The following is a 57319-nucleotide window of genomic DNA, read 5'->3' as shown; positions in this document are numbered from 1 at the left end:
CGGGCACCTCGGCTACGTCGGCGTCTCGCACGACGTCTCGCTCGACGGGCTCGAGCTCTTCTTCTCGGGCGTGCACCTGCACGGCGGCCCGGCACCCGTGCGCCGATTCCTGCCCGAGCTCATCCAGCTCATCTGGGATCGCCGGATCGATCCGGGCAAGGTCTTCGACCTCACGCTGCCGCTCGAGGACGCCGCCGAGGGCTACCGCGCGATGGACGAGCGCCGGGCCACGAAGGTGCTGCTGACCGTCTGAGGACGCCGCACGTCCGGCCTACCCGATCCGCCGGACAGAGGAGGGGACGGATGCCGCGAGCCGCGGCATCCGTCCCCGCACCCGTCTTCAGAGCCAGTGGCGCCGGCGGAAGACCCAGTACAGCGTCACGCTCGTCGCGGCCATGAGGCCGAGCGCCATCGGGTAGCCGAGCGGCCATTCCAATTCCGGCATATAGACGAAGTTCATGCCGTAGATGGTGCCGACCAGGGTCGGGCCGAAGAGGATCGCGGCCCAGCCTGAGATCTTCTTCACCTGTTCGTTCTGCTGGAGCGCCGTATCGGTCTGCCGCTGCGTCACGATCGTCGCGTTGACGGTCAGCGTGTTGTCGAGGATCGAGCGGAACGCCGAGATCTTGTCGATGATGCGCAGCGTGTGGTCGTGCACGTCGCGCAGCGCGCGCTGCAGCTCGAGATCGACCTCGTACTTCGGAGCGCCGCGCTGCAGCCCGTCGAGCATGTCGGCCAGCGGAGCCACCGCCCGCTGCAGCGTGATCACCTCGCGAGACAGGTCGTAGATGCGCTTGGAGAGGGTGACGCCGCCGTGCTCGAACAGCGCGTCCTCGATCTCGTCGATGTCGTTCTCGACGCCGTCGATCACCGGTGCGTACTCGTCGACGACCTCGTCGAGGATCGCGTACAGCACCGCCTCGGGGCCACGGGCGAGCAGCTCCGGCTCGCTCTCCATGCGCCGCCGCACGCGGCTGAGATCCGGCGACTCGGCGTGGCGGATCGTCACGATGAAGTCGGGCCCCACGAACACGTGCAGCTCGCCGAAGTCGACAGTCTCGGTCTCGTCGACGTACCGCGCCGGCCGCAGCACGACGAACAGGATGTCGCCGTACCGCTCGAGCTTGGACCGCTGGTGCCCGGTGAGGGCGTCCTCCACGGCGAGCGGATGCAGCCCGAACTCATCCGCGACCTGCGCGATCTCCTCGGGGGACGGCCGGAACATCCCGATCCAGGCCATTCCGTGGTGCTCGCGGGTGTATTCGAAGGTCTCGGAGAGGCTCGCCGGGTTCTGGATCCTCTTGCCGGCGACGTACACGCCGTTGTCGACGATGGGCATCGGGCAATTCTCCCCGCCTCCCGGCCGGTGCTCAACGATCCTCACGGATTTCGGACGACGGATGCCGCGATCCGGCGCGCGTCGGAGGACGCGGGTAGCGTGCCCCCATGACCACCGACCCGCGTGTGCTCGACTGGCTGCTCGATTCCGATCCGGCGCTGCGCTGGCAGGTCGAGCGCGACCTGGCCGGTGCGCCGCCGGAGGTGTGGCAGGCGACGCGGGCCCGTGTCGCGACCGAGGGCTTCGGCGCGCGCCTCCTGGCCGAGCAGGACGCCGACGGGCAGTGGGCGGGCGGCGCCTTCTTTCCCGCGGACTTCTTCGGCAGCGCCGAGGCCGAAGAGCCCGGCCAGCCGTGGGTCGCGACGACCTGGGTGCTCAAGGACCTGCGCGAGTGGGGCGTCGACGCCTCCGCGCTCGACGGCACCGCCGACAAGCTCGCGGCGAACAGCCGCTGGGAGTACGAGGACCTGCCCTATTGGGGCGGCGAGGTCGACGTCTGCATCAACTCCTACACGCTCGCGTCGGGCGCCTGGCTGGGGGCCGACGTGTCGCGGCTGGTCGCCTGGTTCCCCGAGCACCGGCTCGCCGACGGCGGGTGGAACTGCGAGGCCGAGGAGGGGGACTCGGTGCGCTCCTCGTTCCACTCGACGCTGAACGCCGCGCGCGGCATCCTCGCGTACGAGCGGATCACCGGCGACACGTGCATGCGCGACGCGCGGCACGGCGGCGAGGAGTACCTGCTGTCACGCCGGCTCATGTTCCGCGCGTCCACGGGCGAGCTCGTCGGCGACTTCGCGACGCGCTTCGTCTACCCGAACCGGCACCGGTACAGCGTGCTGGCCGCGCTCGACCACTTCCGCGACGTCTCCCTCCTCGAGGGCACGCGGCCCGACCCGCGGCTCGCCGAAGCGGTCGAGGTGGTGCGATCTGCGCGGCAGCCCGACGGCACCTGGCTGCAGACCACCCCGCTTCCAGGACGCACCTGGTTCGACGTCGACGCGGCAGAAGGCGAGCCGTCGCGCTGGCTCACGTTGATCGGCACGCGGGTGCTGGACTGGTGGGATGCCGCGACCTGACCGCTCGCGGACCTTCCCGCGACCCCGACGGTTCGTGGACATCGCCGCGACCTGACGGTGCGCAGACCTTCCGCCGTCCGCGAACGCGGGCCGCGGCATCCGTCACGGGATGACACTGGTCGCATGGACGACCAGGAAGCGCTCGACGCGTACTCGTCGACGGTGATGCGCGTCGCGCAGACGGTGCTGCCCTCGGTCGCGGCGGTGAGCGTCCGCACGCGACAGGGCGCCGGAGCGGGGAGCGCGTCGGTGATCACCGACCGCGGGCACCTCCTCACGAGCGCCCATGTCGTGGAGGGGGCGACCGGGGTGGAGCTGGCGTTCCACGACGGCACCGTCGCGTCGGCCCGTGTCGTCGGTGCCGACCCGCTGTCGGATCTCGCCGTGCTGCAGGCCGACGGCGACACCCCGCCGCCGGTGCGGATGGGCGATGCCGCAGGCCTGCGCGTCGGTCAGCTCGTGGTCGCCCTCGGCAATCCACGCGGCTTCTCGGGCAGCGTCACCGCGGGCATCGTGTCGGCGCTCGGGCGATCGCTGCCGACCCGCTCGGGGCGCGTCATCGACGAGGTCATCCAGACGGACGCCGCCCTCAACCCCGGGAACAGCGGGGGAGTCCTCGCCGACAGCGCGGGTCGCATGATCGGCGTGAACACCGCCGTCGCGGGCATCGGCCTGGGACTCGCGGTGCCGATCAACGCCACGACGCTCGAGATCATCGAGGCGCTGCGCACGGCCGGGCGCGTGCGCCGGGCGTGGCTGGGCATCGCGGGATCCACCGTGCCGCTCGGCCCCGACGTCGCCGCCAAGGCCGGGGCACGGCTGGGCATGCAGGTGGTCTCGGTGGTGCCGAACAGCCCCGCCGCCTCCGCCGGAGCGCATGCCGGCGACATCGTGCTGTCGCTCGACGGCGTCGCCATCGCGGATCCGACGGCGCTGCAGCGCCGCATGGTCGAGGGCGCGATCGGGCGGCGGATGGAGATGACCGTGTGGCGCAACGGGGCGCTGGTCGACGTCGTGGTCGAGCCGCAGGAGCTGCGGGTGCGCTGACCGCCGGTCACGGGACCGTCGGTGCCGGGTGCCCGCTCTCGGCCGAAATGGCGGCCGGCTCGGCCGTCGCCGGCTCCGCGGGGGGCGAGGACGGTTCGGCGGCGGAAACGGATGCCTCGGGCGGGGGCTGCTCCGCCGGCCAAAGCTGGGCCGGTGAGGGCTCGTCGACCGGGGCGGCCTCGGCGGGAGCGGCCTCCGAGGGCCCAGGCTGGGTCGATGCGAGCTCGTCGGCGGTTGCGGGCTGGGCCGGCGCCGCCTCGGCGGGAGTGGCCTCGGCGGGAGCGACTGTCGTGGCAGCTTCCGCGACCGCGGCTGCGACTGGAGCGGGTTCCGCCGGTTGACGCTCGTTGGCAGTGTCGAGCGGCTGCTCCGGGACGTCGAACTCGTCGCCCGGGTCGCCGGTGTTGTCCTCTCCGACCTCGGGAGACGTGCCCTTGATGCCAGGTTGCTGGTTCCAGTGATCGGGCGGGGTGAGGCTCTCGTCGCCGGGTGTCAGCGGGTTGTCCCAAACGATCACGTCGACGTTCTGCTTCACGAATTCCCCCGGATCGGTCTCGGACTCCACCAGGATCACGGTCGTGTACTGCATGTAGTTGTGCACCGGCCGAAGACCGCCGGGGCACTGCAGGCTGTCGCGTTCGACGCCGGTCAGTGCAGACGTCAGGGCCCGGTACAGATCGCACTCGGGCTCGCGGTACCCCCGACGCCACGGGGAAGTCACCGGGTTGCCATCCTCCGCGGCCGGGTGCGACGGGTGGTCCAGACCTTGCCTGCCCCACGTGTTCATCGCATCGGAGTAGCGTGCCCGGGCCTCGTCGAACGAGGAGCGGCACATCGCGATGCCCGCCGAGAGCAGGACGACGTAGCGCGGCGTCTTCATCCTGTACACACCGAAGTCCGGGTCGTTGGTGAAGTTGCTTGAATCGAGGAAGCGGGCCGCCCCGTCGCAGTCCGCGTCCAGCAGCCTCGCGTATGCCGGACCGTCCTGGAAGTCGTTGGGGCTCGTGTCGCTCAGCGGAAGCCGCCACGCGTATACGGGCTGCGAAGGCTGGCCGCCGTTGCCGCTCGAGCCGCCGCTTTCCCGGGATCCTCGGCTGCCGCCTGAGGCCCCCGAGCCGCCGCTCCCGCCAGAACCGACCGAACCACCCGATCCGCCGCCACTCTGGCGGTTCCGCGGATCGGCGGCCTCCCCGGAGCCGGGCTGCCGAGTGTCGTTGGCCGGCGGCGACGTCGGGGGCGCGGCATCCGGAATCCCGTCCGAGGCGGACAAGTCGTCCGGGTCGGGCGGATCCACGTCGCTCCGGGAGTCGTCCCGCTGTGTCGGGGGCGGTTTCTCCTTCTCAGGAGCTACCGGTGAGTATTCGCCGCATCCCGCGAGGCCGAGGGCGACCGCGACCGCGACCGCGGATCCGATCGCGAGGGACCGCTTCGGGGTGGTTCCTGTCGGAGACATCGCTGTCCTCCTTTGTAGGGTATCTGCAGTTGTGGAGGACGAATCGGCGGGGGAGATACTCAGCGCTGCCCCGCCACCTCGCCCTCTGACGTCGGTGTCGTGCATGGGCCGAAACCTCCGGCATCCGCGATCCCGAACACGTCGCGCACAAAGGTGAACCGCAGTCCGTCGCCATCCACAGGCAGCATGACGACCACCCCGTAGTCGAATGTCCATCTGTCGGAGACGAGGAAGTAGTTGCCGCCCGTCGACTCGAGCAGCCGCAGCCCGCGGTATCGGTAGCGGACCTCGTCTCCGGATCCAGCGCATGTCACGGTGACGCCCGGCGACACGATGTCGAGCGGCGTGACGCTGTCGACCATCACTCCCGGCAGTGTCTCGATCTGGTTCGGGAAGTCGCGGGCGAGTTCCGTCCCCTCCACCGTGGCGTAGTTCATGGCAGACCAGAAGAGGCCGATGGCGGCGAGGATCGCGATCGCACCTCGCAGCACACCCTCGGTCATCGGCGCGAAGCCGACTGCGTCGGGCAATCCGCCGCGCAGCATCAGCCCGTAGAGCAGCAGGAGCATGCCGCCGGCACAGACGAGGGGGGCGGCAATGTACGTCACCGGATAGCCGATGAGCCCGAGAAGCAGGCCCAGCGCGAACACGCCGATGGCGATGAGCCACATCCATTGCGCCACCCGAGAGACGATGCGATCATCGTTCCCCAACCGCACGCGGCGCCGACGGAGCCACTGATCAAGGGCGACCCACCCGAGGCCCGCGATCGCCGCGCAGATGGGAAGGAGCACGACCGGCTGCACGCTGCGGCGGACGTAGTCGTCGACTGTCATTCCGAAGATGGCTTCGTCGACGCCGAGCATCTTCGACATCTGGTCGCTGCGCACCCAGCCGAAGTACACGAGGAGGGCGGTCAGCACACCGACGTTGGCGACGACGGCGAGGAGCGAGCGCACGAGCGATCCGCGCGTCTCGCCGTCCGCAGCCTCGACGGCTTCGGAGGCCTCCCTTTCGACGTCAGTGCTCACACGGGGAAGAGCCGCTGCGGCGCGCCGCAGATACGCGGGCGTCCCTGCTGATCAGCCCTCCAGCACCACGAGGCGCTCGGTCGCGCGGGTCATCGCGACGTAGCGATCGACCGCCCCTTCGATGCCCTCGCCGAACCGCGACGGCTCCACGAGCACGACCAGGTCGAACTCGAGACCCTTCGCCAGCTCCGGCGTCAGCGACCGCACGCGCTCACCGGCGGTGAACGACGGGTCGCCGATCACACAGGCGATGCCCTCCGGGTGCGCCGCCAGCCAGTCGCCGAGGATCGCATCCCGCTCGGCCACGGCGGCGTGCCGCACCGGGATGCCGCTGGAACGGATCGACGTCGGCACGTTCGCGTCGGGGATCGCGGCGCGGATGACAGGCTCCGCCTCGGCCATCACCTCGCTCGGCGTGCGGTAGTTGATGGTGAGCGAGGCGATCTCGACGTCCGTGAGCCCCGCGTGCTCCAGTCGCGCCTGCCACGACTCGCCGAAGCCGTGCCGCGCCTGAGCGCGGTCGCCGACGACCGTGAAGCTCCGCGACGGACACCGTGCCAGCAGCATCCGCCATTCCGCGTCCGTGAGCTCCTGCGCCTCGTCGACGACCACGTGCGCGAACGGTCCCGCGAGCAGATCCCGATCGGCGGCCGGAGCCACCGACTCGTCGACCAGGCTGTTGCGCAGGTCGTCGCCGTCGAGCCACTGCATCATCTCGTCGCCGGCCTCCTTCAGGCGGTCGACGACCTGCGCCATGTACTCGCGCTCCCGCGCCAGCGTCGCCTCGCGCTGCCGGCGCCGACGCGAGGCGGCCGGATCGCCGAGCCGGCGCCGGGCCGCGTCCAGCAGTGGCAGGTCCGACGCGGTCCAGGCCGAGGCATCCGTCCTCTGCAGCGCCTCGATCTCGTCGGCGGTGAGCCACGGCGCACAGCGGCGCAGATACGCGGGCACGGTCCACAGATCCGAGACGAGGACGGATGCCTCGACCAGCGGCCACGCGCGACCGAAGACGCGCGTCAGCTCTTCGTGGCGCGCGAGCGCCCGCCGCAGCTGGTGCAGCGGCACCTCCTCACCGTCGACCTGGTCGGTGAGGATGTCGAGCACCGTCTCCCACACCTGATCGCGCGCCTCGTTGTGCGGCAGGCCCGCCTCGGCCGACGAGAACGCCTCCGTCCAGTCCTGTGGGCTCAGCGACAGCTCGCCCCACGGCGTCTCGATCAGGACCGCCGCGGTCGGCGGCTCCTCGTAGAGGCCGACCGCCGGCTCGATCGCGTCGACCAGGCGGGCGTCGGCCTTGAGACGCGCGACGAGCGGGTCGCGCTCGGGGCCGGCGTGGGCGCCCTCGGCCACGAGGTCGCGCACCGTGCAGGTCTGCACGCTCTCCTCGCCGAGGCTCGGCAGCACATCCTCGACGTAGGACAGATAGGCCGGACTCGGACCCACGAACAGGACCCCGCCGCGTCCCTCGCCGAGATGCGGGTCGGAGTAGACCAGGTAGGCGGCGCGATGGAGCGCGACGACCGTCTTGCCGGTGCCGGGTCCGCCGTCGACGACCAGTGCGCCGCGGGAGCCCGCGCGGATGATCGCATCCTGATCGGCCTGGATCGTGCCGAGCACGTCGCGCATGCGAGGGGAGCGGCTGGCTCCGAGGCTCGCGATGAAGGCCGACTGATCGTCGAGCGCCGCATTGTGGTCGAGCCCCTCGGCGGTGAAGACCTCGTCCCAGTAGTCCGTCACCCGGCCGCCGGTCCAGCGGTAGCGGCGGCGACTGGCCAGGCCCGACGGATGTGCATGGGTCGCGCCGAAGAACGGCTCGGCAGCCGGGGTCCGCCAGTCCACGAGCAGACGGCGGCCGTCGGCATCCAGCAGCCCGAAGCGCCCGATGTAGACGGGCTCCGAGCCGTCGGCCGGCACCATGCGGCCGAGGCACGCGTCGACGCCGAACCGGCGGAGCACCCGCAGCCGGGCGGAGACGCGGTGGATCTCGAGGTCGCGCTCCAGGCCCGCCTGCCCATGCCCGCCGGGCCGGCGGCGCAGATCGGCGAGCCGCTCCTCGAGGCCCGCGATCGAGCGTGCGAGGGCGTCGGCGATCGCTGCGAAATGCTCCTCGTCACCGCCGATGAGCGCGGGGTCGGCCTTCGCGGCGAGTCGGTCGGGGAGGAGGAAAGGGGTGGTCTGAGGGGAAATCACGGCATCGCCTCCTGGCGGCATCGCGGCGCGGCTTTCGGCGGAACATGGCGGGGGAAGATGGCGGGAACGCGTCGCGACCGACAAGTATGCGCCCGCAGGGGGCCCTTGCCGCAAGGCCCCCTCCGCCCGATATCCTGGACATGGCAGGAGGAGTCGCGCCTCTGCGTGCGCAGACCGCCCGCCCCGGTCCCCTCCGTTCCGGTGCGCATCGGCACGTCGGGTACTTTTGAACCTGGTCCAGCCGTCCTGGACCGGATCCACGCGCCGCGACGGGAGACGACGACGATGCCGGACTCGCACTCCGCGCACACGCTTGCCCGCGTGGCGATCGTCGGCGACGGCCGTGTCGGCCGGGCCGTCGCGTCCGCGCTGCACGCCGCCGGGGTGGAGGTTCAGGGTCCGCTCGGCCGCGGTGCCACCGTCGCGGACTCGCAGGTCGTGCTGCTGGCGGTGCCGGACGCCGAGATCGCCGCTGCCGCCGCCGCCATCGCACCCGGACCCCTCGTCGGCCACTTCTCGGGGGCGACGACCCTCGAGCCGCTCGCACCGCATGAGGCTCTCGGCATCCATCCCCTCACGACCGTCCTCGCGTCGACCTCTTTCGACGGCGTGCCGGCGGCCGTCGCAGGATCGACCGCCAGGGCGCTCGAGACGGCCCTCGCGCTCGCCGGCGTGCTCGGCATGGAGCCGTTCGAGGTGCACGACGCCGATCGCGCCGCGTATCACGCGGCAGCGTCTATCGCATCGAACTTCCTGGTGACCCTGGAGTCCTTCGCCGAGGACCTCGCCGCGACGGCGGGCGTCCCCCGCGAGGCGCTCGGGCCGCTCGTGCGCGCGACCGTCGCGAACTGGCAGGCGCACGGCGCTGCCGCGCTCACGGGGCCCATCGCCCGCGGCGACGATGCGGTCGTCGAGCGCCAGCGCGCCGCGGTGCACGAGCGTCTGCCCGAGCGCGCCGCGCTGTTCGAGGCGCTCGTCTCGGCCACCCGGGAGCTGGCGGGCCGGCCTCCTGCGGGGGTGGCGTCGTGATCGTGGTCCGCAAGGTCGCCGACCTGCGCGAGGCCCTGCGCGACCGCCGAACCGCGCCCGTCGGCCTGGTCCCCACGATGGGTGCCCTGCACGAGGGGCACGCCACGCTGCTGCGGGCCGCCCGGCGCGACAACGCGACCGTGGTCATGTCGATCTTCGTCAATCCGACGCAGTTCAACGAGCAGTCCGATCTCGCCGCGTACCCTCGCTCCGAAGAGGCGGACCTCGCGCTCGCCGAGGCCGAGGGGGTCGACGTGGTCTTCGCCCCCGACGCCGCCGAGGTCTATCCGCAGGGCTTCGCGACGACCGTCAGTGTGACGGGCGCGATCGCCGAGACCCTGGAGGGCGCCGAGCGCGGTCGCGCGCACTTCGACGGCGTCGCCACCGTCGTGACCAAGCTGCTGCTGGCCGCACTGCCCGACCACGCCTACTTCGGCGCGAAGGACGCGCAGCAGGTAGCCGTCATCCGGCGCGTGGTCGCCGATCTCGGCATCCCCGTGACCCTCATGGTCTGCCCGACCTCGCGCGACGACGACGGCCTCGCCCGCTCGAGCCGCAACACGCGCCTGTCTCCCGAAGAGCGCACGCGGGCGCTGGCCATTCCGCGCGCTCTCCAGGAGGCGACGGATGCCGCGGCCACCGGCATCACCGACCCCGAGGCCCTGCGGGCGCGAGCGATGGCGACGCTCGAGGCATCCGGCATCCGTCCCGAATACGTCGCGCTCGTCGACCCCGCCACCTTCGCGCCCGTACCGGTGGTCGAGGGCGCGGTGCTGGTCGCGATCGCCGCCCGCGTCGGGGCGACGCGGCTCATCGACAACACCGTCATAGGAGGTGCCTGATGCGCGCACAGGTGACACTGCAGCGACTGACCGAGATGAAGGCGCATCGCGAGCCCATCGTGATGGTCACGGCCTACGACTATCCGACGGCCCGCACCGCCGAGCACGCCGAGGTCGACATGGTGCTCGTGGGCGACTCCGGCGCTCAGGTCGTGCTGGGGAACGACTCCACGGTCGCCGTCACGGTCGAGGAGATGCTGGTGCTCGCGCGGGCGGTGCGTCGCGGGGTGCGCTCGGCGTTCGTCGTGTGCGATCTGCCGTTCGGCTCGACCGAGGTGTCGGACGAGCAGGCCATCGCCACCGCGGTGCGCTTCGTGAAGGAGGCCGGTGCCGACGCCGTCAAGCTCGAGGGCGGCGGTGACGCGCGTCTCAGCCGCATCCGCGCGATCGCAGAGGCTGGCATCCCCGTCGTCGCCCACGTCGGCCTGACACCGCAGACCGCGGTGGCGCTCGGCGGGCTGCGCGCCCAGGGGCGCACGGCCGAGTCGGCCTCCCGGATCGTGCGCGAGGCGCTCGCGGTGCAGGAGGCCGGCGCGAGCGTGCTCGTGATCGAGGCCGTCCCCGCCGAGGTCGCCGCCGTCGTGCTGCCGGCGCTCGAGATCCCGGTCATCGGGATCGGCGCCGGGCCCGCCGACGGGCAGGTGCTCGTGCTCCACGACCTGCTCGGCATCACCGAGGGCAAGACGGCGGCGTTCGTGAAGCGGTACGCGTCCGTCGGGCCCGACATGGTGGCGGGAGTGGAGGCCTACGCACGCGAGGTGCGCGGCGGCGTCTTCCCCGGTCCCGAGCACGTGTACGCGGCCACGGACGTGGCGATCGAGGCCGCCCGAGCCGAGCTCGCGGCGCGATCGGCGGGATGAGGAGCGGAGCGGATGCCGCGACGCGGCGTCAGTGCGGAGCCGGTCCGGTCGACTCCCGCCAGATCACGCGATGGAGGGGCTCGCTCTCGAGGGGCGCGGGCTCGTCGCGCAGTGCGGAGATGAGGCGGGTCATCGCCCGCGACCCGAGGCCCTCGAGGTCGATCTCGACGGTCGTGAGCGCCGGGCTCAGCAGCCGGCCGAGCGGCTGATCGTCCCACCCGCTGACGCTGAGGTCCAGCGGCACCCGCAGTTCGCGGTCGAGGGCCTCGCGGATGACGCCGCCGGCGACCAGATCGTTCGCGGCCACGACGGCGGTGGGCCGGTCGGCGTCGGGGAAGGCGCGAACCGCCGCCATGCCGGCCTCGGCTGACCAGTCGCCTTCCACCACACCGGTGGAATCCAGCCCGAGCTCGTCGAGCGTGCGCACGAAGGTGTCTCGCCGCGCGCGGGCGGAGGCGAACTGCAGATCGCCGGTGATGTGCAGGAACCGTCGGTGACCGAGGGCGGCGAGCCCCTGGATGACTTCGACGAGGGCCGAGGCATCCGCGAGCTCGCCGATGCCGCGCATCTCGTCGTCGAAGTCCGCGGACGCGAAGATGAGGGTGCCGCTGGATGCCTGAAGGTCGGGCGAGGCGAGCACGGGCGCGAACGAGACGATGCCGTCGACCTGTCCCGAGTCGGCCAATTCGGCGACCCGCTCGGTGCGCTCCGCCGCGCCGCCCTCCAGGGCCAGCACCTCGACCGCATACCCGGCCGCGTGGGCGGCGGCGCTCGCCCCGGTGAGCATGCGGGCGGGGCTGTAGGCCAGCGTCGGCACGACGACCGCGATCCGGCCGGTGCGACGGGTGCGCATGGAGCGTGCCACCAGGTTCGGGCGATAGTTCAGCTGCTCGACCGCGGCCTGCACCCGGGCCTTCGTGGCGGGCTTGAGTCCGTCGGGGGCGCGGAAATAGCGCGACACGGTCTGGTGCGAGACCTCGGCCAGCCGCGCGACCTCCATGATCGTCGGCCGGCGGTGCGATGCGGTGTCCGACACGGCGCCTCCTCGCCGTCCATGTTGACACAGTTTGTGAACCTTCACTATTCTCGCTTCTCAACGAAGTGATCGATCACTAAATGAAGGTTCACTCGTTTCCCGCACCTCCACTGCATTCCGAAAGGACGACGATGTTCACGCACAGGAAGAGGGCCGTGGCGGGCGCCGTCGCCGGCGCAGCCGCGATCGGCCTCGCACTCACCGGCTGCGCCGGAGGGTCGCCCGCCGCCGAGACGACCCCCACTTACGACCCCGACGAGAAGGTGACGCTCGACTTCGCCTTCTGGGGCAACGACGTGCGGGCCGAGCTCTACAACGAGGTCCTCGAGGCCTTCCACGAAGAGCACCCGAACATCACGGTCAACACCTCGTTCCTCGGGTTCCCCGAGTACTGGGAGAAGCGGCAGACCGAGGCGGCGGGCGGCGGACTTCCCGACGTGATGCAGACCGACATCAACTACCTGCGCCAGTACGCCGAGAACGGGCTCTTCCTCGACCTCACCCCGTACCTCGGTTCGCTCATCGACACCGAGCCGCTCCCCGAGAACGTGCTGCAGATCGGACAGCTCGACGGCGTCACGACCGGCATCACCATCTCCACCAACGCGTGGAGCATGTACCAGAACAGCGTGCTGCTCGACGAGATCGGCGTCGAGCCGTTCGAAGAGGGCGACTGGCAGGACTACAACGACTGGATGGCAGACGTCACCGAGGCTGCCGAGGCCAAGGGACTCGACGTCTGGGGTGGTGCCGACTACACCGGGCGCATCCAGAGCTTCGAGATCCAGCAGCGGGCCAAGGGCGAGGACCTGTTCACGGAGGACGGCGAGGTGAACTTCACCGAGGACGAGCTTCGCGCCTACTGGGAGTCGGGTCAGGAGCTGCGCGACGGCATCGCGACCCCGCAGCAGCGCCTGGAGGAGGTGCTGCCCATGAGCGGCTTCGACACGGCCTTGCAGACCAGTGAGATGACCTGGGACAGCTTCGGCGTGAGCTACCTCGCCAACCTCGGTGAGCCGTACACCGAGCTCCAGATCACGGCACCGCCGGTGACGGAAGAGGGCGCGAAGGATCTGTACAAGAAGGCCGGCATGCTCCTGTCGGCGTCGGCGGACACGGAGCACCCGGAGGCGGCCGCGATCCTCATCGACTACCTGGTCAACGACCCGGTGACGGGCGAGGTGTTCGGCACCAACCGAGGGTTCCCGGCATCCGAGACCGCGATGTCGGGGGCGACGCTGGACGGCATCAACCAGCAGATCGCGGACTACGAGGAGTCCATCGCGGACCGCCTCGGTGACGCCCCGCCGGTGCCCGTGACGGGCTACGGCACGATCGAGGACAAGTTCCGCCAGATCGGCATCGAGCTGAACTTCGGCACCATCACGGTCGACGAGGCCGTCGACCAGTTCTTCGCGGAGATGGACGTCGTCCTGAGCCAGTGAGGCAGGCCGACAGGCGCGACCCGACTTGTCCCGGGTCGCGCCTGTCGTCGTCTGGCGACGCCGTGCGTGCCCGTATGCCTCACTTCGCGACGAGCGTCGTCTCGAAGCTGTACATGTCGGGGCGGTAGCAGTGGTGACCGAACTCGACCGCGCGACCTGAGGCGTCGAAGGCGACGCGCTCCATCGTGAGGACCGGTCCGCCCTTGTCGATGTCGAGCAGGCCCGCCTCGTCGCCGTGCGCGCGGCGCGCGCCGATCTTCTGGTTCGCGACCCGGATCGTCACGCCGCGGGCGCGCATGATCTCGTAGAGGCCCTTCTGCTGGAGCTGCTCGGTCGTGATGTCGGCGAAGTCCAGCGGCAGGTAGTTGGTGAGGACGGCGACCGGCACCCCGTCGGTGGAGCGCTGGCGGCGGAGGTAGACGATGTCGGATCCGGCGGGAACGCTCAGCGCCTGGGCGGTGGCCGGGTCGGCCGGACGGGTGTCGTGCTCGAGCACCTGGGTGCCCGGCTCGTGCTGCGAGCTCTTGAGATCCTCGTAGAGGCTCGTCAGCTCCACCTGGCGGGTCACCTGGCCCTGCACCACCTGCGTGCCGATTCCGCGGCGCCGGACCAGCAGCCCCTTGTCGACCAGCTCCTCCATCGCGCGGCGGATCGTCGGCCGCGACAGCCCCAGCCGCTGGCCGATCGCGATCTCGTTCTCCAGCCGCGCGCCGGCGGGGATCTCGCCCGAGCGGATCGCGCGCTCGATCGCGCTCGACACCTGGAAATACAGCGGCACGGGGCCGGTGCGATCCAGGGTGGCGAGCAAGTCGTCGAGCTTGACCACGTCGTCTGCCATCATCACTCCAAGTCCAGACAGCATAATGTCCCGACAATGGTACAACGACTCCACTATGTCACCCGGCTGCGGCGTGTCGGGGTGTTGCACGTCCGCAAGCTTGTGCTATTGTCAGGACAAATAGTCCGACGATGCACGGTGTAGTCCGCGCAGAGAGTTGTACAGCGGAGTATGACCGAGAACAGTTCTCCCCTCGACGTCCTGGCCTTCGGGCGCCTCGGCGTCGACATCTACCCCCTCCAGTCGGGAGTCGGGCTCGAAGAGGTGCAGACGTTCGGCAAGTTCCTCGGGGGCAGCGCCGCCAACGTCAGCGTGGCCGCGGCCCGTCACGGCCGCCGCGCCGCCCTCATCTCCGCGGTCGGCGACGACCCGTTCGGCCGGTACCTCCGCGCCGAGCTCGGACGGCTCGGCGTCGACGCTCGCTACGTCCGCACGGACGACACGTACAAGACGCCGATCACGTTCTGCGAGATCTTCCCGCCCGACGACTTCCCGCTGTACTTCTACCGCGAGCCCAAGGCGCCCGACCTCAACGTCGGGCCGGGCGACCTCGACCTCGACGCCGTGCGCGCGACCCGCATCCTGTGGTTCACCGCCACCGGCCTCAGCCAGGAGCCGAGCCGCGCGGCCCACCACGCTGCCCTGCAGGCGCGCGCCGCCGGGCACACCGTCTTCGACCTCGACTACCGGCCGATGTTCTGGGCCGACCCGGCCGAGGCGACCGTTCAGATCACCCGTGCACTCGAGCACGCGACCGTCGCCGTCGGCAATCGCGAGGAGTGCGAGGTCGCGGTGGGGGAGACCGACCCCGATCGTGCCGCCGACGCGCTGCTGGATCGCGGGGTCGAGCTCGCGATCGTGAAGCAGGGACCCAAGGGCGTCCTCGCCAAGACCCGCGACGAGTCCGTCGTCGTCCCCCCGCACTGGGTCGACGTCGTCAACGGCCTCGGCGCCGGGGACGCGTTCGGCGGAGCGCTGTGTCACGGGCTCCTCGCCGGGTGGGACCTCGAACGGCTGCTGCGGTTCGCGAACGTCGCCGGAGCGATCGTCGCCTCGCGGCTGGAGTGCTCGACCGCGATGCCCACCGAAGCCGAGGTCGCCGCGATCCTCGAGACGGGAGTCTCCCGATGACGCAGTTCCTCACGGCCGATGACTTCGCGCGCCTGCGCGACATCCGCGCGATGCGGCCCGAGGCGATCGGGGACGCCCTCACGTCCCGGCGGCGCCGCGACGTGCTCAACGGCGACGGGCGGCTGTTCATCGTCGCCGCCGACCACCCGGCCCGCGGCGCGCTGGCCGTCGGCAAGAACACGACAGCGATGGCCGACCGGTACGAGCTGCTGGACCGGCTCGCGACGGCGCTCACCCGACCCGGCGTCGACGGCGTGCTGGGCACCCCCGACATCATCGACGACCTGGCCGCACTCGGACTGCTCGACGACAAGATCATCGTCGGCTCGATGAACCGCGGCGGGCTGCGCGGAGCGTCGTTCGAGATGGACGACCGCATGACCGCCTACGACGTCCCCTCGATGGTGTCGGCCGGCATCGACTTCGCCAAGACGCTCGTGCGCATCGACCTCGCCGACCCCGGCACGGTGTCGACCCTCGCCGCCATGGCGGACGTCGTCACGCAGGCGTCGCTCGCGGGGCTCCCGATCATGCTCGAGCCCTTCCTCAGCAACCGCGTGGACGGTCGCGTCGTGAACGATCTGTCGACGGATGCCGTCATCCTGTCGATCGCGATCGCCTCCGGCCTCGGCGCCTCCAGCGCCTCGACGTGGATGAAGCTGCCCGTCGTGGACGATATGGAGCGCGTCATGGCCGCCACCACCATGCCGACGCTGCTCCTCGGCGGCGACGCCGGTGTCGACCCCGACGAGACCTTCGCCTCGTGGGAGGACGCGCTGTGCCTCCCCGGCGTGCGCGGGCTGACCGTGGGCCGCACTCTCCTCTACCCGCCCGACGACGACGTCGCCGCCGCCATGGACATCGCGGCCGGCCTCGTCCACACCGACCTCTGAACCCCTCCCTCACGAAGGACACCCCATGAGCATCACTGAGACCACGTCCGCCAACGCCCACGTGGACGCCGACGTCCGGGTCATCTCGCATTGGATCGACGGCGCCGAGCGCGCCTCGACGTCGGGCCGGACGGCGCCGGTGTACAACCCGGCGACAGGTGCCGTGTCAGCACGGGTGGCGTTGGCGGATCGGGCGGAGATCGATGCGGCGATCGCTTCCGCGGTCCGCGGGTTCGGGGTGTGGCAGGGCTATTCGATCGCGAAGCGGCAGAGCGTGCTGTTCAACTTCCGGGAGCTGCTGAATGCGCGTAAGCGGGAGCTGGCGGAGATCATCACGGCCGAGCACGGCAAGGTGCTCTCCGACGCGATGGGTGAGATCCTGCGCGGTCAGGAGGTGGTGGAGCTCGCGACCGGGTTCCCGCACCTGATCAAGGGCGCGTTCAGTGAGAACGCGTCGACCGGTGTCGACGTGTACTCGCTGAAGCAGCCGCTGGGTGTGGTGGGGATCATCTCGCCGTTCAACTTCCCGGCGATGGTGCCGATGTGGTTCTTCCCGATCGCGATCGCCGCGGGCAACGCCGTGGTGCTCAAGCCGTCGGAGAAGGACCCGTCGGCCGCGCTGTGGCTGGCCCGGCTGTGGCAGGAGGCGGGTCTGCCGGACGGGGTGTTCACGGTGCTGCAGGGCGACAAGCTCGCCGTGGACGGCCTGCTCACCTCCCCCGACGTGCAGTCGATCTCGTTCGTGGGGTCCACCCCGATCGCGCAGTACATCTACGAGACCGCGTCCACGCACGGCAAGCGGGTGCAGGCGCTCGGCGGTGCGAAGAACCACATGCTGGTGCTGCCCGACGCCGACCTGGACCTGGTCGCCGACCAGGCCGTCAACGCCGGGTACGGGGCCGCCGGGGAACGCTGCATGGCCATCTCGGTCGTGCTCGCCGTGGAACCGGTCGCCGACGACCTCATCACCAAGATCACCGAGCGCATCGCGAAGCTGCGCATCGGCAACGGCGCCGGTGTGGACGGCGTGGAGCCGGACATGGGGCCGCTGATCACCGACGTCCACCGCAACAAGGTCTCGGAGTACGTCGACATCGCCGAAGCCGATGGCGCGACCATCGTCGTGGACGGCCGCGGCTTCCAGGTGGCAGGACACGAGGACGGGTTCTTCTTCGGGCCGACCCTGATCGACCAGATCCCCACCACCAGCAAGGCGTACACCGAGGAGATCTTCGGCCCGGTGCTCTCCATCGTCCGCGTCGCCTCTTACGACGAGGGCCTGGAGCTGATCAACAGTGGGCAGTTCGGCAACGGCACCGCGATCTTCACCAACGACGGGGGAGCTGCCCGCCGGTTCCAGAACGAGGTGCAGGTCGGCATGATCGGCATCAACGTGCCCATCCCCGTCCCCGTCGCCTACCACTCCTTCGGCGGCTGGAAAGCCTCCCTGTTCGGCGACGCGAAAGCCTACGGCGTACACGGGTTCGAGTTCTTCACCCGCGAGAAAGCCATCACCAGCCGCTGGCTCGACCCCGCCAGCCACGGCGGCATCAACCTCGGCTTCCCCCAGAACAACTGACCGGCCCCTGAGCTGCCGCGGCCGCGAATCCGGGGGGACTCGCGGCCGCGGCATCCGTCCCGCACAATCGACACACACGAGAGCACGACATGAGCACAACGGACCAGCGCTGGTTCCATCGCCGAGGCGACCTCGCCCGTGACGGGTGGGAGAGCGTCGTCGACGCGACCACACCGGGGTGGGAGCACACCGGCATCCGCGTGGCGGACCTCGCCGACGGGTCGCACCTCAGCCTCGACGAGCGTGGTGTCGAACGGATCGTCGTTCCTCTCGCGGGATCGTTCCACGTGGTCCACCGCCACTTCCCGGGGGAGTGGGAGACCCGTCTGCACGGCCGCGCTTCGGTGTTCGACGGCCCGACCGACGTGCTCTACCTCCCGGCGGGCACGACCGCCGAGATCCGCGGCAACGGCCGTGTCGCCGTCGCCGAGGCGCCGACGGGCGAGGCGCGGGAGTGGCGGTACATCCCGGCGTCCGACACCCCTGTCGAGCTTCGGGGTGCGGGCCGCTCGAGCCGGCAGGTGCACAACTTCGGCACTCCGCAGGCGCTCGACGCCGCGCGGCTGATCGTGTGCGAGGTGATCACGCCGGCCGAGAACTGGTCGTCGTACCCGCCTCACAAGCACGACGAGCACGTGCCCGGTCACGAGTCGCGCCTCGAGGAGATCTACTACTTCGAGACGGCGCCGGTGGCGGGATCGGATGCTGCGGCCGAGGCCTCGTTCGGCATGTTCAGCACCTATTCCTCCCCGGCGGGCGAGATCGACATCAACGCGATGGTCCGTACCGGCGACATCGCGCTGGTGCCTTTCGGCTACCACGGGCCCGCCGTCGCCGCCCCCGGCTACGACCTGTACTACCTCAACGTCATGGCGGGCCCCGACCCCGAGCGGCAGTGGCTGATCAGCGATGACCCCGCGCACGCGTGGGTGCGCGACACCTGGACCGGGCAGAGCGTCGACGAGCGACTGCCCTACACGAACGACAAGGAAGGCGACCGCTGATGGGCGCGACGAGACGGATGACGGTCAGCCAGGCGCTCGTGGAGTTCCTGGCGCACCAGTGGACCGTGGACGGCGACATCCGCGAGCGGACGATCCCGGGCATGTTCGGCATCTTCGGCCACGGCAACGTGGCCGGCATCGGGCAGGCGCTGAAGCAGTCCAACGTCGAGAATCCCGACCTGATGCCGTACTACCAGGCCCGCAACGAGCAGGCCATGGTGCACCAGGCCGTCGGCTATGCCCGCATGCACCGCCGCCGCGGCACCTACGCGTCGGCCGCGTCGGTGGGCCCGGGCGCCGCGAACATGCTCACCGCCGCGGCGCTCGCGACCACGAACCGGCTGCCGGCGCTGCTGCTGCCCAGTGACACCTTCGCCACGCGCGTGGCCGATCCCGTCCTGCAGCAGCTCGAGCAGCCGTGGGACATCGGGCTCACCGTCAACGACGCCTTCCGCCCGCTGTCGAAGTTCTTCGACCGCGTGCAGCGCCCCGAGCAGCTGTACTCGATCGCCCTCGCCGCGATGCGCGTGCTCACCGACCCGGCCGAGACCGGCGCGGTGACGATCGCGCTCCCCGAGGACGTGCAGGCCGAGGCGCTCGATGTGCCCGTCGAGTTCCTCCAGGACCGCGAGTGGCACATCCGGCGCCCGCTGCCCGAGCGCGGGCCTCTCGCCCGCGCCGTGGCGGCGATCCGCGGCGCGAAGAACCCGTTCATCGTCGCCGGCGGCGGTGTCATCTACTCGGGCGCCGAGGACCAGCTCCGTGCGCTCGTCGAGGCCACCGGCATCCCGGTCGGCACCTCGCAGGCCGGCGGCGGGGCCCTTGACTGGGACCACCCGCAGAACCTGGGGGGCGTCGGGGCGACCGGCACCCTCGCCGCCAACCGGCTCGCGGCCGAGGCCGACGTGATCATCGGCATCGGCACGCGGTACAGCGACTTCACGACGGCGTCGCGCACGGCGTTCCAGAACCCCGACGTGGTGTTCGTGAACATCAACGTCGCCTCCTTCGACGCCTACAAGCACGGCTCGCAGCTGCCGGTCGTCGCCGACGCCCGCGAGGCCCTCGCCGAGCTCGCGATCGAGCTCGAGGGCTTCGAGGTCGCGGCGGAGTACTCCGAGCGCACCGCGCGCGAGAAGGCCGAATGGGATCGCATGGTCGATGACGCCTTCGCGCCTTCGGGGCTCGCTCTTCCCGGCCAGCCCGAGATCATCGGCGCCGTGCAGTCGACGAGCGCGCCGGAGGACGTCATCGTCCAGGCGGCCGGATCGCTCCCCGGCGACCTCCACAAGCTGTGGCGGGTCCGCGACCCGCTCGGCTACCACGTCGAGTACGCCTTCTCATGCATGGGCTACGAGATCGCCGGCGGCCTCGGCGCCAAGCGGGGCCTCGTCGCCGACGGCGACGACCGGGACGTCATCGTCATGGTCGGCGACGGCTCGTACCTCATGCTCAACACCGAGCTGGTCACCGCGGTCGCCGAGGGCATCAAGATCATCGTGATCCTGATCCAGAACCACGGCTACGCCTCGATCGGGCACCTGTCCGAGACCGTGGGCTCCGAACGGTTCGGCACCTGGTATCGCGAGTACGACGGTGAGGCGCGCAACTTCCAGGGCGAGAAGGTGCTGCCCGTCGACCTCGCCATGAACGCCCGCAGCTATGGCCTCGACGTCATCGAGATCGAGCCCGGCACCTCGGCCATCGACGACCTGAAGGCGGCGGTGGCCCAGGCGAAGGCATCCGACCGCTCGACGTTCATCCACATCAACAGCGACCCGCTCGTCTACGCGCCCGACGGTGCCGGCTGGTGGGACGTGCCCGTTCCCGAGGTCTCGACCCTCGAATCCACCCAGCAGGCGCGCGAGGACTACCTCGCGCAGCAGGCGAACCAGAAGCCGCTCCTGGGCTGACCGCCCACCCGAGCCTGACCGGCGGGCGGGTGCGGCCGGGGCCCTGAGCCAACCGATCAATCTGCTGGGAGACTCCGCTGACCCCGCCGCAACGGCGGAGCCATCGGGTTCCGGGGCCATAGGCTGGAGCGCACAAGGGGAGTACTCCCGCCTGCGGCACCTCGTCATTACGGATCCAGCGCCGGATCCCGGGTTGCCGGCCCCTCGGGGCGGAGGAGACCTTGGCGTTCTTCGTCACGCCAGACTCCTATCCGGAAGGAACCCCCATGAGCTCCCTCAATCGACTCTTCGGCCTTGCCGCCAAGGCGTTGGACTCGTCCGGCTCCGCGAACCGATCCGGCGGCGGCGACCGCGACTGGAAGTCGATGGTGCGCGATGTCGCCGGAGCCGTCACCGGCGACTCCCGGCAGGCACCCAGGCAGCAGCAGACGCCGTACGGCGCCCCGCAGCCTCAGGCCTCCTCGCCGTACCCCGCGGCCCCCGGCCAGGCCGCACCCGGCGTCGGGCTGACGCCGCCGCCCGCCGGTGCGCCCGGCACCGCCGCCGCGCCCGGTGCCCCGAACGCCGCGAACGGCGCCGCGGACCGCGCGGCGATCGCGCGCTACGAGTACCTCCTCCAGACCTCCGACCCGCACCAGGTCGAGGCCATCCACCGCGAGGCGTTCGCGCGCCTCACTCCCGCACAGCGTGCGCAGGTGCAGGCGGGCATGCGCGCCGAGCTGCGGCTCGGCGAGCAGCCGCGCACGGCCGAGGCGCCCGACCTCGCCCGCGCGGCCGCGCGCACCGAGGCTGCGCGCCCCGGCGCCATGGCGGGTCTTCTCGCGCGGGTCGGGCGCGGCTCCCGCGGCGGCTCCGGCGGCGGACTCGGACGCAGCGCCGCGCTGATGGGTGCGGGCGGTCTGCTGGGCGCGGTCGCCGGTGCGGCAGTCGCCAGCACGGTGGCAGCGCCCCTCCTGGGCGAGGCGGTCGCCTCGGGCATCGACTTCGACGCGATCGCCGGGAGCATCGACCTCGACGCCATCGCCGGCGGTGTGGATCTCGGCGCGGCGGGCGATGTCGTCTCGGGCGCCGCGGGCGACATGCTGTCGGGCGCGGGCGACACCCTCTCGGGCTTCGGCGAGCAGCTGTCGAACTTCGAGATCCCGGGCCTCGGCGACCTCTTCCGCTGACCGAAGAGGATGACGGATGCCGCGGGCCGCGGCATCCGTCATCTCCTTTCGTTTCGCGCCGCCGTCCTACGCGATGCGGGCGAGATCCGGTGAGGTGACCTCGTCGGCGAACTCGCCGGTGCGGACGAAGCGCTCGACCTCGGCCACGACGTGATGCCCGATGCGGCGCAGCTCGTTGCCAATGGAGCCGGCGATGTGCGGCGTCAGCGTGGCGCCTGGCAGCGAGAAGAGCGGATGCCCGGACGGGAGCGGCTCGGGGTCGGTCACATCCAGCACGGCCTGGAGCCGATCCGCGCGCAGCTCGTCGACGAGCGCGTCGGTGTCGACGAGCGACCCGCGCGCGGTGTTGATCAGCGTCGCGCCGTCGGCCATCAGGGCGAGCTCGTCGCGCCCGATCATGCGGTACGTCTCCGGCAGGGCGGGAGCGTGGATCGTCACGACCTGCGAGCGGCGCAGGAGGTCGGGAAGCGACACGAGCTCCGCGCCGAGTTCCGCCGCCTCGACGGAGCTGAGCGAGGGATCGAACAGCAGGCACTCGATGTCGAACGGCCGCAGCAGCGCGAGCACGCGGCGCCCGATGCGCGATGCGCCGATCACGCCGACGGTGATGCCGAACGCCCCGACGTCGCCGCGCGGCCGGGCGGCGGCCATGTCGTGGGTGCGCCCGAAGTCGCGGGCCGAGCGCAGCACGTCGTTCGCGCTCAGCAGGATCGTCGCGAGCGTGTACTCCGCGACGGGGACCGCGTTCGCGCCCGCGGCGCTGGAGACACGGATGCCGCGCTCCCACACCGCGGGAGTCACCAGGCGTTTCACCGAACCGGCGGCGTGGACCACCGCTCGCAGCCGTGGCCAGTGCGCGAGCGTCGCCTCGTCGAGCCGCGGGGCGCCCCAGCCGGTGATGAGGATCTCGGTGTCGGCGGACGAGGCCGGGATCGCGGGCGTATTGGGCGTGAGCACGGCGTCGTGCACGGCCAGGATGCGATCGAGGTCGCGCCGGGCGCGCGCGCCGAACAGATCGGACGCCAGCTGGGCGGACTCCATCGCGAGCAGCGCCGGGGGCCGGCTCATGCGGTGACCTCGCCGTGGGTCGGCACGTCGTCGACGCGGCCGTCCGGCCAGCGGACGCGGATCGCCTCACCGGCGAGCTCGATCTCGGGGACGAACGACACGTCGAGGCCGGCGCCCGGGCTGCCGAGCGCCACCAGCGCGGCGACCAGCTCGCCGGCGCCGACCGGGGAGGAGCCCGTAGCCCAGGGCGTCGCCGAGCCGGCCGCGAAGGGGTCGCCTCCGACGCGGTGGGTGAGGCCATGGTGCTCGAGCCCGCGGACGCCCCGCACAGCCGAGAGCACGCCGTCGTCGCGCGTGACGGCCGACTCGTCCGAGGCGGTCCAGCGGCCGTCCTGCACCGGCAGCGCCCAGCCGCCGATGCGGAACGACCAGGGCCCCTCGTCCTCCGGCCAGACGGCGTCCAGGTCGTCGACCGCCGACGGGTGCGCGGGCCGAGGCGCGTCGACCCACCACGCGAGACGCAGCTCGTGCACCCCGTGCACGACCGACGCCACGGTCACCCGCGGTCCACGGCGGACCCCGGCCCATCCCGCGACGTCGGTCGTGCGGCCCGTCTCCGGGGTGTCGAGCCAGTGCACCCGCGATCGCGACACCGCGACGCGGTCGTCCAGGTGCACCCGCTCGATGCGGTCGCGATGCGACGGCGCTCCGGCGGCGTCGAGCAGCGCGACGTGCGATTCGAGGGGCTGCGCGGCGCCGCGCGCGGAGAGGTCCGGCGCCGTCTCGGTCGAGTAGGCCAGGCGCTGGTAGAAGGGGTTGTCGGCGCGTGCGCCCCCCGCCGCGCCGCGGAACCCGTCGGAGCCGTGGTTGAGCACCCGCACGATGCCGTCGGCCTCGCTGCGGACCACGAGCCAGCCGGGCGCCTGCAGCGAGCGGACGCGGACCGGCTCAACCGATTCGGCCGGCCCGGGAGCGGCGGCGGACCATTCGGGGTGGTCGGCCGGCAGCAGAAGGCCCATCAGACCCTTGCTCGCCCAGTAGGTGGACGACGACCCGGTGTACGCCTGCCGCAGACCGCGGAACTCGCGGTGCCAGCCGATGGAGAGCAGTCCGCGGTCGTCGATCGCACCCCGCTCGAGGAAGTGGTCGAGCGTCGCATCGGCGAGCGAGCGGGTGGCTCCCGCGGCCAGCGGGGTCTCACCGGCGATCGCCCCGGCCCAGAACGGCGCCAGGGTGGCGAAGCGGTACGTGAGCGACCGGCCCTGGAAGAGGGGAGCGCCGGCCGCGCCGACCAGGTCCTGCGCCTGAGCGAGGAACTCGCGCAGGCGCGCGCGGTGGACGCCGTCGAGCTCGGATCCGAGGATGCGGGCGTGAAGGAGCGGGTACACGTGCCAGGCCCACCCGGCGTAGTGGTCGAAGTTCTGCTGCGAGCCGTCCGGTCCGGCACCGTCGGAGTACCAGCCGTCGCCGCGGTACAGGCTCTCCTGGATCTCGAGGTTGCGGTCGAGATCGTCCTGCCGCCTCGGTCCTCCGACCGATTGCAGGAACGCCTCGATCACGTTCTGGAACCAGATCCAGTTGTTCGTGTAGCCGCTCGTGCCGACGACTCCCGCGAGCCACGCGATCGTGCGCTCCTGCACCGCTGGGTCGAGCCGGTCCCAGAGCCAGGGCCGCGTCTCCGACAGCAGGATCGCGACGGACGCCGCCTCGGGCACCGCCTGCCGCCGCTCGGCGATCGTGGGCCAGCGCTCGGGATGCGACGGGTCCGTCCCGGCGGCGAGACCGCGCGCGTAGCGGTCGAGCACGCCCGCGGGATCGGCGCCGTCGGCGCCGCGCACGCGGAAGGCGGCGAGCAGGCCGACGCGCGCGAAGCCCTCGAGCCCGTCGCTCCAGCGTCCGGACGCGCTCGCCGGACCGGGCAGGACGATGAGCGAACCGCTCGGCGACGCGTACGGCAGGGCGCTGTCGACCAGTCGGTCGGCGAGCGTCTCCCAGCGGCCGCGGTCGGTCGTCGTCGCCATGTCGGCATCCCGGTACGTCATCGTCACGCGTCGATCGTGCATTACGATCCTGTAGCCATCCGCCCTTTCGGACAATTCCGATCACCGATCGGTCAATCGGATCAGACTGCGACGAACGGACTTCGCACCATGGCTGGACACAACTCACTGCCCAGAACCCGCCACGAGCACCTGCTGCGCCAGGTCGAGCTGCACGGCAGCGTGAGCGCCGCCGAGGTCGCCGCGCAGCTCGGGGTGTCGCAGGTGACGGTCCGCCGCGACATCGTGGAGCTCGAGAAGGCCGGCAAGCTGGCGCGCGTGCACGGCGGGGCCATCGCCGTCGGCGCCCCGACGATCCCCCAGGCGGCGCGCACGAACGTCGGGGTCGTGGTGCCCGGCTCGGTGAGCCACTACCCGCAGATCGTGCGGGGGATGGATGCCGCGTCCCACGGCGGGCGCACCCGCGTCGTGCTCGCGACCTCGCAGTACCGCGAAGACCTCGAGCAGCGGCAGGTCGAGCGACTCGTCGAGATCGGGGTGGCCGGGATCGTCTTCGCGCCCACCATGCGCGACCGCACCGAGGCCGAGCTCGCCGACTGGGTGCGCACGATCCCCGTGCCCGTGGTCTTCCTGGAGCGGCGGCTGGAGTCCACCGCGCTCGCCGCGTACGACAGCGCGCGCACCGACCACGAGCGCGGAGCGGAGCTGGCCGTCGAGCACCTCGCCGGGCTCGGGCACCGTAGCGTCGGGCTCGCGGTCTTCGACCGCACGCCGACCGCCCCGCTCGTCCGCGACGGCCACCGGGCGGCGACGTCCCGGCTGGGGCTCGCGGAGGCGCCGAGCGTGTCACTGCCGAAGGGCGGCGACGGCGAGAGCAACGCCCTCGACGACGCCCTCACCGCCTTCATCGCGGCGTGCGCCGACGCCGGTGCGAGCGCGGCCCTCGTCCACACCGACGTGCACGCCGCGCGCCTGGTCGAGCTCGCCACGGACCGCGGCATCCGGGTTCCCGACGACCTCGCCGTCGTCGCCTTCGACGACGACACCGCGGGCCTGGCGATGGTGCCCCTCACCAGCGTCACGCCGCCCGGACGCGACCTCGGACAGGAGGCGATGCGCATCGTGACCGAGCGGATCGCGGCCTCCGACGCCGGGCCGAGCGCTGCCCGGCACATCACGATGCTGCCGCGGCTGACCGTGCGGGAGTCCTGCGGAGCGGTGCTCTGATCGCTTTTGTCCGCTTGGCCACAACCGTTCGAACCCCCGACCTACCCTGTCTCTGCACGGCCCCCGGCGCTCTTTCGCCGGGTGACCGACGAGAGGCAACGAGCAAGGAGGCTCCGATGACATCCCGAGCAATCACCAGCGCCGCCAGGTCCACGGCACGGCGCGGCTCCCTCACCGCGGGGGCTCTCCTCGCGGCGGGCAGCCTCGCACTCCTCACCGGCTGCGCCGGCGGAGGCGGCGAGCCGGCCGCGACCGCGGACCCCGACGAGGAGGTCACGCTCAACTTCGCGTGGTGGGGCGACGCCAGCCGCGCCGAGCGCTACGAGGCGGCGATCGACCTGTTCGAGGAGCAGAACCCGAACATCACGATCCAGACCAGCTACGCGAGCTTCGGCGACTACTGGACCGCCCGCAACACCGAGGCGGCGAGCCGTACCCTCCCGGACGTCTTCCAGATGGACCTCGCCTACCTCGCCGAGTACGGCGGCTTCGGCCACGTGGTCGCCCTCGACGATTACCTCGGCGACGCCATCGCGACCGACGGCATCGAGCCGTCGCTCGTCGAGGCCGGCGCCGTCGACGGCAAGATCTACGGACTCGCCTCCTCCAGCAGCACCCTCGGGACGCTGTACAACGGCCCGCTGCTCGAGCAGCTCGGCGTGGAGGTGCCCGAGGGGCAGATCACGTGGGACGAGTACGACGAGTTCCTCGCCGACGTCTCGGCCGCCGGCGCGGCGAGCGACCCCACCGTCTACGGCTCGCTGGACTACACCCAGTACTTCTGGCTCTTCCAGATCTGGCTCGGCCAGCAGGGCCTGTCGTTCATCGACGGCGAAGAGCTCGGCTTCGAGCAGAGCGACCTCGAGGACTGGTGGGCGCGCAGCGCTCCCATCAACGAGTCCGGCGGCGCGATGCCGGCGGAGCGCCAGGCGCAGTTCGAGGGCGTCGACGCTCTCGGCGCCGGCGAGATCGCGAGCGACATCAGCTGGGCGAACTTCCTTCCCCGCTTCACGGAGGGTCCGGCCGCGCCCGAGCTCTCGCTCGCACTGCCTCCGTACGACGACCCCGACAACACGGGCATGTTCCTCAAGCCCGGCCTGATGCTCTCGATCGCCACCAACAGCGAGCACCCGGCGCAGGCGGCGGCGTTCGTCGACTTCCTCGTCAACGACCCCGAGGTCGGGGCGATCTTCGGAATGTCGCGCGGCGTGCCCGCGTCGTCGACCGCCGCCGAGGGCATCGAGGCGAACGAGCTCGACGAGAAGATCCTGGCGTACCAGGACGAGGTCGCCGACAAGCTCGACGGTCAGGCGCCGCCGGCCGTCAAGGGCTTCGGAACCCTCGAGCAGACGTTCGTGGCGATCAGCCAGGACGTCGCCTACGACGCCGCCACTCCCGCCGAAGCGGCCGAGCGCTGGTTCGCCGAGGCCGAGAACGCACTGAACTGATCGCGTCGCGGGCGGCGCGCAGCGATGCGCGCCGCCCCGCGGCATCCCGAGAGGCAACGCAATGACCGCCGAAACACTCGCTCCGCCGGCGCCGCCGGAGGTGCAGGCCGCGCCGCCGGCACCCCGCCGGCCCCGACGCCGGTGGGAGGACATCCGCGCCGGGTACGTCTTCCTCGCCCCGTGGCTGATCGGGTTCCTGCTCCTGACCGCGGGCCCCATGGTGGCGTCCCTGTACCTCGCCTTCACGGACTACAACCTCTTCAGCCCGCCGCAGTGGGTCGGCTTCGACAACTTCGTGCGGCTGTGGAACGACCCCGACTACCTCCAGGCGTGGAAGGTGACGGCGGTCTACGTCCTGGTGGGCACGCCCCTCAAGCTGGCGGCGGCACTCGGCGTCGCCCTGATCCTCAACGCGGCCTTCCGCGGCAGCGGGTTCTACCGTTCGGCGTTCTACCTGCCCTCCCTCGTCGGCGCCTCGGTCTCGATCGCCGTGGTGTGGAAGGCGATGTTCATCGACGACGGCCCGGTCGACACCATTCAGCAGTTCTTCGGCTTCCCCGCCGGCGGCTGGGTCGGCGATCCCGACAAGACCATGCCGATGCTCATCCTGCTGGCGGTCTGGCAGTTCGGCGCGCCCATGGTCATCTTCCTTGCGGGCCTCAAGCAGGTTCCGCAGGAGCTCTACGAGGCGGCATCCGTCGACGGCGCCGGGCCGATCCGCAAGTTCCGGGCGATCACCATCCCGATGCTGTCGCCGGTCATCTTCTTCAACCTCCTCCTCGAGACGATCAACGCGTTCCAGGTGTTCGCGTCGGCGTTCATCATCTCGGGCGGAACCGGCGGCCCGGCCCGGTCGACGCTCTTCTACACGCTGTACCTCTATTTCCGCGGCTTCCGCGACTTCCAGATGGGGTACGCCTCGGCCATGGCCTGGGTCCTGGTGCTTGTGATCGCCTTCATCACGGTGATCTTCTTCCGCAGCTCCAAGTTCTGGGTCCACTACGCAGGAGATGAAGGACGATGAGCGCAACGCAGCTGCTCGTGACCGCCGACCGCCGCACGAAGCGCCGCTCGGGCGACCGTCCCCGGTGGACCCTCAAAGAGGTGGTCTTCCACGTCGTCGTGCTCGCGATCCTCGCGGTGATCCTCTACCCGGTCGCGTGGATGCTCCTGTCGACCTTCAAGCCGTCGTCGCAGATCGTCGGCAACGCGCAGCTGCTGCCGCGCGAAGTCACGATGGACAACTACGAGAAGGCGCTGAGCGGCATCGGCGGCGTCTCGTTCTGGACCTTCTTCCAGAACTCCACGATCCTCGCCGTGCTGTCGGTGATCGGCGTCGTGCTGTCGTCGGCGCTCGCCGCCTACGCGTTCGCGCGCATCAGCTTCCCCGGCCGCACGGTGTACTTCGGCATCATGATCGCGACGCTGCTGCTGCCGTTCCACGTCGTGATCATCCCGCAGTACATCATGTTCAACGCCCTCGGCATGGTGAACACCTTCACGCCCCTGCTGCTGGGCAAGTTCCTCGCGACCGAGGCCTTCTTCGTGTTCCTCATGGTGCAGTTCATGCGCGGGCTTCCGCGGGAGCTCGACGAGGCCGCGCGCATCGACGGCGCGGGCCACTACCGCACGTTCTGGTCGATCATGCTGCCGCTGCTGAAGCCGGCGCTCGTCACGAGCGCCATCTTCACCTTCATCTGGACCTGGAACGACTTCTTCGGCCCGCTCCTGTACCTGAAGGACCCCGACCTCTACACCCTGCCGATCGCGCTGCGCCTGTTCGTCGACCAGAGCTCGGCGGCCGACTACGGCGGGCAGATGGCGATGGCCGTGCTGGCGCTGATCCCCGTGTTCCTCTTCTTCCTGATCTTCCAGCGCTATCTGGTCGACGGGGTGGCGACGCAGGGACTGAAGGGCTGACGACATGACCTCCACCGAGACCGCGCGCCGCCCGGCGGGCGGGCGCGCGCCGCAAGGAGCCGGCCGCGTCGCGCGGGCGATGTCGAGCCGGGGTCTGGCGCTCTTCTCCGAGACGATCGTCGTCAGCCTCGCCGTCGCGGTGCTCGCGATCCCCGCCGTGACCGCGCTGCCGGCACTCGCCGCCGGGGCCGCGCACTTCCGACGTCACGTCGAGGGCGAGTCCGACTCGCTCCTCGAGTTCGGCAGGGACTTCCTGCGGGCGCTGCGAAAGGGGTGGCTCTGGGGCATCGGGGCCGCTGCCGCCTTCGCGGCCATCTCGGCCACGCTCACGAGTCCGCTGATCGCCGGGATGCCGGGCGGGGAGGTCTTCCGGTGGGCGTCCGCCGTACTCGGCGCCGCCGCGGCCGTGGTGCTGCTCCGGGCGAGCGCGAAGTGGACCGCCGGGTGCCCCTCGTGGAGCGCCCTGATCCGCGAGGCCGCCGATCGATCGTGGCGCGACCAGAGGGGATCGCTGCTGCTCCTTCTCGCCCTGGGCCTCGCCGGCGTCGTGGTGTGGATGTTCGCCCCGCTGATGGTCCTGGTGCCCGGCATGCTCGTCCTTGCGGGCCGTGCGGTCGTCGCTCGCGCGCAGTGACGCCCCGGCCGCCGCTGCGGCCGTCGAGGTGACACTCGAAGACGTCGCCCGCTCAGCGGGCGTCTCGCAGTCGACCGCCTCCCGCGTGCTCAACGGCTCCGCGCGTCGGGTCCGCCCCGAGAACGAGGAGCGCGTGCGCGCCGCCGCCGCGCGGCTCGGCTATGTCGTCGACCTCCGCGCGCAGGCGACGGCGGGCCGGCGCTCGAATGCGGTCGCCGTCGTCGTCGACTCGCTGCGCGATGAGACCGCGATGCAGACCGCCGCCGGAATCCACGGCTGGGCCGACGCCCACGACAGCCTCGTCGCGGTGTCGGCGTGCCGCCTCGACGGCGAGCGTGCCGCGGAGCTGGTGCGGACGCTGCGCGGGCAGCGCCCGCGCGCGATCTTCGTCGTCACCTCGCGCGCCTCGACGATCGATCCCGGCGTCCGGCGCGAGCTCGCACTCTATGCGGCGCACGGCGGGCTTCCGGCGATCGTTCCCGCCGGCGCGTCCGACGGAGCTCGCGCGACGGCGGCCGAGGGGGCGTCGGATGGCGCGGAGGCCGCCTTCGGGCGGGGCTGGCGCGCCGCGGCGCAGGCACTCGGCGGCGCGGATTGTCCGATTTTGTCCGATTGATCAGCCTGATCCGTCGGCGCCCCTAGTTTCGGTGGCGGTCGGAGCCAGCGACGGCTCCGCGGATTCATCGAGGAGTCATCGCCATGGACATCAGTCGTCGAACACTGCTGCAGTCGACGGTCGCCGCCGGGGTCGCCGCGGCCTTCGTCTCGGCAGGCCCGTCCGCCGCGAACGCGGCACCCGTCGTGCGCGGGGCCTTCGGCCAGCCCGTCGCCGCGGCGCTGACCGGTCACGGTCCCGTCCCGATCCGCTGGCTGGAGGGCGGCACCCCCGGTCAGCTCGTGGCAGGCACGACCTGGGGCGTGCCATGGCCGAAGGGGGCGCTCAGTCCCGAGCAGACCTTCGCGCTCGTCTCCGAGACCGGCGAGTCGGTGCCCGTGCAGAGCTGGCCCACGGGGTGGTGGCCGGACGGCTCCGTCAAGTGGACCGCTCACGCGGTGAGTGGGGCGTCGGGCCGTGCCGCCGCATACTCGCTGCAGCCGGGCACGCCGGCGGCACCGGCAGCCGCCATCTCCGTCGACGAGAATCCGGGGCGCGTCGTCGTCGATACCGGCGTCATCCGGGTCGAATTCCCCAAGAACGGGCCGAACCTCGTCTCGGCCATCCGTCGCGGCGACACCGTCATCGCCCAGGACGGCCGGCTCGTGGCCTCGCGCCAGGACCGGCCCGACACCGACGGCGCCGAGAAGATCGCGCGCGAGTGGTTCAAGAGCGAGGTCGGCGAGGTGAAGGTCGAGCAGAAGGGACCGGTGCGCGCGGTCGTCCGCGTGACCGGCCAGCACCGCAAGGGCAACCGGAGCTGGCTGCCCTTCGACGTGCGGTTCTACCTGTACGCCGGATCCGACGGCGTCCGCGTCGTCCACAGCTTCGTGTTCGACGGCGACGAGAACACCGACTTCATCACGGGCCTCGGCCTGAGCTTCTCGGTGCCGTTGTCGACCCAGCTGCACGATCGGCACGTCCGGTTCGCCGGCGAGGGAGCGGGCGTGCTCGGCGAGGCCGTCCGCGGCATCACCGGCCTGCGTCGCGACCCGGGGGCGGCGGCGCGCGCCGCCCAGATCGCCGGCACCTGGACGCCCGACCCGGCGACATGGGACCAGCGAGTGACGTCGCGGCTGCAGTGGATCCCGGCGTGGGGCGACTACAGCCTGAGTCAGCTCACCGCCAACGGATTCGAGATCCGCAAGCGCACGTCGGCCGGCCACTCGTGGATCCGGGTCGACTCCGGACGCCGGTCTCGCGGCCTGGCGTACGTCGGCAGCCCGGCGGGTGGCTTGGCGTTCGGCATGCGCAACTTCTGGCAGCTCCACCCGACCGAGCTCGAGATCTCGGGTGCGGGCACCGATGTCGCGACCGCCACGACCTGGATGTGGTCGCCCAAGGCCGACGCGATGGACCTGCGCTTCTACCACGACGGCCTCGGGCAGGACACGTACCCGAAGCAGCTGGACGCGCTCGAGATCACGTACGAGGACTACGAGCCGGGCTTCGGCTCGCCGTACGGCACCGCCCGCACGACGGAGCTCAGCTTCTGGGCGCTCGGCGCCACGCCCACGGCAGCGGACTTCAGCGCGCTGGCCGACGCCAACACGACGCCTCCGCTCCTGGTGAGCTCGCCCGAGCACAACCACTCGGCCGGGGTCTTCGGCTCGTGGGCGCCCGTCGACCGGTCGAACCTGGCGAAGGTCGCCGTCGAGGACAAGCTCGCCTTCATGCACCAGCACTACGTGCAGCAGGTCGACCAGCGCTCCTGGTACGGCTTCTGGGACTACGGCGACGTCATCCACGAGTACGACCGCGACCGGCACGTGTGGCGGTACGACATCGGCGGCTACGCGTGGGACAACTCCGAGCTGAGCACCGACATGTGGCTCTGGTACCACTACCTCCGCACGGGCGATGCCACGGCGTTCCGCTTCGCGGAGGCAATGACGCGGCACACCGGCGAGGTGGATGTCTACCACCTCGGCAAATACCGCGACCTCGGCACCCGCCACGGCATCATGCACTGGGGCGACAGCGCCAAGCAGCAGCGCATCAGCAACGCCGGGTATCGCCGCTTCTACTACTTCCTCACCGCCGACGAGCGGGTCGGCGACCTGATGCGCGACCTGGTCGACGCCGACAAGACGTTCCTGGTGCTGGACCCCGCGCGCAAGATCCGCACCGACGAGTACACGCCGCAGCCCGACGCGCTGGGCGTCTCGAACACCACCGACTGGGGAGCCCTGGCCCTGGCGTGGCTGGCGGAGTGGGAGCGCAACGGCGATCCGATCGCCCAGGCGAAGCTCGTCAACGGCGCCAAGACGATCGCGGCGATGCCCAACGGCTGGGCGCAGGGCGGGACGCTGCGCTACAACCTCGCCGACGGCACGTACGGCGAGGAGACCGAGCGCACCGTCGAGGTCGGCTCGCTCGACTCGGTCTTCGGCCTCATCGAGCTCATGACCGAGCTCATCGAACTCATCGACGACCCCGAGGTGACCGCGAAGTGGGTCACCTACTGCCGCCTCTACAACGGCACGTCGGCGGAGCAGCGCGAGGCGACCGGCGTCTCGTGGGGCAGCCAGAATCTCCGGCAGGCCTACTCGCGCGCGACCGCCTATGCCGCGCACCAGCTCGGCGACGTCGCCCTCGCCCAGCGCGCATGGCGCGAGTTCCGCACCGGCCATGCCGGCTACCCCGAGAGCCTGGCCTTCACCTCGACCCGCATCGACGGGCCCGCCGTGCTGAACCCTGTCGACGAGGCCCCGTTCAGCACCAACGCGAGCGCGCAGTACGGCCTCGCGGCCATCCAGTGCCTCGCCCTGGTCGGCGACCACATCTGAGAGAGGACCCCATGCTCGCGAACATCAACGGCATGCACCTGATCCTGGTGCTCGTCGTCGTGCTCCTGCTCTTCGGCGCGGCCCGACTCCCGGCTCTCGCGAAGGGCGTGGGCCAGTCCGTCCGGATCCTCAAGACCGAGACGAAGGACGCGCCCGCCGAGTCCGGTCCCGCCGGGAGCGCCTCCCGCGACGAGGTGTGAGGGGAGGGGACGGATGCCGCGGGCCGCGGCATCCGTCCTCATCCGGTCGGCCCGCGATCGGTGATGAGCCTGTTGCGGTACGCGTACGCGGTCGCCTCGGCGCGGCCGCGGACGGCCAGCTTGCGGTAGATCGACACCGAGTGGTGCATAACGGTCTTCACCGACAGGTGGAGGCGCCCCGCGATCTCCTTGTTCGTGAGGCCGGAGGCGAGCAGCTGCAGGACCTCGCCCTCCCGCGGTGTCAGGGGGGCCTGCGCAGGCGAGGCGCGCAGCGGGGTGTCGGCATGGCGGCGCAGCCAGTCGACCGCGAGCGCTGCAGCCTGCGGGGTCGACATCATGCCGCCTTCGGCGGCCGCGCGCGCGAAGCGGTGGTCACCCATGCGGGCGCGGATCCGAGCCACCGCCGCCTCGAACTGCGGCCCGCTCGAGGGCGCCATCGAGCGCAGCAGCCGGTCGAGGTCCAGCCGGATGACGCCCACCAGACGGGCGGCCGTGAGGTCCGCGTCGGCATCGCCCTGCGTCGCGCCGGCGATCAGGACCGTGTCCGCGAACGAGATCCCGCTGAGGGCCCACCACCCGCGCCGACGCGCGAGGTCGAGCCGCTGTGCGCACCAGTACGCGGCCATCGCCATGCGCCGCGCGCGCACCTCGCGCATGGCGAGCGCCGCATACGCGAACGACAGCAGCACCGGGTCGCCCAGCCGCTCGCCGACCGCCAGCGCCTCCTCCAGCTCAGGCACGGGAACCGAGGTCGGACCGGTGGGCCGGGGCATGGTGCTGATCACCATGATCGCCCACGCGATCGACGCCGGGTCGTCGATGCGCTGAGCGCGCTCGAGCGCGGCCAGCGCGAGCGCGAAGGCCCGCTCGGGCCCCTGCGTGTGGTGCGCCGCGCCTGCCGCCCACAGCTCGAGCCGCGCCGTCCACGCCGGAAGGGCGGCGTCGCGCGCGATGGCGAGGCCCTCCATGGCCGCCTGCAGCGAGAGCCGCAGGTCCCCCGTGGTCGTGCCGTTGAGCGCGGCGATCATCCGCGCCTGCAGCGCGAGGAGCGGCCGCTCGCGGGGGTCGATCAGCGCGTTGCCCCGCTCCCAGCGCTCCGAGATCAGGGCGCTGTACTGCACCCCGTCGGGCGAGAGCGCGAGCGTGCGCGATGACCAGAGCCATACGCCGGCGCGGGTGTGCTCGTCCAGCCGCGCCATGACGTCGGACTGGATCGCGGCCTCGAGCGCCTCGCCGACCTCAGCCCCCTCGGCGTACCCCTCGAGGACGGGAGCAGCGTCGACGGCGAGCGAGGTCGCCGCGACGAGATCCGTCGCGACGAGGCGTCGCAGCTCCACCGCCACATCACGGCGGAGAGCGCGCAGCCGGTCGACGGCGTCCGAGTGCGCCAGGCGGGCGTGAGCGGCCGCCGCCTCCGCGGCGAGCTCGCGGAGATATCGGGCTACCGGCGCGGAGGCGTCGTCGGAGTGCTCGAGCGCGAACGAGCGAACCATCGGCAGCAGCGTGAACTCGGGATCGGCGTCGCGCCCGGGCGACGGCTGCACGAGACCGAGATCGATCAGACGTTCGAGCGCGTCCAGCACCTCGCCGAGCGGGGCTTCGGCCACGGCGAGGACGGCACCGAGCGGAAAGCGCCCGTGGAAGCCGGCGAGCCGTGCCAGGAGCCGGTCCTCGTCCGCTGTCAGCAGCGCTCGGGTCGCGCCGAGCGTGTCGCGGATCCCGATCCGCGCGCCCTCCAGCAGATCCAGGTCGGCGCACTCGCCCGGCCGCGATCCCAGCTGGCGGGCGAGCAGCGCGAGCGGCAGCAGCCGACTGCGCGCCGCCGCGAGCTCGATCGCCAGGGGGAGCCCACCGACGAGCCGGCAGACCTCGCCGATCGCGGCGACCTCCTCGTCGTCCAGACTCAGCGCGGCCTGGACGCGCTGCGCGGCGCGGATGAACAGCTGCACGCTCGGCGCGCTCAGCGTCGCGACCCTGGTGGCATCCTCCGGCGGGACGGCCAAGGGCGCGAGGGCCAGCCCCGGTCCCGACGCTGCGACCGACGGGTCGACCCGCCGCGAGACGAGCACGACCGAGAGGCGCGGACACCGCTCGGTGAGCGCTGCGAGCGCCGCATGACCCTCGGTGACCGCGTCGACGTGGTCGGCGGCGATCAGCACGCGTCCCGTCGAGACCGCAGTGGCGAGCGTCTCGGGCGCGCCGCCCCGATCGGCCGCCGACCACAGGCCGAGAGCGCGGGCGATCTCGTCGATGAGCTCCGCGCCCCGAGCCGAACCACGCAGGTCGACGGGCCAGACCGTGCACCGCTGGGGTGGCACCGCTTTCACGGCGGCCCGCAGGAGCGCACTCTTGCCGACGCCGGGTCGACCGGTGAGCCGGATGATGCCCGGCTCGCCCTCGGTCGCCAAGCGCACGAGATCGTCGATCTCGCGTTCGCGTCCCGCCAGTTCCACGGCGCTCCCCAACGGGGCGCCGACCCGCGTCGCGGACGATCGTTCCGCGACTCCCCGGCGGTGCGGACGCTCCCGCGCTCAGAGTAGAGCATCGGGAGGCCCGCGCACAGGCCGCCCGGCCGGCGCTCACGCGGCGGTCGCGGCCTCCGCAGCGGTCGGCCACAGCTCCGCCACCACGTCTTCCGCTTCGGTGAGCGCGCGGGCGATCCCGGCCTCACGCGAGGCGGGGGAGGCGTCCACACCGTGAGCGCGCACGAAGCGGATCTCCTCGATGCCCACGAAGCCGAAGATCGACCGCAGGTACGGCTCGAAGTGGTCGAGCGCGTGCAGCGGGCTGGCCTCGCGGTAGTCGCTGCCCGACGAGGACACGACCAGCATCCGCTTGCCCTCCAGGAGTGGCCGCGGAATGCCGTGCTCGTCGAAGCGGAACAGATAGCCCGGCTGGACGATGCAGTCGATGTAGTACTTGAGCACGTACGGCACCCCGAAGTTCCACATCGGGGCGGAGATGACGTAGACGTCGGCGGCACGGAAACGCTCGATCGCGCGCTCGATCTGCGCCCACGATTCCCGGTGCTCGGCCGCGACCGGCATGCCTCCCAGAAGCGTGTACTTCGCCTCGATGTTGTCGCCGGCGATGGCAGGCAGGTCGGCCTGGAACAGGTCGAGGGTCTCGACCTCGAGGTCGGGCGCGGCCTCGGCGAGGCCGCCGAGCAGCGCGTCGGTGATCGTCAGCGTCGTCGAGCCGGCGAGCCGCGGACTCGCGATGACGTGCAGCAGTTTCATGACATTTCTCCCCAGCGATCGTGCGATGAATCCCCGGGGTGATCGCACCACTCGGTCGAGCGCCCCGCATCGGGCATCTGCCCTATTCCGCACGACAGAAGGAGAGCGGATGCCGCGGCCGCGGCATCCGTCGATCCGCCGGCCAGGAATCGCGAAAGGGGAGATTCCCGCACACGCGTGGTGGCGGGAATCTCCCCTTTCGCGGGTCTCGGGCGGCGGATGCGCCGCGCGAGGGTCAGAGCGTCGCGGCCAGCGGGTCGAAGTCCGCGGGGAGCGAGCCGACCTCGCCGAGGCTGCTCTCGACGGTGACGTAGGTGTGCGAGGCGGCGGCCTCCTCGATCGACAGCAGCGTGTCGAGCACGTGGTACCCGAACTCGCCGGTGGCGATGTGCGGGCGGCCGCCCCGGATCGAGCGGGCCATGTCGAGCAGGCCCAGACCGCGGCCGGCGAGCACGCCCTCCTGCGGCACCTGGACCACCTGCTGCTCGCTCACCGACGCGTCGGTCAGCGGCCGCGTGATCGTGATGTCGCCGCCGAACATGTTCGGGTCCGGGATCACGATGGTGCCGTCGGTGCCGTTGATCTCGACGATGCCGTGGCGCTTGAGCGGCGAGTCGGTGCTGTACAGGCTCTGCGCCTGGCCGCCCCCCTCGAAGTCCATGAGCACCGACAGCGTCGAGGGGATCTCGACCGGGAACTCCTGTCCGGCGAGCTCGCCGGACTTCACGGTGCGGGTCGGGACGCCCTGGAGGCCGAGCGCGGCGACCGATGCGACCGGACCGAACACGTGCAGGAGCGTCGAGACGTAGTACGGGCCCATGTCCAGCAGGGGGCCCGCTCCCTTGGCGTACAGGAACGCCGGGTTCGGGTGCCACAGCTCCGGACCCTGCCACTGGAACGTCGTCGTCGCGAACAGCGGGCGGCCGATGTCGCCGCGCGCGATCGCGCGCTTGGCCGTCTGCACTCCCGGGCCGAGGACGGTGTCGGGCGCGACGCCGACGCGCAGGCCAGCGGCATCCGCCTTCTGGAGCAGTCGCTGCGACTCCTCGCGGTCGATGCCGATCGGCTTCTCGGTCCACACGTGCTTGCCGGCGGCGATGATCGCCTCGGAGACCTCGACGTGCACGGCCGGGATCGTGAGGTTCACGACGATGTCGACGTCGGGGTCGTTCAGCACGAGGTCGACGCCGCCCGCGCGGGGCACGCCGTACTTCTCGGCCTGCGCCTTCGCGCGGTCCTCGAGGAGGTCGCCGATCGCGATGACGCGCACGTCGGGGAAGCTCGTCAGGTGCGTGAGGTACTGGTCGCTGATGTTGCCCGCGCCGATGATGCCGACGCCGACGGCTCCGCTGGAGGCCGCCATCAGCCGGCGACCTTCGCGCCGAGCGTCTCGTCGAGGTAGACGCGACTCTGCTCGACGGCGTCGAAGAGATCGCCGCTGAAGTGGTCGAACTCGACGATGGCGACCTCGAGTGCCGGTGCCGCGGCGATGGCCTGCGCGAGCGGGATGACGCCCTGGCCGGCGGGGACCTGGTCGGCCGGCGGGTAGGCGGCGACGGCCTCGGGGTCGAGCGTGCCGTCCTTGACGTGCACGGCGATCACGCGGTCGCCGAGGGTCTTCAGGAGCGTGGGCGAGTCGACGCCCGCGCGGGCGACCCAGTACAGGTCGATCTCGAGCACGACGCGGGGGTCGAGCAGCTCGGCGAACACCTCGAGGCCGGTCTTGCCGTCGAAGGTCGACTCCAGCTCGTGCGCGTGGTTGTGGTAGCCGACGCGGATGCCGCGGGCCGCGCCGATCTCGGCGGCGGCGTTGAGCTGCCGCGCGATGTCGGCGATGTGCTCCTGGCTCTGCCAGAGCGCGGGGTCGGTGTAGGGCTCGATCACGGTCGTCATGCGGAGGATGTCGGCGGCGTCGAAGACGGCCTCGGGGGCGGGGACGGGGCGACTCGTCGTCGTGCCGTCCGGGTTCACGAACGAGGTGGACGCGAGGAACGCGTGACCGGTCGGGGCGGCGATGCCGTTGGCCTTCAGGGCGGCGGCGAGGGGCTCGGCGCGGCGCACGAAGTCGTAGGGCTCGGCGGCGGTGAAGCCGCGCGAGGCGAGCTCGGCGAGGGTGCCTTCGAGGTCGGCCTCGAGCGCTTCCCTCACGGTGAACAGCTGGATGGATGTCTGGACCGGCATCGGTCGCGCTCCTTCGTTGTCTGCTTCGACGGTGTCTGGGGTGTCGTCAGCGGGCGCGGGGCCCGGACGGCATCACGCTACCACGAAAACCTCCACCTGGAGGTTTTCATTCGCTAGCATGGTCGCATGTCCGATGAGGAGACCCCCTCCGCCCTGCGCGGGTCGTATGCGAAGGGGGTCGCCCGGCGGCAGGAGATCCTGGACCGTGCCATCGAGGTGTTCGCACGGCGAGGCTCCGACCGCACCAGCCTCCGCGCGATCGCGGAAGAGGTCGGGGTCACCCACGCCGCGCTGAAGCACTACTTCGGATCGCTCGAGGAGCTGCTGGTCGCGGTGTACCGCCAGTCCGAGCACCGGGGCGACGACTGGGAGCCGGTGCCGCCGGACGTCACTCCGACCGAGCTGCTGCGGCGCTGGAGCGATGCCAACCACGAGGTGCAGGGGCTCGTGCAGCTGTACTCCACGCTCGTCGCGTCGGCGCTCGAAGAGGGGCACCCCGCGGCACGCGAGTTCGCGACGGAGCGCTTCGCGCGCGTGCGGCGCGAGATCGCCGAGCGCGTGCGCCACAACCAGCAGGCCGGGCGCATCAGGGCCGACGTCGACCCCGTGGCGGTCGCGGCGCTCGTGATCGCGGCATCCGACGGCCTCCAGACCCAGTGGCTGCTCGACGCCGACGCTCCGCAGGACGCCGCGCTGGCCCTCCTCGACCAGCTGCTGTCGGTTCCGGATGCCGCGACCCGGCCCGCGTGAGGCGGCTCAGCCTCGCATCAGCATGCCGAGGAAGGGCCCGACCGCGATGCACGACGCGGCGGTCACGATCGCCAGGCCGAGGGCGAACCACCGCCAGTACCACGAGATCGTCAGCAGCAGGGAGCCTGCCAGCACGACGATGAACGGCAGCAGCAGGATGAGCGTCCCCCCGCTGCCGACCGTGATCTGCGACGCGAACGTCAGCAGCACGAACATCAGCACCAGGTCGAAGACGAGAAGACCCGCGCCTGCGAGGAGCCCCAGCATGATGCCGGGCCGCCGCGTCTCCGACCGCTCGGCGAGCGGACCTCCGGCCCGGGGAGTCATGGGGCGAGAGTAGCGCCGACATCGGCGTCCGCGCGAGGCGCGGAGGAGGATGGACGCGGGAAGGGAGGAAGGATGCCGCGCCCGAGTCGTGGCCGCGCACTCGCGGCCGAGCTGCGAGAGGCGGTGGCGAGCCTCTTCCGCCTCGCCCCCGCACCGGCGCCGCGCTGGCCCATCGGGCTGCGGGCGGGGATCGCGATGGCGGCGCCCATCGCGATCATGGCACTCCTCGGGAACCCCGAGGCGGGCTTCCACGCCGCGACCGGTGCGTTCGTCGCGCTCTACGCGACGCAGCTGCCGGTCGTGGAGCGCCTGCGGGTGGTGCCGTTCATCGCGGGCGGTCTCGTCGTCGCTGCGGTGCTGGGGGCACTCGCCGGTCCGTCGCCCGTGGCGACGCTCGTGGGCCTCGGGGTCGTGGCGATCGCCGCCGCGGCCGCGATGTTCGGATTCGCCGTGGGCCCGCCCGGGCCGCTCTTCGTCGTGCTCGTGTACGGCCTCTCGTCGCACATCGTGAGTGCGGGAGCGGCTCCCGCGGCCTATCTCGCCGCGGTGACTTGCGGCATCCTGTTCGCCGCGGTCGTGTCGCTGGCCCCGCTGTTGCTGGCCAGTCGCCGCCGCGTCCGCGCCCGCCCGCTCCGCGAGGTGCTGCCCGGACCGTCGTGGCCGGCGGGTGAGCGGATGCTGCTCGCCCGGGTCGCCCTCGTGAGCGCCGTCGGCATCGCGATCGGACTGGCGCTGGATCCGCACCGCGCGTACTGGATCGTGGGTGCGGCGGTCGCGGTCATCGGCGTCACCGCCGATCGCCGCGCGGCGTTCAGCCGCGGACTGCATCGCATGGTCGGCACCATCCTCGGCGCGGGGGTTTACCTGCTCGTGGCCCCGGTGCCGCTGCCCGTCGTATGGCTGGCGCTCGTGCTGGGCGTGCTGCAGTTCACCATCGAGCTCTTCATCGTGCGCAACTACGCGCTCGCCCTCGTCTTCATCACGCCGCTCGTGCTGCTGCTGACAGGGGCCGCGACCGGGTCGGTCGACAGCGTGGCGGTGGCCGCCGAGCGCGTCGTCGACACCCTCGCCGGCGCTGCGCTGGGCGCCCTGAGCGGCGTGCTGCACCCTCGCGGGAATCAGCTCGCGGCGAGAGGGTAGACGCGCCGCAGCAGCACGCGCTGCACGAGCGTCCACGCGACGGTCGTGGCCAGGTACAGGGCGGCCGCGAGCGGCACGAACATCGCGAACACGGCGGTCGTGAACTGCAGCACCCCGGCGAGCCTGGCCATGCCGGCACCCGCCAGAGGCGAGGCATCCGGAGAATCGTCGACGGGCGGGCGGAACGCGCGCCGCGTGATCTCCGCCACCACGACGATCACCGCGATCACGCCGGCGAAGACCCCGAGGGTCGCCGCGGTCGCGGTTCCCGAGAAGATGGCGGCCACGAGGCTCGTACCCAGCGGCACGCCGAGCAGCTGCTCGGTGAGAAGCGCATTCGCGTGCCCGGCGATCGCGGTGTGGAGGAAGAGCGCGTACACGATCGCGACGACCGGCGCCTGCGCGAGCATCGGCAGATAGCCCGCGAAAGGCGACGTCTTCTCGTCGGCGTATAGCTTCATCGTCTCGCGCTGCATCCGCTCCGGGTCGCGCTTGTGTCGCTGCTGCAGAGCTCGCAGCCGGGGGGCCAGGCGGCTGCGGGTCTGCTCGGCCTTCGCCTGCGCGATGCCGGCGGGCACGAGCGCGGCGCGCACGATCAGCGTGAGGAGGATGACGGATGCCGCGGCCGCGGCGGATCCGGCGACAGGCTCGAGCAGCGCGGCGAGCTGCATGAGGAAGGCGTAGGCCGCGTCGAGGATCGCGGCGATGGATGGGAAGGCGTAGAGGTCCATGGGGTCGTCCGTTCGTCCGGTGTCGGTTCGTGGCGTAGGGCCACGAAGGCACCGGCGGGCGGCCTCGTGCGGAGGACGGACGACGGGCTACGCGGCCGGAGCCGCGAGCCCCGGAGCGCGCGGACGGGAGTGTCCCGGCGCGTCAGGGTGGGACGCGGACAGGCGCGTCGCGTCGGTGATCGCGCGGCGCGGGTGCGCCACGGTGGCGACCGCGTGCGCGGGCGACAGGAAGACCGCGAGCGCGACGGCGAGCAGCGCCAGGGACGCCAGCAGCGCGGTCGCGACCAGGAGGGCTCCTGCCTCGGCCGGCAGGGCCGAGGGGGCGAGCTCGGCCAGCGAACCGGCCACCGCCTCGATCAGTTCGACGGCGGGACGCAGAGCCGAGACGACCACCTCGGTGAACAGGCGCAGCAGCACGCCGATGTTCTCGAGCACGCGCACCTCCTCCGTCGCCGCCACGGTAGCACGCGGTGCCAGGCCCGGTTTCGGGGGAGTCGGTCGGCAACCGGGTCTTCGGGACAGGTGATCTGGCGGAGGTAGGACGAAACGCGACGGATCGTCCTACCTCCGCGAGATCACCTGTTCTGATAACGGCGGCGGCGCGCCGGGGCCTCCTCCACATGAGCGGGCGCAGGAGCGTCGGACCCCGGCCGTCCACCGGGCGGCCCCTCGAGGACGCCGCTGTCAGGGGCATGGGGCAGGGTGGAGGCGTGACTGCGACGACCACCACCCGCGCCGAGGCCCTCGACGTCCTGCGCTCGCTCGTCGGCCGCGACGACGCCGACTTCCACGACGGGCAGTTCGAAGCGATCGAGGCGCTGGTCGACGACCGGCGGCGGGCCCTCGTCGTTCAGCGCACCGGCTGGGGCAAGTCGGCCGTGTACTTCGTCGCCACCCTGCTGCTGCGCCGTCGCGGCGCGGGACCCACCGTGCTGGTGTCGCCGCTGCTGGCGCTCATGCGCGACCAGATCGCCGCCGCGGCGAGGGCGGGGGTGCGGGCCGTCAAGATCGACTCGACGAACGCGCACGAGTGGGGCGATGTGCTCGCGCAGCTCGACCGCGACGAGGTCGACGTGCTCCTCGTGTCGCCCGAACGCCTCAACAACCCGTCGTTCCGCGACGAGCAGCTGCCGCAGCTCGTCGCCCGCATCGGACTGCTCGTGGTCGACGAGGCGCACTGCATCAGCGACTGGGGCCACGACTTCCGTCCGGACTACCGCCGCCTGCGCGACCTGATCGCGCGCATGCCCGCGGGCATCCCGGTGCTCGCCACCACCGCCACCGCCAACAGCCGCGTGGTCGCCGACGTCGCCGAACAGCTCGACGCCGGCGCAGGCGACGACGCGGCCGACGGCGCCGCGCCCGGGGTGCTCACCATCCGTGGCCCGCTCGCCCGCGCCTCGCTGCGGCTGGGCGTGCTGCGTCTCCCCGATTCGCCGAGCAGGCTCGCGTGGCTGATCAGCCACCTGGGCGACCTGCCGGGCTCGGGCATCATCTACACCCTCACCGTGGCCGCCGCGGGCGACACCGCCCGGCTGCTCCGTGAGCGCGGCTACGACGTCCGCGCGTACACCGGGCAGACCGACACCGACGAGCGCGAGGAGTCCGAGGCCCTCCTCAAAGACAACCGCGTCAAGGCCCTGGTCGCCACCAGCGCGCTCGGCATGGGCTTCGACAAGCCCGATCTCGGCTTCGTCGTGCACCTCGGTGCGCCGTCGTCGCCGGTGTCGTACTACCAGCAGGTCGGACGCGCCGGTCGTGCCACCGACTCGGCCGACGTACTGCTGCTGCCGGGCACCGAGGATCGCGAGATCTGGCACTACTTCGCCACGGCGTCCATGCCCGATCGCGATCGCGCCGAGCGGGTGCTGACGGCCCTCGCCGCAGCCGGCGGTCCGCTGTCGACGCCGGCGCTCGAGGCGATCGTCGACATCCGCCGCACGCCGCTCGAGCTGCTGCTGAAGGTGCTCGACGTCGACGGGGCGGTCGCGCGCGTGCGCGGCGGATGGGTCGCCACCGGTGAGCCGTGGAGCTACGACGAAGACCGCTACCGCCGCATCGCGGCCGAACGGGTGGCCGAGCAGCAGCACATGATCGACTACGAGGAATCGCCCGGCTGCCGTATGGAGTTCCTGCAGCGCTCGCTCGACGACGACACCGCCGCGCCCTGCGGGCGCTGCGACAACTGCGCCGGCGCCTGGTATCCCGTCGAGATCGCGGCGGGGGCGACGGATGCCGCATCCGCGGCTCTCGACCGCGTCGGCGTGCCGATCGAACCGCGGCGGCAGTGGCCCACCGGCACCGACCGGCTCGGCGTGCCGGTCAAGGGCCGCATCGCGGCGGATGAGCTCGCGAGCGAGGGCCGGGCGCTCGCGCGCCTGACCGATCTGGGCTGGGGCGGCGCGCTGCGGGACCTCTTCGCCGCCGGCGGTGCGGACCGCCCGGTGCCCGAGAACGTGCTCGGAGCCTGCGTGCGGGTGCTCGCCGAGTGGGGGTGGGAGAACCGCCCGGTCGCCGTTGTCGCGATGCCCTCCCGCGCGAAGCCGCAGCTTGTCGACTCGCTCGCTCGGGGCATCGCCGGCATCGGCCGCCTGCCCTTCCTCGGCGCGATCGGCCTCGTCGACGGCGGACCCACGGGGCAGCCGGGCGGCAACAGCGCGTTCCGCGTGGCCGGGCTGTGGGACCGCTTCTCGGCGGCCGCCCTCGATGTTCCGGCCGGTCCCGTGCTGCTCGTCGACGACCGCGTGGACAGCGGGTGGACCCTCACCGTGGCAGCCCGCGAGCTCCGTCGTGCCGGCGCCGCCGAGGTGCTCCCCTTCGCCCTGGCCCTCCGCGGCTGACAGGCCCCGGCGAGCGGGTCGGCATGGATCCTCGGTCGTCGAACCTCAGCCTCCGGTCGGCGGGGTCTTGGGACGCGGCCGGCGCACGATGAGGTAGATCACGGCGGCGACGACCAGCAGTCCGAGCAGGATCACCCAGGGCACCCAGGTCAGTGGCGAGGCTGCCGTGTCGCCCGCCCCCGCGGTGGGCGACGGGGTGTGGGGCGTCGTCGCCGTGGGGGTCGGGGTCGGCGTCGCGGTGGTGGTCGGGGTCGGCGTCGGGGTGGCAGTCGGGGTCGGCTCCGGCACCGCGGTCGGCGCCGGTACCGGTGTCGTCGGTTCGGGCGTCGGCTCCGGCTCGGGCGCCGCGGTCGGCTCCGCCGTGGGCTCCGCCGTCGGGGCGGGGGAGCGGGTGGGGACGATCGGCGTCCGGGTCGGTTCGGGCGAGCCTGTCGGCTCGGGCGTCGGCTCCGGCGAGACCGTCCGAGTGGGCACGCTCGTCGGGAGTCCCGTCGGCAGGTTCGTCGGCAGATTCGTGGGCGTGGGAAGGGGGATGATGCCGCATCCGCTCAGCAGGACGAGAGCCGCGACGACGGCGATCCCGGCGAGCCCGCGTCCGCCGCGGTGCCGCGCAGGAGTCCGGGGCTCGCGGGTCACACGGGGGTGCGGCATCCGTTCCTCCATCGGTCGGTTGGCCGCATCGTACGGCCGGACGCGGGATGCGGCCCGGATTCCCGATGAGACACACCGTGTGCGCATCGTGGGGTTCGAGCGTGCGCGATCGCACGTGACCCCGTGTGACGCCCCGTGTCGCCGTGTCGCGACGTGTGTCGTCACGACATTCCCGCGGGTCCGCGGGGGAGCGAGCATGACCACATGTCTTCCCCACTCATCTCGCCGACCGAGCTCGCCGACCTGATCCGCGGCGGAACCCCGCCGCGGCTGCTCGACGTCCGCTGGCGGCTCGACCAGCCCGAGGGGCGCCCGGAGTACCTCGACGGCCACCTCCCGGGCGCCGTGTACGTCGACCTGGATCAGGAGCTGGCGCGCCGGGACGACCCTCGTGAGGGGCGCCACCCGCTGCCGCCGCGTGAACAGCTGCAGGCCGCGGCCAGGCGGTGGGGCATCCGCGCCGGCGACACGGTGGTCGCGTACGACGACGTGCATTCGGTGGCCGCCGCGCGCGCCTGGTGGGTGCTCACCCGCTCGGGGCTGACCGATGTGCGAGTGCTCGACGGCGGACTGCGCGGGTGGCTGGCCCAACGGCTCCCGCTCGAGACGGGCGACGTGCTGCCGCGCCCGCCGGGCGACATCGTGCTGGACGAGATCACCGAGGGCGTGGCCGACATCGACGGCGTCGAGGAGTGGCCCGACCACGGCCTCCTGCTCGACGTGCGGGCGCCCGAGCGGTATCGGGGCGACGCGGAGCCGCTCGACCCCGTCGGCGGGCACATCCCGGGCGCGGTGAACCTGCCGACCACCGTCCACCTGACCGCAGGCAGGTTCCGCTCCCCCGAAGAGATCCGCGCCGCGTTCGCGGCCGCGGGGGTGCAGGACGGCGTCGCGGTCGCCGCCTATTGCGGCTCCGGCATCGCCGCCACCCACACCGCGCTCGCCGGCGCACTCGCGGGCATCGATGTGGTGGTCTACCCGGGGTCCTGGAGCCAGTGGTCACGCTCTCGCGGTCGCCTGGCGGCCGTCGGACCCGCGCCCTCGTTGGACGTGGTGCCGGTATGACCGAGGTGCTCCGTGAGCAGAATGCCCGTCGCGCGATCGGCGACCGACCTCTGCGCGTGGTCGGTGTGTCCGGCTCGCTGCACGAGCCCAGCCGCACGACGGCGCTCGTGCGCGCGATCCTGGGCGCCGTCGCCGAGCGCCTCCCCGTCGAGACGGAGCTCATCGAGGTGGCGGCCCTGGGGCCCGGCTTCGCCGGCGCGCTGACCAGGGAGGACGTCGCGTCCGAGGTCGAGACCGCGCTGCGAGCGATCGAATCGGCCGACCTGCTGGTCGCAGCGAGCCCCGTCTACCGGGCGTCGTTCACGGGACTGTTCAAGCACCTGTTCGACTTCGTCGGACAGTACGACCTCGTCGGCACGCCCGTCCTGCTGGCCGCGACGGGCGGCGGCGAGCGGCACGCGCTCATCATCGAGCATCAGCTGCGGCCGCTGTTCGGCTTCTTCCAGTCGCTGACGCTGCCCATCGGTGTCTATGCCTCCAACGGCGACTTCACCGACTACCGCCTGTCCTCACCCGAGGTCGCGCGGCGCGTGGTGCAGGCCGTCGACCGCTCGCAGCCGCTCATCGAGCAGGCGGCGCTGGTGCGCAGATCGGAGTACGTCGCGACCTGGTGACCCGCCCGCCGCTCGCCGGCAGCCGGACCGCCGCCGCATTCCGCGCACGATCGCCCCGGCCGCGAATCGGGCGGGCCGCGGCATCCGTCTCTCGACGCCATCGCGTCCCTGCGTCTAGACTGGCGCCCGTGTTGACCTGTCGGTGTTGTCGCCCCTGCTGTTGAAGCGCTCGCTTCACGCAGACCTCAGCGACCCCGACAACCTCCCGCGCACCCGCGCGGCGACACACCAGGACACAACGTGCGTTACGCCCAGAGCGTGGCCGACCTCGTCGGCGACACCCCCCTCGTCCAGCTGACCCGCGTCACCGACGGCATCGCCGCAACGGTGCTCGCGAAGGTCGAGTACTTCAACCCCGGCGGTTCCGCGAAGGACCGCATCGCCCGGCGCATCATCGACCAGGCCGAGCGCGACGGGCTGCTTCTGCCCGGCGGCACGATCGTCGAACCCACGAGCGGCAACACCGGCGTCGGGCTCGCGCTGGTCGCGGTGCAGCGCGGCTACCGCATGGTCTTCGTGGTGCCCGACAAGTTCGACGGCCCGAAGGTCGACGTGCTGCGGGCTTACGGCGCGGAGGTCGTCGTCACCGACACCAGCGTGCCGCCGGAGGACCCACGCTCCTACTACAGCGTGTCGGACCGGCTCGTGCGCGAGATCCCCGGCGCGTTCAAGCCCAATCAGTTCGCGAACCCGAACGGGCCGCTGAGCCACTACGAGACGACCGGTCCAGAGATCTGGCGCGACACCGAGGGTCGGGTGACCCACTTCGTCGCCGGCATCGGCACCGGCGGGACCATCACGGGCACCGGCCGGTATCTGCACGAAGTGTCGGGCGGCGCGGTGCGCGTGGTCGGCGCCGACCCCGAGGGCTCGATCTACTCCGGCGGCCCGATCCACGGCTATCTCGTCGAGGGCGTCGGAGAGGACTTCTGGCCCGACAGCTACGACCCGACCGTGCCCGACGAGATCCACCGCATCCCCGACGCCGAGTCGTTCGCGATGACGCGCCGGCTCGCCCGCGAAGAAGGCCTCCTGGTGGGCGGCTCGAGCGGCATGGCCGTGGTCGCCGCGCTCCGCACCGCGCGCGATCTGCCCGCCGACGCCGTCGTCGTGGTGCTGCTCCCCGACCACGGCCGCGGCTATCTCCACCGGTTCTACGATGACGAGTGGATGCGCGCGCACGGGTTCGATGTCGCCGCGCCTCCCGCTTCGGGCTCCGACGCCGGGCGCGGCTCGGCCGAACCCGGCGCATAGGCGGGCGACACGGCATCCGGAATCACCCACGAAGGAGCACAGGAATGACCGAGCCCACGAGCGACCGCGGTTTCGAGACCAGGGCGGTGCACGCCGGCCAGGCGTTCGACCCGACGACCGGCGCCGTCATCCCGCCGGTGCACTTCTCGACGACCTACGCGCAGGACGGGATCGGCGGGCTGCGGCAGGGGTACGAGTACGGCCGCAGCGGCAACCCCACCCGAACCGCGCTCGAGACCCAGCTGGCCGCGCTCGAGGGCGGCGCGCACGCGCTGTCGTTCGCCTCCGGTCTCGCCGCCGAGGACGCCCTGCTGCGCGCGGCGCTGAAGCCGGGCGACGAGGTGCTGCTCGGCAGCGACGTCTACGGCGGCACCTACCGGCTCATCGCGCGCGTGCTCGGCGCGTGGGGCGTCGGGGTGCGGGTCGTCGACATGAGCGATCTCGACGCGGTGCGGGCAGCGCTCGAGGAGCGACCGGCGCGCATCGTGTGGGTGGAGACCCCCAGCAATCCTCTGCTGCGCATCACCGACATCGCGGGGCTCGCCCGCCTCGGTCACGACGCCGGCGCCCTCGTCGTCGTGGACAACACCTTCGCCTCGCCCGCTCTCCAGCAGCCGCTCGCGCTCGGCGCCGACGTCGTCGTGCACTCGACCACGAAATACCTCGGCGGGCATTCGGACGTCGTCGGCGGGGCGCTCGTGCTGAACGACGAGGCGCTGTACGGCGAGGCGAAGTTCCTGCAGTTCGCCGTCGGCGCGGTGTCGGGCCCGCTGGACGCATGGCTCACCACGCGGGGCATCAAGACGCTGGCCCTTCGCATGCAGCGGCACAGCGAGAACGCGCAGGCGGTCGCCGAGTTCCTCGACGGCCACGCCGCCGTCTCGCACGTCTACTACCCGGGCCTGCGGTCGCACCCCGGTCACGAGCTGGCAGCGACCCAGATGAGCGGGTTCGGGGGCATCGTGTCGGTGGCGCTGGCGGATGCCGCAACCGCGCGCCGCTTCGCCGAGTCCACGCGGCTGTTCCAGCTGGCCGAGTCGCTCGGCGGTGTCGAGTCGCTCATGAACTACCCCGACGAGATGACGCACGCCTCGGTGCGCGGCACCGAGCTCGCCGTGCCGCCGGAGGTCGTGCGCCTGTCGGTGGGCATCGAGTCGGCCGCCGATCTCGTCGCCGACCTCGACGAGGCCCTCGCGCGCTTGTGAGACGGAGCCGGCGCGTGCGCCGGGTGCGGGGTGGTCCCTCTCGCTCGTCGACCGGGGGCGGCGGGTGGGGGCCGACGTAGGCTCGACGCATGACCGCGAGCTCCGGCATCCGTTCGTCCGTCCTCGCGCAGCCGCTGCGCATCGGCGCGATGACGGTGCCGAACCGCATCATGCAGACGGCGCATTCGAAGCAGTACTCCGACCGGGTCGAGTCCGAGCGCGAGACGGCGTACTACGTCCGTCGCGCGCGCGGCGGCTGCGGCCTGTTCGTCGCCGGCAACCACTTCGTGCACCCGACCGGCTCCATCCGCGGCTTCGAGGACGCGTACCGGCCGGAGGGCGTCGCCGCTGCGAAGCGGATGACGGATGCCGTGCACGAGGCGGGTGCGAAGATCCTCGTGCAGCTGAACCACCACGGGGCGCAGGCCCAGCCGGACGGTCCCGACGGTCCGCGATCGGTGTACGCACCCTCCCGGCTCATCTCGCCGTCGACCGGACATGCCACGCGCGAGATGGACCGGGCTGACATCGCCGCCTTCGTCGAGGGGTGGGCGCTGTCGGCCGAGCACGCGCGTGACGGGGGATTCGACGGTGTCGAGATCCACATGGCGCACGGCTACCTTCTGCACCAGTTCCTCTCGCCGCTCTACAACGCGCGCACCGACGAGTACGGCGGCGACCTCGAGGGGCGCACGCGGTTCCCCCGCGAAGTGCTGCGTGCGGTCCGCGCGCGCGTGGGCGACGACTTCACCGTCGGCATCCGCATCGTCGCCAACGAGTTCCACGAGGGCGGTGTCGACGGTGCGGGCATGCGGGAGGTCATCGCCCGGCTGCGAGGCGAGGCCCGCATCGACTTCCTGGATCTCGCCGCCGGCGGCTACCACAACGTCCACTACGTCTTCCCGTCGTCGCCGATGCCGTATGCGTGGCTCCGCGACGACGTCGCCGCGGTCAAGGCCGCCAACCCCGACGTCGCGGTCTTCGGCGTCGGCGCGGCCCGCTCCGTCGAGGACGCCGAGGAGGTCGTCGCATCGGGCATCGCCGACATGGTCGCGCTGACGCGGGCGCAGATCGCCGATCCCGACCTCGGCCGCAAGCTCATCGGCCTCGAGCCGGTCGGGCAGGAGGCCCCCGGGAGCGAGGCCGTCGGGCACGAGGCCGTCGGGCACGAGGCGGTCGGGCACGAGGTCGCCGCGGGCGCGGGGCGCGGCATCCGTCACTGCATCCGGCTGAATCAGGGATGCCTCGGCCGCGGCAGTCGCGGACTCGCGATGTCGTGCACCGTGAACCCGCTCGCCGGGCGCGAGCTCGAGCGGGGCGAGCGGCCGCGGGCGTCGTCGCCCCAGCGCTGGGTCGTGGTCGGAGGCGGCCCCGCCGGCATGCGCGCGGCGGTCGAGCTCGCGGAGGACGGTCACGCCGTCACGCTGATCGAGCGCGCGACAGAGCTCGGCGGCCAGCTGCGCCTGGCACGTGCAGTGCCCGGACGCGAGACCGTGGCACTGCTCGTCGGAGACCTCGCGCGCGACCTCGCGGCGTCGGGCGTCGAGGTGCGCCTGGGCGTCGAGGCGACCGCGGAGTCGCTGCGCGCCGAGGCCGCCGACGGCATCGTCGTCGCGACGGGCGCCGTCGCGCCGGCGACGACGTCGCTGGCGCTCGGGGGAGCTTACGCCCGCGGCTTCCCGGCCGCGGGGACGGTCGACGCGTTCGCGGCGGTCTCCGGCTCGGCGTCGCTCGGCCGGCGCATCGCGGTGGTCGACGCCGACGGCACCGCGTACGCGACGGGCATCGTGCTGACGCTGCTCGATCGGGTCGAAGAGCTCCAGCTCATCACCCCGTTCGAGACCGTGTTCCCGCACATCGGCGCCGGCTACGACCGGCCCCTGCTGCTGGAGCGTCTGGGCGCGCACGAGGGGTTCCGCCGCAGCGTCGCGCACCGCGTCGACGAGGTCGGCCACGGCGAAATCGTCGTGCGCGACGCATTGACCGGAGTGGGCGCGACGATCGAGGGCGTCGACGCCGTCGTCGCGATCGAGCCGCGTGCCTCGGTCGGCGTGCCCGGTCTCGATCTCTCGGGAGTGGTGACGGATGCCGCGGCCGCAGCATCCGTCGCCTCCCGCGTGGTCGTCATCGGCGACGCCTTCGCGCCGCGCGGGATCGACGCCGCCATCTTCGAGGCGGTCGAGTTCGCCTACGACGTGGCGGGCCTGGCGACCCTCCGCGGCTGACTCCGGGACGGCGCTGCAGGTCGCCGCGGGGTTCAGCTCGGGAGCCCGTGGCTACGCTGGGGCCGTGGAACCGGTCACGGCAACGCTCGTCATCCTCGTCCTCGCGGTGATCGCTTTCGTGAGCAACCGGGTGCCCATCGGCATCGTCGCGATCGGGGTCGCCCTGGCGCTCTTCTTCACGGGCGTACTGACGCTGCCGGAGGCGCTCGCCGGATTCGGCGACCCGACGGTGCTCTTCATCGCCGCCCTGTTCGTCATGAGCGAGGCGCTCGACGCGACCGGCGTGACGGCGTGGGCCGGACAGATGGTCATCGGACGCGCCGGGACAAAGCGCACCGCCCTCGTCACCGTGATCTCCCTGCTCGTGGCCGGGTTGACGGCGCTCATAAGCATCAACGGCGCTGTCGCGGCGCTGCTGCCCCTGGTGGTCGTGGTCGCGGCGCGCGCCGGCATCGCGTCGTCGAAGCTGCTGATGCCGCTCGCGTTCGCGGCATCCGCCGGGTCGCTGCTCCTGCTGACCGGAACACCCGTGAACATCCTGGTGTCCGAGTTCGCAGCGGCGGCCGGAGGACGCGAGTTCGGGTACTTCGAGTTCGCGCTGGTCGGCGTGCCCCTCGTGCTCGGGACGATCGCCATCCTGCTCCTGGGCGGGCGGCTGGTGCCCGAACGCCAGGGGGCGCTCATGCCCACCGACCTCGTGCGGCACGCGCGGATCCTGCGCAAGCAGTACTCTCTGACGCTGGACACCGGAATGCTGCTCGGGCCGACGAGCGGGGTCACCGAGGTGGTCGTCGCCCCGCGGTCGCCCCTCATCGGCAAGCGGGTGTGCGCCGGCATGACGACGCCCGACGGCGATCTCGTCGTGCTCGCCGCCCGTCGCGGCGACGACCAGCTCAAGGGCACCGAGTTCGTCGTGCAGGCCGGTGACGCGCTGCTCCTCCAAGGCGCGTGGGACGACCTGACGCGCCGGGTCAGCGATCCGGGGGTGCTCGTGGTCGACGATCCCGCGCAGCTGCGCCGTTCGGTGCCGCTGGGGCGCGGCGCCAAGCGGGCGATCGGCATCCTGATCGTGATGGTCCTGCTCCTGGCGACCGGACTCGTGCCGCCCGCGGTGGCGGCCCTGCTCGCCGCGTGCGCGCTCGTGCTCACCCGCACCGTCACGGTGACCCAGGCGTACCACTCGATCTCGTGGACCACCGTCGTGCTGATCGCCGGCATGATCCCGCTGTCGACGGCGTTCACCACCACCGGCACTGCCGACCTCGTCGCCGGCTGGATGCTGTCGCTGCTCGGCGAGGCCGGGCCGCACCTCGCGCTGCTCGCCCTGTGCGGGCTGACCGTCGTGCTGGGGCAGCTCATCAGCAACACGGCCACGGTGCTCATCGTCGCGCCCATCGCGATCTCGGTCGCCCAGTCGCTCGAGCTGTCGGTGCTGCCCTTCATGATGGCCCTCACGGTCGCTGGAGCCGCGGCCTTCCTGACGCCGATCGCGACGCCCGCGAACCTCATGGTGATGGAGCCGGCGGGCTACCGGTTCGGCGACTACTGGAAGCTCGGCCTGCCGCTCGTGGTGTTCTTCGTCGCTGTCGCGGTCTTCTATGTGCCGCTCGTCTGGCCGTTCTGACCCGTGCGGATCAGCGGAGGGTCCGCCGGCGCGTCCTCAGCCCGGGTGAATGCGCGTCGCCCCGGCGGGGCTGGTCCACCGGGGCGACGCGGCACGGGATGAGCGCGCTCAGGCGGCGGACCAGCCGCCGTCGCTCGCGAGGTTCTGGCCGTTGATGTTGACACCGTCGTCGCTGAGCAGGAACGTGATCGACGCGGCCAGGCGATCGGCCGTCACCGGCGGCGCCATCACCGACATGGCGGTGCGCACGCGGTCGGCACCCAGCGGCGAGTTGAACTTCGCCTCGATGTTGGTGATCACCGCGCCGGGCGCCACCGCGTTCACGCGGATGCCGCTCGGGCCGTACATGAACGCGCTGGACTTCGTGAGGCCCACGACCGCGTGCTTCGACGCCGTGTAGGCGGCGCCGGCCGCCGAGCCCCGGAGGGACGCCTCGGACGAGGTGTTGACGATCGAGCCGCTGCCCCGGGCGAGCATCGCGGGGATGACCGCGCGCATGAGCTTCATCGTGCCGGTGACGTTCACGCTGAAGACGCGGTTCCACACGGCGTCGGTGACATCGCCGACCGGCGTCATGTCGTCCATGATGCCGGCGATGTTGGCCAGGCCGTCGATCTGCTCACCGGCCGCCTCGATGATGCGAGCCACGCCGTCGTCATCAGTGATGTCGGCGGTCAGGGCCACCACGTCGGCACCGTCGTGCGCCGCGACGAACTCGTCGAGGCGGTCCTGGCTGACGTCCACCGCGATGACGCGGCCGCCCTCGCGCGCGACGCGCGACGCGGTGGCGCGGCCGATGCCGGAGCCGGCGCCGGTGACGATGATCGTCTGTCCCGTGAAGCGCCCGGCGGTGATCTTCTCCGCCCACTCCGACTTCGGCGTGGCGTCGTCGGCCGTGTCGGCGGGCACCGCGTCGGGGTTCACCTCAGCGATCAGCGCGTCGAGTGCCGCCTGCGGGAACGCACCGCCGCTCATGGCGACGAGATTGCTGATCGGCAGACCGGCGATCGGTGCGAGTGCCTCGGCGCTCTGCCCGCCCTGGGCGAGCAGACCGCGCAGCACGGCGCCCCCGGCCGGGTCGTCGAGCCAGGTCTGGATGGTGGATGCTCCGGTGAGAGGAGCGGTGTCAGTGCTCATGGTTTCCCTTTCTCGTGCAGCACGACTGTGCTCGCCTGATGGCATGGGCAACGGGTCCGGGAATGGGGGTGCTTCGGGCAGCTCCGACCGGACAACTATGTCCGGTACTATGCTACACCCGTGCCCAGCACCGCATCCCCCCGTGCGAACCCCCGCCAGAACCGAGGCCCCGCCGCCGCCGCCGACAACCGCCGCGCATTGATCGCGGCGGCTCGAGAGGTGTACGCCGAGGGCGGCCTCGGTGCGCCGTTCAGTGCCGTCGCCAAGCGCGCCGGCGTCGGCCAAGGCAGCCTGTATCGCCATTTCCCCGACCGCACCGCCCTCGCCGTCGCCGTCTTCGAAGACAACGTGCGCGACCTCGAGGAGTACACCGCCGACGGTGAGCGCACCATCGACGATTTGCTCGACCGCGTCGTCGATCAGGCGGTCGTCTCGACCGCGTTCATCGAGCTCATCACGGCCGATCTCACCGACGCCCGCGTCGCCGCGATGGGTGTGCGCTTCTACGACCTCGTAGACCGGCTCGTCGCCCGCGATCGCGCGGCCGGCCGTGTCGGTGCGCACATCGAGACCGAAGACGTGACCCTCGCGACGGGTATGCTCGCGACCGAGCTGGCACGTGCGGAGCCGGCGCAGCGTCCTGCCGTCGCACGGCGGGCGCGGGCCCTGTTCGCCGCGGCATTCGCGCCCCGCTGAGCCGGCGTTATGCTCCTGCCATGGGCAGGTTCATTTACGACACGCACGCCAATGCGGTCGACATCGACGACCGCGCTCTGGCGCATCTACGCATCGTGATGATGAACAAGCTGCGGCGCTCCGAGCCGTTCATGTTCGACGTCGAGATCGGCGACGGCAGCGGGCGGCGCAGCTTCTGGATCCATCCCGCGGTGCCGCTGCAGTTCCACTTCTTCGGCAGTCGACAGCCACGCATCAACCGGAGCTGGGTCGAGGAGCTGATGCGCGCCGCGAGCGGCCCGAACGGCCTCGCCGTCCTCCCGGAGCCCGAAGAGGCCGACCCCGAGGTGGAGGAATCCGCTACGGCGTGATGTCCTTCGCCGTGACGTCCTCGCCGCCCACGGTGAGGCGGTCGACGTCGAGCGTGTCGACATCCACTTTGCCGAGCGACACGTCCAGGCCCTCGAGCGCGGCCTCGGCGCCCGCGGGGACCGGGATCGGCCCCGTGTCGAAGTGCTCGGCCACCAGCAGGATGCCGCCGGTCGAGCTCGCCGAGTTGGCGAGGTCCTCGATCCACTCCCGGCTGATCTCGGTCGGCTCGGGGTCGTCGAACACGAACCGCAGCGGGATCGACGGGTGCAGCCAGATCGTGCTGCGGCCCCGCGGCTGATCGTCCGGATGCGTCCACGACACGGTGAAGCTCTCGTCGCGCCGCAGCTTGGTCGCGATGACCACCTTCAGGTGCGCCAGCGCGCGATCCTCGATATGGATCGGCATGGCGCTGCCGCCGTAGTAGATCGTGCCCACGGGGCAACCATAACCCCACAGGCGTCCGGTTCGGACCTCAGAGTCGGGTCCACGCCTCCGTGAGCACGCTGCGCAGGATCTGCTCGATCTCGTCGAACTCCTTCGGGCCGATGGTGAGCGGCGGAGCCAGCTGGATCACCGGGTCTCCGCGGTCGTCGGCGCGGCAGTACAGGCCGGCGTCGAACAGGGCCTTCGAGAGGAAGCCGCGCAGCAGCCGCTCGGACTCGTCGTCGTCGAAGGTCTGCTTGGTGGCCTTGTCCTTCACGAGTTCGATGCCGAAGAAGTACCCGTCGCCGCGCACATCGCCGACGATGGGGAGGTCGGTGAGCTTCTCGAGGGTGGAGCGGAACACCGGCGAGTACTCGCGCACCCGCTCGTTGAGGCCCTCCTCCTCGAAGATGTCGAGGTTCTCCAGGGCGACGGCCGCCGACACCGGGTGCCCGCCGAAGGTGTAGCCGTGGTAGAACGCGCGGTCACCGTGGGCGAAGGGCTCGTAGATCTTGTCGCTGACGATCGTGGCGCCGATCGGGGAGTAGCCGCTGGTCATCGCCTTGGCGCACGTGATCATGTCGGGGACATAGCCGTAGGCGTCGCAGGCGAACATGTGGCCGATGCGGCCGAAGGCGCAGATGACCTCGTCCGACACGAGCAGCACGTCGTACTTGTCGCAGATCTGCCGGACGCGCTGGAAGTATCCGGGCGGCGGCGGGAAGCAGCCGCCCGAGTTCTGCACCGGCTCGAGGAACACGGCGGCGACGGTGTCCGGTCCTTCGAAGAGGATCATCTCCTCGATGCGATCGGCCGCCCACACGCCGAACGCCTCCAGGTCGTCGGCGGGTGCCCGCATATCGGCTGCGCGGTAGAAGTTCGTGTTCGGCACCCGGAAGCCGCCCGGCGTCACCGGCTCGAACATCGACTTCATCGCGGGGATGCCGGTGATCGCGAGCGCGCCCTGCGGCGTGCCGTGGTAGGCGACCGAGCGCGAAATCACCTTGTGCTTGGTGGGCTTGCCCTGGATCTTCCAGTAGTACTTCGCCAGCTTGAACGCGGTCTCGACGGCCTCGCCGCCGCCGGTCGAGAAGAAGACCTTGTTGAGGT

Annotated in this window: 50 protein-coding genes and 1 pseudogene (2 of these 51 cut by a window edge); 32 read left to right on the top strand and 19 right to left on the bottom strand. The window is 71.8% G+C overall.

What is annotated here, in order from left to right; genetic code table 11:
- A protein-coding gene (locus tag IM767_RS00935) for a zinc-dependent alcohol dehydrogenase family protein (protein ID WP_109209544.1) crosses the window boundary here: on the top strand, positions 1-253 show its final stretch. The gene continues 767 nt to the left of window position 1, outside the view; 253 of the gene's 1020 nt are visible here — the last part of the coding sequence; its start codon lies beyond the left edge, outside the window; the stop codon is at positions 251-253.
- An 87-nt stretch (positions 254-340) separates the two neighbouring features.
- On the opposite strand, the gene corA is transcribed toward IM767_RS00935, so the two are convergent.
- Positions 341-1339: a magnesium/cobalt transporter CorA gene (corA, locus tag IM767_RS00930; protein ID WP_109209543.1), complete on the bottom strand. Its 999-nt coding sequence runs from the start codon at positions 1337-1339 to the stop codon at positions 341-343.
- Between the two features lie 107 nt (positions 1340-1446).
- Here corA and IM767_RS00925 point away from each other — a divergent pair, with 107 nt between their 5' ends.
- Positions 1447-2415, top strand: a complete 969-nt coding sequence (locus IM767_RS00925) for a squalene cyclase (RefSeq protein ID WP_109209542.1) — start codon at positions 1447-1449, stop codon at positions 2413-2415.
- A 123-nt stretch (positions 2416-2538) separates the two neighbouring features.
- Positions 2539-3462, top strand: a complete 924-nt coding sequence (locus IM767_RS00920; RefSeq protein WP_109209541.1) for a S1C family serine protease — start codon at positions 2539-2541, stop codon at positions 3460-3462.
- A gap of 7 nt (positions 3463-3469) precedes the next feature.
- Here IM767_RS00920 and IM767_RS00915 read toward each other — a convergent pair whose 3' ends face one another.
- From IM767_RS00915 to helR, 3 genes are all read right to left on the bottom strand, one after another.
- Complete coding sequence (locus IM767_RS00915; RefSeq protein WP_109209540.1) at positions 3470-4342, bottom strand: hypothetical protein; 873 nt, start codon at positions 4340-4342, stop codon at positions 3470-3472.
- A gap of 632 nt (positions 4343-4974) precedes the next feature.
- The gene (locus tag IM767_RS00910) at positions 4975-5946 is read right to left on the bottom strand and encodes a hypothetical protein (RefSeq protein WP_109209538.1); all 972 of its coding nucleotides are present in this window, start codon (positions 5944-5946) and stop codon (positions 4975-4977) included.
- 51 nt (positions 5947-5997) lie between these two features.
- Positions 5998-8136, bottom strand: a complete 2139-nt coding sequence (gene helR / locus IM767_RS00905) for an RNA polymerase recycling motor ATPase HelR (RefSeq protein ID WP_422613750.1) — start codon at positions 8134-8136, stop codon at positions 5998-6000.
- Positions 8137-8421: 285 nt separating this feature from the next.
- Between helR and IM767_RS00900 the strand changes: the two genes are divergently transcribed.
- Genes IM767_RS00900 through panB form a run of 3 tightly spaced genes read left to right on the top strand, consistent with a single transcriptional unit; the run spans position 8422 to position 10867 of the window.
- Complete coding sequence (locus tag IM767_RS00900; RefSeq protein ID WP_109209536.1) at positions 8422-9165, top strand: DUF2520 domain-containing protein; 744 nt, start codon at positions 8422-8424, stop codon at positions 9163-9165.
- Entirely contained in the window at positions 9162-10007 is an 846-nt protein-coding gene (gene panC, locus IM767_RS00895; protein WP_109209535.1) for a pantoate--beta-alanine ligase, read from the top strand. The genes IM767_RS00900 and panC overlap by 4 nt, the downstream gene beginning before the upstream one ends.
- Complete coding sequence (gene panB / locus IM767_RS00890; protein WP_109209534.1) at positions 10007-10867, top strand: 3-methyl-2-oxobutanoate hydroxymethyltransferase; 861 nt, start codon at positions 10007-10009, stop codon at positions 10865-10867. The genes panC and panB overlap by 1 nt, the downstream gene beginning before the upstream one ends.
- A 28-nt stretch (positions 10868-10895) precedes the next feature.
- Here panB and IM767_RS00885 read toward each other — a convergent pair whose 3' ends face one another.
- Entirely contained in the window at positions 10896-11903 is a 1008-nt protein-coding gene (locus tag IM767_RS00885) for a LacI family DNA-binding transcriptional regulator (protein WP_204161300.1), read from the bottom strand.
- A gap of 131 nt (positions 11904-12034) precedes the next feature.
- On the opposite strand from IM767_RS00885, the gene IM767_RS00880 reads away from it, so the two are divergent.
- Complete coding sequence (locus IM767_RS00880; protein ID WP_109209533.1) at positions 12035-13348, top strand: ABC transporter substrate-binding protein; 1314 nt, start codon at positions 12035-12037, stop codon at positions 13346-13348.
- Between the two features lie 79 nt (positions 13349-13427).
- Here the strand turns inward: IM767_RS00880 and IM767_RS00875 are convergent, their stop codons facing one another.
- Entirely contained in the window at positions 13428-14186 is a 759-nt protein-coding gene (locus tag IM767_RS00875; protein WP_194398779.1) for a GntR family transcriptional regulator, read from the bottom strand.
- 171 nt (positions 14187-14357) lie between these two features.
- On the opposite strand from IM767_RS00875, the gene iolC reads away from it, so the two are divergent.
- The 6 genes from iolC (at position 14358) to IM767_RS00845 (ending at position 21875) form a co-directional block, all read left to right on the top strand.
- The gene (gene iolC, locus IM767_RS00870; RefSeq protein WP_109209531.1) at positions 14358-15317 is read left to right on the top strand and encodes a 5-dehydro-2-deoxygluconokinase; all 960 of its coding nucleotides are present in this window, start codon (positions 14358-14360) and stop codon (positions 15315-15317) included.
- Positions 15314-16210 carry a class I fructose-bisphosphate aldolase gene (locus tag IM767_RS00865; protein ID WP_239453220.1) on the top strand — a complete coding sequence of 299 codons (897 nt, stop codon included), beginning with the start codon at positions 15314-15316 and terminating at the stop codon, positions 16208-16210. Before iolC ends, IM767_RS00865 begins: the two co-directional genes overlap by 4 nt.
- A 25-nt stretch (positions 16211-16235) precedes the next feature.
- A complete protein-coding gene (locus IM767_RS00860; protein ID WP_194398778.1) occupies positions 16236-17789 on the top strand; it encodes a CoA-acylating methylmalonate-semialdehyde dehydrogenase in 1554 nt (517 codons plus the stop codon).
- 89 nt (positions 17790-17878) lie between these two features.
- The gene (gene iolB, locus IM767_RS00855) at positions 17879-18793 is read left to right on the top strand and encodes a 5-deoxy-glucuronate isomerase (RefSeq protein ID WP_109211543.1); all 915 of its coding nucleotides are present in this window, start codon (positions 17879-17881) and stop codon (positions 18791-18793) included.
- A complete protein-coding gene (gene iolD / locus IM767_RS00850; RefSeq protein ID WP_109211544.1) occupies positions 18793-20706 on the top strand; it encodes a 3D-(3,5/4)-trihydroxycyclohexane-1,2-dione acylhydrolase (decyclizing) in 1914 nt (637 codons plus the stop codon). The genes iolB and iolD overlap by 1 nt, the downstream gene beginning before the upstream one ends.
- A 266-nt stretch (positions 20707-20972) precedes the next feature.
- On the top strand, positions 20973-21875 hold the full coding sequence (locus tag IM767_RS00845; protein ID WP_109211545.1) for a cation-transporting ATPase: 903 nt from the start codon (positions 20973-20975) through the stop codon (positions 21873-21875).
- Positions 21876-21941: 66 nt separating this feature from the next.
- Here the strand turns inward: IM767_RS00845 and IM767_RS00840 are convergent, their stop codons facing one another.
- The gene (locus IM767_RS00840; RefSeq protein ID WP_109211546.1) at positions 21942-22943 is read right to left on the bottom strand and encodes a hydroxyacid dehydrogenase; all 1002 of its coding nucleotides are present in this window, start codon (positions 22941-22943) and stop codon (positions 21942-21944) included.
- A complete protein-coding gene (locus IM767_RS00835; protein ID WP_239453438.1) occupies positions 22940-24946 on the bottom strand; it encodes a DUF2264 domain-containing protein in 2007 nt (668 codons plus the stop codon). The genes IM767_RS00840 and IM767_RS00835 overlap by 4 nt, the downstream gene beginning before the upstream one ends.
- 87 nt (positions 24947-25033) lie before the next feature.
- Here IM767_RS00835 and IM767_RS00830 point away from each other — a divergent pair, with 87 nt between their 5' ends.
- The 8 genes from IM767_RS00830 (at position 25034) to tatA (ending at position 33756) form a co-directional block, all read left to right on the top strand.
- Positions 25034-26110 (top strand): substrate-binding domain-containing protein, encoded by a 1077-nt coding sequence (locus IM767_RS00830; protein ID WP_109211547.1) that lies wholly within the window; start codon positions 25034-25036, stop codon positions 26108-26110.
- Between the two features lie 116 nt (positions 26111-26226).
- Entirely contained in the window at positions 26227-27558 is a 1332-nt protein-coding gene (locus IM767_RS00825; protein ID WP_109211548.1) for an ABC transporter substrate-binding protein, read from the top strand.
- 61 nt (positions 27559-27619) lie between these two features.
- On the top strand, positions 27620-28582 hold the full coding sequence (locus tag IM767_RS00820; RefSeq protein ID WP_109211549.1) for a carbohydrate ABC transporter permease: 963 nt from the start codon (positions 27620-27622) through the stop codon (positions 28580-28582).
- Positions 28579-29478: a carbohydrate ABC transporter permease gene (locus IM767_RS00815; RefSeq protein ID WP_109211550.1), complete on the top strand. Its 900-nt coding sequence runs from the start codon at positions 28579-28581 to the stop codon at positions 29476-29478. The genes IM767_RS00820 and IM767_RS00815 overlap by 4 nt, the downstream gene beginning before the upstream one ends.
- A 4-nt stretch (positions 29479-29482) precedes the next feature.
- Positions 29483-30112 carry a hypothetical protein gene (locus IM767_RS00810; protein ID WP_162564366.1) on the top strand — a complete coding sequence of 210 codons (630 nt, stop codon included), beginning with the start codon at positions 29483-29485 and terminating at the stop codon, positions 30110-30112.
- The gene (locus IM767_RS00805; RefSeq protein WP_162564367.1) at positions 30087-30728 is read left to right on the top strand and encodes a LacI family DNA-binding transcriptional regulator; all 642 of its coding nucleotides are present in this window, start codon (positions 30087-30089) and stop codon (positions 30726-30728) included. The genes IM767_RS00810 and IM767_RS00805 overlap by 26 nt, the downstream gene beginning before the upstream one ends.
- An 83-nt stretch (positions 30729-30811) precedes the next feature.
- Positions 30812-33556 carry an exo-rhamnogalacturonan lyase family protein gene (locus tag IM767_RS00800; protein WP_109211553.1) on the top strand — a complete coding sequence of 915 codons (2745 nt, stop codon included), beginning with the start codon at positions 30812-30814 and terminating at the stop codon, positions 33554-33556.
- An 11-nt stretch (positions 33557-33567) separates the two neighbouring features.
- Positions 33568-33756, top strand: a complete 189-nt coding sequence (gene tatA, locus IM767_RS00795; RefSeq protein WP_109211554.1) for a twin-arginine translocase TatA/TatE family subunit — start codon at positions 33568-33570, stop codon at positions 33754-33756.
- Positions 33757-33794: 38 nt separating this feature from the next.
- Here tatA and IM767_RS00790 read toward each other — a convergent pair whose 3' ends face one another.
- From IM767_RS00790 to IM767_RS00775, 4 genes are all read right to left on the bottom strand, one after another.
- On the bottom strand, positions 33795-36209 hold the full coding sequence (locus IM767_RS00790) for a LuxR C-terminal-related transcriptional regulator (protein ID WP_162564368.1): 2415 nt from the start codon (positions 36207-36209) through the stop codon (positions 33795-33797).
- A gap of 126 nt (positions 36210-36335) precedes the next feature.
- Positions 36336-36995 carry an FMN-dependent NADH-azoreductase gene (locus IM767_RS00785; protein ID WP_109211556.1) on the bottom strand — a complete coding sequence of 220 codons (660 nt, stop codon included), beginning with the start codon at positions 36993-36995 and terminating at the stop codon, positions 36336-36338.
- Positions 36996-37230: 235 nt separating this feature from the next.
- Complete coding sequence (locus IM767_RS00780) at positions 37231-38358, bottom strand: Gfo/Idh/MocA family protein (RefSeq protein WP_109211557.1); 1128 nt, start codon at positions 38356-38358, stop codon at positions 37231-37233.
- Positions 38358-39176: a sugar phosphate isomerase/epimerase family protein gene (locus IM767_RS00775; protein WP_109211558.1), complete on the bottom strand. Its 819-nt coding sequence runs from the start codon at positions 39174-39176 to the stop codon at positions 38358-38360. Before IM767_RS00775 ends, IM767_RS00780 begins: the two co-directional genes overlap by 1 nt.
- Positions 39177-39302: 126 nt before the next feature.
- Between IM767_RS00775 and IM767_RS00770 the strand changes: the two genes are divergently transcribed.
- Positions 39303-39926: a TetR/AcrR family transcriptional regulator gene (locus IM767_RS00770; RefSeq protein ID WP_109211559.1), complete on the top strand. Its 624-nt coding sequence runs from the start codon at positions 39303-39305 to the stop codon at positions 39924-39926.
- Positions 39927-39932: 6 nt separating this feature from the next.
- Here IM767_RS00770 and IM767_RS00765 read toward each other — a convergent pair whose 3' ends face one another.
- On the bottom strand, positions 39933-40253 hold the full coding sequence (locus IM767_RS00765) for a hypothetical protein (protein ID WP_109211560.1): 321 nt from the start codon (positions 40251-40253) through the stop codon (positions 39933-39935).
- A gap of 72 nt (positions 40254-40325) precedes the next feature.
- On the opposite strand from IM767_RS00765, the gene IM767_RS00760 reads away from it, so the two are divergent.
- Entirely contained in the window at positions 40326-41393 is a 1068-nt protein-coding gene (locus IM767_RS00760; RefSeq protein WP_239453439.1) for an FUSC family protein, read from the top strand.
- Here the strand turns inward: IM767_RS00760 and IM767_RS00755 are convergent.
- A complete protein-coding gene (locus IM767_RS00755) occupies positions 41372-42124 on the bottom strand; it encodes a YidC/Oxa1 family membrane protein insertase (protein WP_109211561.1) in 753 nt (250 codons plus the stop codon). The two genes, IM767_RS00760 and IM767_RS00755, sit on opposite strands and share 22 nt — an antisense overlap.
- A gap of 87 nt (positions 42125-42211) precedes the next feature.
- Entirely contained in the window at positions 42212-42559 is a 348-nt protein-coding gene (locus tag IM767_RS21095) for a DUF6412 domain-containing protein (protein WP_198425577.1), read from the bottom strand.
- Positions 42560-42816: 257 nt separating this feature from the next.
- Here IM767_RS21095 and IM767_RS00745 point away from each other — a divergent pair, with 257 nt between their 5' ends.
- Positions 42817-44964, top strand: a complete 2148-nt coding sequence (locus IM767_RS00745) for a RecQ family ATP-dependent DNA helicase (RefSeq protein WP_194398785.1) — start codon at positions 42817-42819, stop codon at positions 44962-44964.
- Between the two features lie 45 nt (positions 44965-45009).
- On the opposite strand, the gene IM767_RS00740 is transcribed toward IM767_RS00745, so the two are convergent.
- Complete coding sequence (locus tag IM767_RS00740) at positions 45010-45615, bottom strand: hypothetical protein (protein ID WP_109211563.1); 606 nt, start codon at positions 45613-45615, stop codon at positions 45010-45012.
- 204 nt (positions 45616-45819) lie between these two features.
- Here IM767_RS00740 and IM767_RS00735 point away from each other — a divergent pair, with 204 nt between their 5' ends.
- The 6 genes from IM767_RS00735 to IM767_RS00710 all read left to right on the top strand — a co-directional run bounded on the left by IM767_RS00735 (position 45820) and on the right by IM767_RS00710 (position 53602).
- Positions 45820-46680 (top strand): sulfurtransferase, encoded by an 861-nt coding sequence (locus IM767_RS00735; RefSeq protein ID WP_109211564.1) that lies wholly within the window; start codon positions 45820-45822, stop codon positions 46678-46680.
- The gene (gene msuE / locus IM767_RS00730; RefSeq protein WP_109211565.1) at positions 46677-47294 is read left to right on the top strand and encodes an FMN reductase; all 618 of its coding nucleotides are present in this window, start codon (positions 46677-46679) and stop codon (positions 47292-47294) included. Before IM767_RS00735 ends, msuE begins: the two co-directional genes overlap by 4 nt.
- Before the next feature lie 240 nt (positions 47295-47534).
- Positions 47535-48548 carry a pyridoxal-phosphate dependent enzyme gene (locus IM767_RS00725; protein WP_109211566.1) on the top strand — a complete coding sequence of 338 codons (1014 nt, stop codon included), beginning with the start codon at positions 47535-47537 and terminating at the stop codon, positions 48546-48548.
- A gap of 44 nt (positions 48549-48592) precedes the next feature.
- A complete protein-coding gene (locus IM767_RS00720; protein WP_109211567.1) occupies positions 48593-49753 on the top strand; it encodes a cystathionine gamma-synthase in 1161 nt (386 codons plus the stop codon).
- Positions 49754-49842: 89 nt separating this feature from the next.
- A complete protein-coding gene (locus IM767_RS00715; RefSeq protein ID WP_109211568.1) occupies positions 49843-51978 on the top strand; it encodes an oxidoreductase in 2136 nt (711 codons plus the stop codon).
- 64 nt (positions 51979-52042) lie between these two features.
- The gene (locus tag IM767_RS00710) at positions 52043-53602 is read left to right on the top strand and encodes an SLC13 family permease (protein WP_109211569.1); all 1560 of its coding nucleotides are present in this window, start codon (positions 52043-52045) and stop codon (positions 53600-53602) included.
- A 108-nt stretch (positions 53603-53710) separates the two neighbouring features.
- Here the strand turns inward: IM767_RS00710 and IM767_RS00705 are convergent, their stop codons facing one another.
- The gene (locus IM767_RS00705; RefSeq protein WP_109211570.1) at positions 53711-54739 is read right to left on the bottom strand and encodes an SDR family NAD(P)-dependent oxidoreductase; all 1029 of its coding nucleotides are present in this window, start codon (positions 54737-54739) and stop codon (positions 53711-53713) included.
- 120 nt (positions 54740-54859) lie between these two features.
- Here IM767_RS00705 and IM767_RS00700 point away from each other — a divergent pair, with 120 nt between their 5' ends.
- Positions 54860-55435, top strand: a complete 576-nt coding sequence (locus IM767_RS00700; RefSeq protein ID WP_109211571.1) for a TetR/AcrR family transcriptional regulator — start codon at positions 54860-54862, stop codon at positions 55433-55435.
- A gap of 20 nt (positions 55436-55455) precedes the next feature.
- On the top strand, positions 55456-55785 hold the full coding sequence (locus tag IM767_RS00695) for a DUF7882 family protein (protein WP_109211572.1): 330 nt from the start codon (positions 55456-55458) through the stop codon (positions 55783-55785).
- Between the two features lie 133 nt (positions 55786-55918).
- On the opposite strand, the pseudogene IM767_RS00690 reads toward IM767_RS00695, so the two are convergent.
- Together IM767_RS00690 and IM767_RS00685 are read right to left on the bottom strand one after the other, a co-directional pair.
- Positions 55919-56221, bottom strand: a pseudogene (locus IM767_RS00690) (DUF7882 family protein); the annotation flags it as partial.
- Between the two features lie 37 nt (positions 56222-56258).
- On the bottom strand, positions 56259-57319 hold the 3' portion of the coding sequence (locus tag IM767_RS00685; protein ID WP_109211573.1) for an aspartate aminotransferase family protein. Its footprint extends 355 nt past the window's final position; 1061 of the gene's 1416 nt are visible here — the last part of the coding sequence; its start codon lies off the right edge, out of view; the stop codon is at positions 56259-56261.

Source organism: Microbacterium ureisolvens (genome assembly GCF_015278315.1).
GTDB lineage: Bacteria > Actinomycetota > Actinomycetes > Actinomycetales > Microbacteriaceae > Microbacterium > Microbacterium ureisolvens.
The sequence above is the reverse complement of the archived record's forward strand: the minus strand, read 5'-3'. Positions and strand labels throughout refer to the sequence as shown.

Coding starts and splice junctions, on each gene's coding strand:
- corA (WP_109209543.1), bottom strand. CDS start 1,339: ATGCCCATCGTCGACAACGGCGTGTACGTCGCCGGCAAGAGGATCCAG.
- IM767_RS00925 (WP_109209542.1), top strand. CDS start 1,447: ATGACCACCGACCCGCGTGTGCTCGACTGGCTGCTCGATTCCGATCCG.
- IM767_RS00920 (WP_109209541.1), top strand. CDS start 2,539: ATGGACGACCAGGAAGCGCTCGACGCGTACTCGTCGACGGTGATGCGC.
- IM767_RS00915 (WP_109209540.1), bottom strand. CDS start 4,342: ATGAAGACGCCGCGCTACGTCGTCCTGCTCTCGGCGGGCATCGCGATG.
- IM767_RS00900 (WP_109209536.1), top strand. CDS start 8,422: ATGCCGGACTCGCACTCCGCGCACACGCTTGCCCGCGTGGCGATCGTC.
- panB (WP_109209534.1), top strand. CDS start 10,007: ATGCGCGCACAGGTGACACTGCAGCGACTGACCGAGATGAAGGCGCAT.
- IM767_RS00880 (WP_109209533.1), top strand. CDS start 12,035: ATGTTCACGCACAGGAAGAGGGCCGTGGCGGGCGCCGTCGCCGGCGCA.
- IM767_RS00875 (WP_194398779.1), bottom strand. CDS start 14,186: ATGGCAGACGACGTGGTCAAGCTCGACGACTTGCTCGCCACCCTGGAT.
- iolC (WP_109209531.1), top strand. CDS start 14,358: ATGACCGAGAACAGTTCTCCCCTCGACGTCCTGGCCTTCGGGCGCCTC.
- IM767_RS00865 (WP_239453220.1), top strand. CDS start 15,314: ATGACGCAGTTCCTCACGGCCGATGACTTCGCGCGCCTGCGCGACATC.
- IM767_RS00860 (WP_194398778.1), top strand. CDS start 16,236: ATGAGCATCACTGAGACCACGTCCGCCAACGCCCACGTGGACGCCGAC.
- iolB (WP_109211543.1), top strand. CDS start 17,879: ATGAGCACAACGGACCAGCGCTGGTTCCATCGCCGAGGCGACCTCGCC.
- iolD (WP_109211544.1), top strand. CDS start 18,793: ATGGGCGCGACGAGACGGATGACGGTCAGCCAGGCGCTCGTGGAGTTC.
- IM767_RS00845 (WP_109211545.1), top strand. CDS start 20,973: ATGAGCTCCCTCAATCGACTCTTCGGCCTTGCCGCCAAGGCGTTGGAC.
- IM767_RS00840 (WP_109211546.1), bottom strand. CDS start 22,943: ATGAGCCGGCCCCCGGCGCTGCTCGCGATGGAGTCCGCCCAGCTGGCG.
- IM767_RS00835 (WP_239453438.1), bottom strand. CDS start 24,946: ATGCACGATCGACGCGTGACGATGACGTACCGGGATGCCGACATGGCG.
- IM767_RS00830 (WP_109211547.1), top strand. CDS start 25,034: ATGGCTGGACACAACTCACTGCCCAGAACCCGCCACGAGCACCTGCTG.
- IM767_RS00825 (WP_109211548.1), top strand. CDS start 26,227: ATGACATCCCGAGCAATCACCAGCGCCGCCAGGTCCACGGCACGGCGC.
- IM767_RS00820 (WP_109211549.1), top strand. CDS start 27,620: ATGACCGCCGAAACACTCGCTCCGCCGGCGCCGCCGGAGGTGCAGGCC.
- IM767_RS00815 (WP_109211550.1), top strand. CDS start 28,579: ATGAGCGCAACGCAGCTGCTCGTGACCGCCGACCGCCGCACGAAGCGC.
- IM767_RS00810 (WP_162564366.1), top strand. CDS start 29,483: ATGACCTCCACCGAGACCGCGCGCCGCCCGGCGGGCGGGCGCGCGCCG.
- IM767_RS00800 (WP_109211553.1), top strand. CDS start 30,812: ATGGACATCAGTCGTCGAACACTGCTGCAGTCGACGGTCGCCGCCGGG.
- tatA (WP_109211554.1), top strand. CDS start 33,568: ATGCTCGCGAACATCAACGGCATGCACCTGATCCTGGTGCTCGTCGTC.
- IM767_RS00785 (WP_109211556.1), bottom strand. CDS start 36,995: ATGAAACTGCTGCACGTCATCGCGAGTCCGCGGCTCGCCGGCTCGACG.
- IM767_RS00780 (WP_109211557.1), bottom strand. CDS start 38,358: ATGGCGGCCTCCAGCGGAGCCGTCGGCGTCGGCATCATCGGCGCGGGC.
- IM767_RS00775 (WP_109211558.1), bottom strand. CDS start 39,176: ATGCCGGTCCAGACATCCATCCAGCTGTTCACCGTGAGGGAAGCGCTC.
- IM767_RS00770 (WP_109211559.1), top strand. CDS start 39,303: ATGTCCGATGAGGAGACCCCCTCCGCCCTGCGCGGGTCGTATGCGAAG.
- IM767_RS00765 (WP_109211560.1), bottom strand. CDS start 40,253: ATGACTCCCCGGGCCGGAGGTCCGCTCGCCGAGCGGTCGGAGACGCGG.
- IM767_RS00760 (WP_239453439.1), top strand. CDS start 40,326: ATGCCGCGCCCGAGTCGTGGCCGCGCACTCGCGGCCGAGCTGCGAGAG.
- IM767_RS00755 (WP_109211561.1), bottom strand. CDS start 42,124: ATGGACCTCTACGCCTTCCCATCCATCGCCGCGATCCTCGACGCGGCC.
- IM767_RS00745 (WP_194398785.1), top strand. CDS start 42,817: ATGGGGCAGGGTGGAGGCGTGACTGCGACGACCACCACCCGCGCCGAG.
- IM767_RS00740 (WP_109211563.1), bottom strand. CDS start 45,615: ATGCCGCACCCCCGTGTGACCCGCGAGCCCCGGACTCCTGCGCGGCAC.
- IM767_RS00735 (WP_109211564.1), top strand. CDS start 45,820: ATGTCTTCCCCACTCATCTCGCCGACCGAGCTCGCCGACCTGATCCGC.
- msuE (WP_109211565.1), top strand. CDS start 46,677: ATGACCGAGGTGCTCCGTGAGCAGAATGCCCGTCGCGCGATCGGCGAC.
- IM767_RS00720 (WP_109211567.1), top strand. CDS start 48,593: ATGACCGAGCCCACGAGCGACCGCGGTTTCGAGACCAGGGCGGTGCAC.
- IM767_RS00715 (WP_109211568.1), top strand. CDS start 49,843: ATGACCGCGAGCTCCGGCATCCGTTCGTCCGTCCTCGCGCAGCCGCTG.
- IM767_RS00705 (WP_109211570.1), bottom strand. CDS start 54,739: ATGAGCACTGACACCGCTCCTCTCACCGGAGCATCCACCATCCAGACC.
- IM767_RS00695 (WP_109211572.1), top strand. CDS start 55,456: ATGGGCAGGTTCATTTACGACACGCACGCCAATGCGGTCGACATCGAC.